The 57671-nt window shown below is 45.2% G+C and carries 38 protein-coding genes (2 of these 38 only partly in view); 37 read left to right on the top strand and 1 reads right to left on the bottom strand.

The features are described from left to right. Positions 1–316, bottom strand: partial view of a response regulator transcription factor gene (locus tag HRU80_07800; protein QOJ28789.1) — the 5' portion only. 446 nt of this gene lie to the left of the window's left edge; only the first 316 of its 762 coding nucleotides appear in the window; it begins with the start codon at positions 314–316; the stop codon falls past the left edge of the window. 206 nt (positions 317–522) lie between these two features. Here HRU80_07800 and HRU80_07805 point away from each other — a divergent pair, with 206 nt between their 5' ends. The 37 genes from HRU80_07805 to HRU80_07985 all read left to right on the top strand — a co-directional run. After that, positions 523–1638 (top strand): SpoIIE family protein phosphatase, encoded by a 1116-nt coding sequence (locus HRU80_07805; protein ID QOJ28790.1) that lies wholly within the window; start codon positions 523–525, stop codon positions 1636–1638. Between the two features lie 11 nt (positions 1639–1649). Next, positions 1650–3062, top strand: coding sequence for a glycosyltransferase (locus HRU80_07810; GenBank protein ID QOJ28791.1), 1413 nt, complete (start codon positions 1650–1652; stop codon positions 3060–3062). Between the two features lie 140 nt (positions 3063–3202). Beyond that, positions 3203–3541 carry an STAS domain-containing protein gene (locus tag HRU80_07815; protein ID QOJ28792.1) on the top strand — a complete coding sequence of 113 codons (339 nt, stop codon included), beginning with the start codon at positions 3203–3205 and terminating at the stop codon, positions 3539–3541. 31 nt (positions 3542–3572) lie between these two features. Then, a complete protein-coding gene (locus tag HRU80_07820; GenBank protein QOJ28793.1) occupies positions 3573–5369 on the top strand; it encodes a sugar transferase in 1797 nt (598 codons plus the stop codon). A 2-nt stretch (positions 5370–5371) separates the two neighbouring features. Continuing rightward, positions 5372–6040 carry a TolC family protein gene (locus HRU80_07825; protein QOJ28794.1) on the top strand — a complete coding sequence of 223 codons (669 nt, stop codon included), beginning with the start codon at positions 5372–5374 and terminating at the stop codon, positions 6038–6040. Next, complete coding sequence (locus HRU80_07830; GenBank protein QOJ28795.1) at positions 6040–8325, top strand: hypothetical protein; 2286 nt, start codon at positions 6040–6042, stop codon at positions 8323–8325. Before HRU80_07825 ends, HRU80_07830 begins: the two co-directional genes overlap by 1 nt. Positions 8326–8327: 2 nt before the next feature. Beyond that, positions 8328–9530 carry a glycosyltransferase gene (locus HRU80_07835; protein ID QOJ28796.1) on the top strand — a complete coding sequence of 401 codons (1203 nt, stop codon included), beginning with the start codon at positions 8328–8330 and terminating at the stop codon, positions 9528–9530. Then, a complete protein-coding gene (locus HRU80_07840; protein QOJ28797.1) occupies positions 9527–10648 on the top strand; it encodes a glycosyltransferase family 4 protein in 1122 nt (373 codons plus the stop codon). The genes HRU80_07835 and HRU80_07840 overlap by 4 nt, the downstream gene beginning before the upstream one ends. Further along, complete coding sequence (locus HRU80_07845; GenBank protein QOJ28798.1) at positions 10648–11991, top strand: flippase; 1344 nt, start codon at positions 10648–10650, stop codon at positions 11989–11991. The genes HRU80_07840 and HRU80_07845 overlap by 1 nt, the downstream gene beginning before the upstream one ends. 119 nt (positions 11992–12110) lie before the next feature. Next, entirely contained in the window at positions 12111–13307 is a 1197-nt protein-coding gene (locus HRU80_07850; GenBank protein QOJ28799.1) for a glycosyltransferase, read from the top strand. Positions 13308–13348: 41 nt separating this feature from the next. Beyond that, on the top strand, positions 13349–13921 hold the full coding sequence (locus HRU80_07855; GenBank protein ID QOJ30489.1) for an acyltransferase: 573 nt from the start codon (positions 13349–13351) through the stop codon (positions 13919–13921). A gap of 115 nt (positions 13922–14036) precedes the next feature. Beyond that, positions 14037–14990 carry a glycosyltransferase family 2 protein gene (locus HRU80_07860; protein QOJ28800.1) on the top strand — a complete coding sequence of 318 codons (954 nt, stop codon included), beginning with the start codon at positions 14037–14039 and terminating at the stop codon, positions 14988–14990. Then, the gene (locus HRU80_07865) at positions 14987–16492 is read left to right on the top strand and encodes an O-antigen ligase family protein (GenBank protein ID QOJ28801.1); all 1506 of its coding nucleotides are present in this window, start codon (positions 14987–14989) and stop codon (positions 16490–16492) included. The genes HRU80_07860 and HRU80_07865 overlap by 4 nt, the downstream gene beginning before the upstream one ends. Beyond that, positions 16485–17327: a glycosyltransferase family 2 protein gene (locus tag HRU80_07870; protein ID QOJ28802.1), complete on the top strand. Its 843-nt coding sequence runs from the start codon at positions 16485–16487 to the stop codon at positions 17325–17327. Before HRU80_07865 ends, HRU80_07870 begins: the two co-directional genes overlap by 8 nt. Before the next feature lie 40 nt (positions 17328–17367). Continuing rightward, entirely contained in the window at positions 17368–17715 is a 348-nt protein-coding gene (locus HRU80_07875) for a hypothetical protein (GenBank protein QOJ28803.1), read from the top strand. An 11-nt stretch (positions 17716–17726) separates the two neighbouring features. Beyond that, the gene (locus HRU80_07880) at positions 17727–18143 is read left to right on the top strand and encodes a heme-binding protein (GenBank protein ID QOJ28804.1); all 417 of its coding nucleotides are present in this window, start codon (positions 17727–17729) and stop codon (positions 18141–18143) included. Between the two features lie 6 nt (positions 18144–18149). Beyond that, positions 18150–21041, top strand: coding sequence for a PAS domain-containing protein (locus HRU80_07885; protein QOJ28805.1), 2892 nt, complete (start codon positions 18150–18152; stop codon positions 21039–21041). Positions 21042–21046: 5 nt separating this feature from the next. Next, a complete protein-coding gene (locus HRU80_07890) occupies positions 21047–21478 on the top strand; it encodes a response regulator (protein QOJ28806.1) in 432 nt (143 codons plus the stop codon). Between the two features lie 20 nt (positions 21479–21498). Then, positions 21499–22587 (top strand): hybrid sensor histidine kinase/response regulator, encoded by a 1089-nt coding sequence (locus HRU80_07895; protein ID QOJ28807.1) that lies wholly within the window; start codon positions 21499–21501, stop codon positions 22585–22587. 16 nt (positions 22588–22603) lie between these two features. Beyond that, positions 22604–24628 (top strand): LruC domain-containing protein, encoded by a 2025-nt coding sequence (locus HRU80_07900; protein QOJ28808.1) that lies wholly within the window; start codon positions 22604–22606, stop codon positions 24626–24628. A 607-nt stretch (positions 24629–25235) separates the two neighbouring features. Continuing rightward, positions 25236–26510 carry a pectate lyase gene (locus tag HRU80_07905; GenBank protein ID QOJ28809.1) on the top strand — a complete coding sequence of 425 codons (1275 nt, stop codon included), beginning with the start codon at positions 25236–25238 and terminating at the stop codon, positions 26508–26510. 3 nt (positions 26511–26513) lie between these two features. Next, a complete protein-coding gene (locus tag HRU80_07910) occupies positions 26514–28010 on the top strand; it encodes a right-handed parallel beta-helix repeat-containing protein (protein ID QOJ28810.1) in 1497 nt (498 codons plus the stop codon). Positions 28011–28023: 13 nt separating this feature from the next. Next, positions 28024–29427, top strand: a complete 1404-nt coding sequence (locus HRU80_07915; protein QOJ28811.1) for a glycoside hydrolase family 28 protein — start codon at positions 28024–28026, stop codon at positions 29425–29427. 66 nt (positions 29428–29493) lie between these two features. Next, the gene (locus tag HRU80_07920) at positions 29494–32850 is read left to right on the top strand and encodes a TonB-dependent receptor (protein QOJ28812.1); all 3357 of its coding nucleotides are present in this window, start codon (positions 29494–29496) and stop codon (positions 32848–32850) included. Further along, a complete protein-coding gene (locus tag HRU80_07925) occupies positions 32850–35075 on the top strand; it encodes a hypothetical protein (protein ID QOJ28813.1) in 2226 nt (741 codons plus the stop codon). The genes HRU80_07920 and HRU80_07925 overlap by 1 nt, the downstream gene beginning before the upstream one ends. A 14-nt stretch (positions 35076–35089) precedes the next feature. Then, positions 35090–36097 carry a PorV/PorQ family protein gene (locus HRU80_07930; GenBank protein ID QOJ28814.1) on the top strand — a complete coding sequence of 336 codons (1008 nt, stop codon included), beginning with the start codon at positions 35090–35092 and terminating at the stop codon, positions 36095–36097. 49 nt (positions 36098–36146) lie between these two features. After that, positions 36147–39578 (top strand): T9SS type A sorting domain-containing protein, encoded by a 3432-nt coding sequence (locus HRU80_07935; GenBank protein ID QOJ28815.1) that lies wholly within the window; start codon positions 36147–36149, stop codon positions 39576–39578. Between the two features lie 46 nt (positions 39579–39624). Then, positions 39625–43476 (top strand): T9SS type A sorting domain-containing protein, encoded by a 3852-nt coding sequence (locus tag HRU80_07940; protein ID QOJ28816.1) that lies wholly within the window; start codon positions 39625–39627, stop codon positions 43474–43476. Between the two features lie 18 nt (positions 43477–43494). Then, positions 43495–45924, top strand: a complete 2430-nt coding sequence (locus HRU80_07945; GenBank protein QOJ28817.1) for a T9SS type A sorting domain-containing protein — start codon at positions 43495–43497, stop codon at positions 45922–45924. A gap of 16 nt (positions 45925–45940) precedes the next feature. Continuing rightward, positions 45941–48052: a T9SS type A sorting domain-containing protein gene (locus HRU80_07950; protein ID QOJ28818.1), complete on the top strand. Its 2112-nt coding sequence runs from the start codon at positions 45941–45943 to the stop codon at positions 48050–48052. Between the two features lie 82 nt (positions 48053–48134). Continuing rightward, positions 48135–51884, top strand: coding sequence for a carbohydrate-binding protein (locus HRU80_07955; protein ID QOJ28819.1), 3750 nt, complete (start codon positions 48135–48137; stop codon positions 51882–51884). 116 nt (positions 51885–52000) lie between these two features. Continuing rightward, positions 52001–53128, top strand: a complete 1128-nt coding sequence (locus HRU80_07960; GenBank protein ID QOJ28820.1) for a glycoside hydrolase family 88 protein — start codon at positions 52001–52003, stop codon at positions 53126–53128. Positions 53129–53168: 40 nt separating this feature from the next. Next, the gene (locus HRU80_07965) at positions 53169–54197 is read left to right on the top strand and encodes a LacI family DNA-binding transcriptional regulator (protein ID QOJ28821.1); all 1029 of its coding nucleotides are present in this window, start codon (positions 53169–53171) and stop codon (positions 54195–54197) included. Positions 54198–54250: 53 nt separating this feature from the next. Then, positions 54251–55240 (top strand): TRAP transporter substrate-binding protein, encoded by a 990-nt coding sequence (locus HRU80_07970; protein ID QOJ28822.1) that lies wholly within the window; start codon positions 54251–54253, stop codon positions 55238–55240. Next, positions 55237–55737, top strand: coding sequence for a TRAP transporter small permease (locus HRU80_07975; protein QOJ28823.1), 501 nt, complete (start codon positions 55237–55239; stop codon positions 55735–55737). The genes HRU80_07970 and HRU80_07975 overlap by 4 nt, the downstream gene beginning before the upstream one ends. Further along, positions 55737–57035, top strand: coding sequence for a TRAP transporter large permease (locus tag HRU80_07980; GenBank protein ID QOJ28824.1), 1299 nt, complete (start codon positions 55737–55739; stop codon positions 57033–57035). The genes HRU80_07975 and HRU80_07980 overlap by 1 nt, the downstream gene beginning before the upstream one ends. Positions 57036–57122: 87 nt before the next feature. After that, positions 57123–57671: the 5' portion of a rhamnogalacturonan acetylesterase gene (locus HRU80_07985; GenBank protein ID QOJ30490.1), read on the top strand. 117 nt of this gene lie beyond the right edge of the window; 549 of the gene's 666 nt are visible here — the first part of the coding sequence; its start codon is at positions 57123–57125; its stop codon lies off the right edge, out of view.

The following is a 57671-nucleotide window of genomic DNA, read 5'->3' on the forward strand; positions in this document are numbered from 1 at the left end:
TAACCGGCTTCATCAGGTAGTCATCGGCGCCAAGTTCCATTCCCTTCCTGATATTTTCCCGCTCATGCATAGAAGTAAGAAAGATGAATGGAATAGTGGCTGTTGTATCCTCCTTCCCCAGTTCCTTTTTTAACTGATAGCCGTCAAGTTTAGGCATCATAACATCACAGATGATAAGGTCGGGGAGGACTCTTTTTGCCAGAGCAAGTCCCTCTGCTCCGTCGGGAGCGGTAATTACAGCGTATTGTTCAAGTTCCAGGAAAGTCCGGAGCATATCACGGATAACGCGCTCGTCTTCAATTACAAGAATAGTCAAGCTATAAATCCTGATTTAGTTTGTGAAAAATACCTAAAAGCGGGGACTTCAGGAAGAGAACCTTTTCGTAATATGGCAGGAAAAGTTTGTTTTCCGAAGTTCCCGTCCGGTTAAAAAAAAGTACCGCTTATCGTTACCGGGTTTACCAGGCATTGGGTATGCGGTATCATTGCAGCAGTAAATTTTATCATTAAATAATCAGAGCTATGAAAGCATTTCTCGTGGATGATGACACCCGGCTGCTGCAGATGCTGCAGATGCAGCTTGAACTGCACGGGTTTCAATGTAAAACCACTTCAGATTCCGTAACGGCTGCCCGGACAGCAGAATCATTTAATCCCGACATTATCATATCCGATCTGCAGATGCCGGAAGTTGACGGCTTTTTATTCAGGAAGCAGGTTATGGATAATCCGCGGCTGCGGGAGATACCCTTTATCTTTCTCACTTCAAATGACGAGGAGGAGAACCTGCTTGAGGGCTATAATCTGGAAATAAACGATTATATCCAGAAGACAACCAGTCCGCGTTTGCTGATTAAAAAAATTGAGACCGTACTTCAGAACCGGACACTTTTAAAGCAATCGGCAAAACAGGAACTTAAAAAAGCCGCTTCACTGGTTTCACATCAGCCTGAGGAACAGCAGCAGATCGCTGATAATTTTACCGTAAGCATCATATGCAGACCATTTGCAGACACACCCGGGGGCGATTTCGTGGAAAAGATAGACCTTATCTCCGGGCAGACACTCTATATCATTGCTGATGTTATGGGTAAGGAATGGGAGGCGTGGTTTCACTCATTTCCGTTTAAGAGCCACATCAAAGCAGCAGTTTCAGAACAGCAGCAGAAGGGGGGAGCGTTTGATGCCGCTGCGGTGCTTGATTCTCTTAACAGAATAATTACCAGTGACGGGCTGCTTGCCAATTATTCGATAGCAATTACGCTGCTTGTGGTTGATCTGCATCAGTCTTCTGTGCAGATAGCAGGAGCCGGAAGTCTTCCGCTGTTCTGGATCAGACAGAATGGTATGGTTGAGGAAGTTGATCCCATCGAAGCAGCCCCGGGTTTCAGCCGTAAGACTGTATATACTTCCCGGGTTGTCTTTCCTGAGAAGGGGGAACGGCTGCTTGCCTTTACGGACGGTATCATCGAGTCGGCAGGGAATAACAGCCTTAATCTTTACCAGGAACTAAAGAATCTGCTTGCGGAGCATCCCGGTTATGAAAGTCTTGAGTGGCTTGAGAAGGAAATTAAAAGCCAGGCTGGATTTGAAGCTAGTGATGATGTCACCCTCCTTGAAATAAGAAGAAATTATTAAACGGTATTTCTATGTTGTATGAAATTATTTTCTGGTCAGTCTTTTTTGTAATTGTATATACCTATGCGGGTTATGCACTTGCCGCGGTGATTATTGCAAAGATTCCCCTCTTCAGAAAAAGCTTTTTCCTTCCCCGGAACAGGAGAGAATCAGTTGTCTCACAAGAGAATCCATACGAACCAAAGGTAACACTTATTATTTCCGCGTTTGCTGAGAGCAGAGAAATTATCAGGGAGAAAATCAGAAATACTTTTGCGCTGAATTATCCTAAGGAAAAACTCGAAATCTACTTTGCGATTGCGCTTGATAAGCGGGGTGATACCGATGAAACGCTTGATGAGTATTTCCGTTATTTTATGGAAAGCGGAGTCTCCACCGGGCTGAAAAGCAAGACCGAAGAACTGCTGAGCAGGTTCACAATTCTTGATGCAGAGGGCAAACCGGATATTGAAGCCCTCAACAGAATTATAGCATTGCTCGAATCGGTTGAGGCAGATACTACTCAGATTGATCTCGATTATAAAAAGCAGCTTGAGGATATGGCAGCCGGGAGAGATTTACGCTGGTTTGTCACCAAAGATGTTGAGCGGAAAGGGAAGATTTCTCAGGTGAACCGCACCGTTAAAAAAGCCTCAGGAGAGATTCTTGTCTTTTCTGATGCAAACTCAATGTTCAACAGCGATTCGATTAAAAATCTGGTCAGACATTTTGCTGATTCACAGGTGGGGTGTGTTGCCGGCGAAAAGAGGATCAGGAAAAATGAGAATTCATCCAGCGGTGAGGGGGAGGGCTTTTACTGGAAATATGAATCATTCCTGAAAAAAATTGACTCACAGATTTACAGCACTATGGGTGCTGCGGGAGAGATTTACGCAGTCAGGCGAAATCTGATGGAACGCGGGGTTCCTGAGAATGCCATAATCGAAGATTTTGTCCTCTCCATGAAACTGGTTGAGGATGGTTACCGCATTGTTTATGAACCGGAAGCATACGCTGAAGAAGATCCGACGGTCACAATAACGGATGAATACAAAAGAAGAGCGAGAATTTCGGCAGGAGGTTTTCAGTCTATCGTTTTGCTCAGAAAACTGCTTAACCTGTTCAGTTACCGGATGGCTTCTTTTCAGTACATCAGCCACCGGGTGCTTCGCTGGGCCGTGGTTCCCTTTCTGCTGCCGGTTATCTTCATTTTGAACCTCTTTCTGCTTGACAATCCGGTTTATCTGGTGCTGATGGTCTTACAAGTAATTTTCTATCTGCTCGGTGCCGGGGGGTATGTGCTTGAGAAACGGCACAAAAAAATCAGGATATTCAACATAGTCTACATGTTTCTCATGATGAACTTTTCCGCATACGCAGGTCTGAAAAGATTTCTAAGCGGTAAACAGTCAACGCTCTGGGAGAAGGCAGCAAGGGTTTCCTGAAGCGGCATTGGGCTATCATGCAGCGGGTTACAGATGTCTGACCGTTCAGGAGAAATAATGTACCGATTGTCGGCTATTGCCTGTTAACGCTCTCCCTGACCACTAAGTTTGATACATAAATTAAAAATAAAAGGAAAAAAATGAATCTCGAAATCAAAACTGAAAAAAACATCACTGTTATCGCTCTCGGAAGTGAAAGGGCGACCATCACTGATGCACCAAAATTCAAAGCTGCTCTTGTTGAACTGATTGATAAGCAGGGAGTCAATAAAATTGTTGTTGAACTCAAAGGGGTGGAATTCATTGACAGTACCTTTCTCAGTTCACTGGTAACAGGGCTGAAACTGGTGTCTGAGAAGAAAGGGGATCTTAAAGTATCTCACCTGGAACCGCCGGTGCGCGTCATGTTTGAACTCACCCGTTTATATAAGGTGATTGAAGTATTCGGCAATACCGCTGAAGCAGTAGATAGTTTCTAAGCAAAGAAAGCAGAGCAGTTCCATGAAAGCGATGATATTATCAGCAGGAGTCGGCAGCAGGCTGTATCCTCTTACCGATAAACTTCCCAAACCGATGCTTCCGCTGGCAAATAAACCGGCACTTGAATATCTGGTTGACCTTTGCGCAAACAACGGTATTAAGGATATCAGGATGAATCTCCACTATCTTCCCGAAGCAATTGATACTTACTTTCATGACGGAAAGAAGTGGGGGGTAAATATATCCTATTCGCTTGAAAAAAAGCTGCTTGGTACAGCAGGCGCAGTTAAGAGATCTGAACGGTTTCTTGATGATACATTTGTGGTTCTCAGCGGAGACGGTTTTACCAATATGAACCTTGCTGAGATGCTGAACTTTCATAAGTCATCAGGCGCAAAGGTAACCATTGCGGTAAAAAAAGTGGATGATCCCTCGAAATTTGGTGTAGTAGTTACGGAACATGACGGAAAGATACTTGCATTCCAGGAAAAACCCAAAAAGGAAGAGGCAAAATCCGATACCGTGAATCTGGGAATATATATCATTGAGCCGGAAATCCTGTCGCTTATTGAGAAGAATGTGCCGTATGATTTTGGTTATCAGCTTTTCCCTAAAATTCTTGAAATGAAAATTCCGTTTTATGCTTATCAGACAGAAGCATACTGGACGGATATCGGCGATATTCAGGAGTACCGGAATCTTAATCTTGATCTGGTTTCAAACAGAATATCAGGAAGCGAAATAACTTCAGGTGCTGAGAGAAATTTAGTACTCGGAGAAGGAACAAGAATCGGCTCAAATCTGGCGAAAAAAATCAGCGGACCGGCTATTATCGGAAAAAATTGCAAAATTGATGAGGATGTAACCATTACCGGCCCTGTGGTTATTGGTGATAATGTAATAATCGAATCAGGCAGCGTTATTTCTGAAAGTGTCATACTTTCTAATACTCACATTGGCAGAAATGTAAACCTTGACAAAAGTGTTACGAGCGAAAATTATACGATGAATATTCCTCACAATTTTGGTATGGTGGTTGATGATGAGAAAGTTCTGAAGCAGACAGAAACAGAAACAGCAGGTGAACGTTTCTCAAGAATACTGATTAATCTTTTTGACAGATCCGTGGCTTTGGCTGCACTCACAGCACTTACGCCCCTGTTCCTGATTGTCGCTCTTTTGATAAAACTTGATTCCAGGGGACCGGTTTTTTACCGTTCAAAGCGTGTAGTATCGCCACAGATGAAAAGAACCGGCAGGAACTGGTATTTCTTCAGAGGAGAAAAAGCCCTCGGTTATACCGTTTTCCGCACTATGTATACTGACGCTGATAAAAGAATCGGTAATCTGAAGAATAAGTATGAAAACGGACCATTTATAAAAATTGAAGATGACCCCCGCGTAACAAGAGTAGGAAAATTCCTCAGAAAAACCTCGATTGACGAGCTGCCGTTGTTTATCAACGTACTGAAAGGAGACATGAGTCTGGTTGGTATTTGGGCGCTTCCGGTTTATGAAGCTGAATCACTGCTGAACAACGGTCTCAAAATATTTGCCGGTGAAGAGGAACTTGATTTCTCTGAACTAGCTCAGGTGCGCTTTAGCGGAAGAGCCGGACTTGCCGGTTACTGGCAGTCACGCGGCAGATCACAGCTTACTTCAGAAGAACGTGCACTCCATGACAGCTATCAGGCGGCACAATACCTGTACGGAAAAAAATATAAAAAATCACTCGGAAAGTATTCACAGCATACTACCATTGGCGGTTATTTTACCCTGATTAAAGAAACTTTTCTGTCAGTGGTTAAACGGACAGGTGCTATCTGATCATGATACAGGTGCTGGTGCTCTTTATGTTTTTTCTTCCGGGTTTTATTGATGCGCAGCAGGTATTTGATAAATACCGTGATAATGAAACGGTTCTGATCGCTAAACTGGTGGAAGCCGCGCAGAGGAATAATCCCCAGATTTCTGTATATGCAAACAGAATTGAACTCGCCCGCGAAAACAATACGCAGGCGAAATGGAGCTGGTTTAATAACGTTAATCTTTCATATCAGTATGTCCCCAATTATGGCGGTGCTGAGCAGTCATCCGGACTGCCAAAATTCGGACTCGGGCTCTCGGTGAATCTTGGAAATATACTTTCAACCCCGAGCCGGATTACCCAGACGGAAAGTGAAATCGCCATTGCAGAAGCAGACTATAAAACCAATCAGCAGTATCTGAAAGCAGAAACTATCAGGAGGTATGCCAACTTTAAAAGAGCAACTGAACTGCTCAAAACCCGCGATCAGGCAGTGAACGATTCAGAATCTACCATGCTTCTGGTAAAGCATCGCTTTGAGCAGGGGGAAGCCACTCTGGAGGATTATAACCGGGCGCTGAGAGCATATACCGATAACAAAGAACGGAAGATCGAAAGCATGGGGGATATTCTCGCCCATAAATACAGTCTTGAAGAAATTATTGGAATATCCCTTGAGGAACTGGAATAATGGATCTGATTCGTTTCATTAAAGTCCTGCTTAAACGGAAAAAACTGCTGGTGATCATACCCCTTATCGGAATGGCAGCAGCATTTCTCCTTACCATGAAAGGCGCGGAGGTATATAAATCAGAAACAATGCTTTCCGCAGGTATTATTGATGACACAAGAATCTCACTTGAAGAAAATGTGGTTGAAAAAACCTCATCGTTTGTGACAGCTACCAAGTTCAGCAATCTGATACAGATGATTAAATCGAAATCAGTAATAGATCTGGTTTCCTATCAGTTGTTGTTGCACGATCTTACAGCGGATCAGCCCTTCAGAAAGTTCAGCAAAGAATCCGCATTTCTATTAAAAAGCGGTACTGATGAAATGATTCAGGTTCTTGAAGAAAGAAAAATTTCGTTTCAGCCAGGTCCCTTTACCGAAGAAACAGATAGAAATATCCGCCGGCTCATTGCCGCTCAGAAATACAGCTTTGAAGAAATCAGCAAAAAACTGAAAGTTGAGCGGGTTGGGGAGAGTGACTTTATTAAAATGACCTTTGAGTCGGAGAATCCATATTTATCAGCGTTTATTCTTAACACGCTGACTCAGACTTTTATGGGGTATTACAAGACCATAATGGGGGAAAAGACAACCGAATCAGTGGATTTTTTCTCGAAACTGGCAGAGGAGAAAAAACGGGAACTGAATGAACTGGTGCAGAGGCTCAAAGAGTTTAAAATGGATAATAAGATTGTGAATCTGTATGAGCAGACAAAGTCCATTGTGAACCAGATCAGCTCACTTGAAATTATACGTGAAAATGAAGTCAAGAAGATACCATCTCTCACCAAAGCCCTTAATGACATTAATAAAAAATTCACGCCGGAAGAACGGAAATATATTGAAGCGGAGTATTCCAGGAATTCACGCATTATAAGTGAAATTAAGGAAAAGATTAACAGTCTAAGCGCACGCGTGATTGAGAGCGGATATACAGATAAAGCAGCACAGGATTCGGTTGCACAGCTAAGAAGCCGTCTTGCCTCACTGGTAACCACCATGTCAGACAATCTGGTGCTGAATCCAAATGCAAGTATGCAGAATCTGGTTGAAAGAAAACTTGAGTACGAAATTGAGCTTGCCATTGCTAACGAAAATGTAAAGTCAAATGACCGCGAATTAGGACGTTTACAGACCATTGTTCAGTCATTTGCCCCTTCTGAAGCGACCATTTCCGGGATTGAACGGGAAATAAGCGTTGCTGCAGAATCGTATCTTGTTATCCTGAATAAGCTGAACGTTGCCAAATTTGCCGTGCAGGATATGGGAAAAAGTATTCAGCAGACAGAAATTGCACTTCCCGCGGAAAAACCGGAGCCAAATAAAAAGCTGCTGCTGATTATTCTGATGGGTGTTATCAGTTTTGTCCTTACGGTTGTCGCGATTTTTGTTCTTGAGTATATAGACCTTACCATTCAGTCACCGGGCAGGTTTGTGAGGTTCTCCGGACTCACAACTATCGGAGATATAAATCAGCTTTACACCAAAACGGTGAACATCAAGGAGATTTTTAACGGTGCATCATCTGACCCCAGTCTGATCTATTTCAAAAATGCACTGAAGAATCTCAGATACAATGTTTCCAATCTCCTTTCACAAGGGAAAATCTTTCTGGTAACAGGAACATCACAAAAAACCGGTAAGTCATTCATAGTTTCCGTACTTGCGTATGCAATCAGTTTAACCGGTAAGAAAGTTCTTATCATAGATGCTAACTTCCGGAACAATAGTCTGAGTATGCAGTTTAGCTCTGAAAACGGTGCTGAAGAACTGATGTCAGGACGGGGGGATCTATTTGCAAGAATTAAACAGAGCAGTGTTGCAGGAGTGGAGAGCATTGGTACAGATATTCGAAATCAGTCTCCGGGAGAACTTATTGATGAGGAAGGATTCAGAAAAAATCTTCAGGAATTATCCTCTCAGTATGATGTAATTCTGATTGAAGCACCTTCAATGAACTCAGATACTGATGCTAAGGAATTATTCAGTTTTGCAGACCATATACTGATGGTATTTTCAGCCAGGGGAATACTTGAACCGGCTGACAAACGCAGCATTGATTTTGTGAAGAAGTCTGGCAAATCCTTTTCGGCAATACTGAACAGAATTGAATATGAAAACCTGGAAGAGCTGCAGGGTGAAATGGCAAAACAGCGCTCAGCGTTCCGTTCATATATCAAGAAACTGATTAAGAGAAACCTTGAAGGGAAAAAAGATAAAGCCAGCGAAATGAGGATGGGCTGAAAATGGAATTCATAATGGATATTTTTACCTTTCTGCTTTTTGCGCTGCTGATTTTTCCGCTTATGACGGTGCTGATGCATCTCCTGCTGAAAAAACGCGGAAAAAAGGAGTATCATTCTGCTGATGGCAATCATGACTTTGCCGTTATTGTAACTGCATATAAAAATTTCAGTGTTACACTGGCATCAATAGAGTCATTAATTAGGCAGAATTATCCTTCAGAGAAGTATTTTGTTTATGTGGTTGCTGACGGGTGTGAGGATATTACTGAGGTTTCATCAGACCGTGTGGCTGTGCTTAAACCTGAAGAGCAGTTAAACTCAAAAGTACGTTCCATGCTTTTTGCAATTGACCGCTTTAAGAGAAAGCATGATTACATAATAGTAATAGATGCAGATAATGTCGCGGCCCCGGATTACCTTGAACAGATGAACCGGTTTACCCGACAGGGATATACTGCTGTGCAGGGCAAAAGAACCCACAAGAATCTTGATACTGCTTATGCCGGACTTGATGCTGCAGGTGAAATCTATTATAACTATACCCAGCGGACGGTTCCGTATCAGCTTGGTTCTTCAGCAGCAATTTCCGGATCAGCAATGGCAATTAAAGCCTCAGTGTATGAGAACCTCCTGCGTGAAATAAGCAGCCAGAGCGGTGTGATACTTGCAGAGGACAAAATGCTGCAGAACTACCTTGCAAAGGAAGATTTTGTTACCGCTTTTGCGGAAAATGCCCTGGTTTTTGATGAAAAGATTTCGAAAGGGGTACAGACACAGAGGCAGCGGACACGATGGTTAAAATCCTATTTTGATAATCTGAAAACAGCCTTCGGAATTGCAGTGCTCGGCCTGAAAAAAAGAAGTTTTAATCAGGTGTTTTTCGGTATAATGACAGCCTATCCTCCGATTATCATAATGATTCTTTTCTCCGCAGTTATAGTTTTATTAAATCTTCTCTTTGCTCCGGGTGGAATATTACTTATCGCTGCCGGCTGGATATTGTTTGTTTTTTGCTTTCTGTTTGTTCTTCTGATTAATCATGCCCGTAAAGAAATATGGAAATCACTTTTTTCAATTCCTCTCTTTGCTTTCCGGCAGGTAATGGCTCTGCTCAATCTGAAAAAATCTAAAACTGATTTTCTTGCAACGGAGCATACGAAAAACAGGTCTGTTGATGATATACTGAAAGAGATGAAACGATGAAACCACTGAGAGTACTCCACACCATCAGACAGGGATCCGTCGGAGGCGGAGAGACTTATCTCTATAATCTGGTAAAAAGTCTTGATCGCAGCCGTTTTGAACCGGTTGTGCTGAGTTTTACCGAAGGGGAGATGGTTGACCGACTGAGGTCACAGGGGATTACAACCCACGTGATTTATACAGAAAAGCCCTTCGCTGTTCATCTCTATACCAAGGTAAAAAAGCTTATCATTGATGAAAAGATTGACTTTGTGCATATTCATGGTACCCGTGCAGCAACCAATACACTGATCCCGGCCCGAATGGCGGGAGTACCTGCAATATATACCGTACACGGATGGTCGTTCCATACTGGCAATAATAAGCTGGTGACCTGGTCGAGGATTCTTTCGGAAAAGTTTATTACACGGTTTGCTGATCAGACTGTCTGCGGTTCGGAAGCTGACCTTACAGAGGGGAGAAAACATTGTCCGGCGGGCAGATATAATCTGATACACAACAGTATTGACTCCAACAGCTTTAATCCGGAAGTGGTGACCTCTTCATTCAGGGAAGAGAACGGATACTCATCAGGAGATTTTATCGTGTCATTTATAGCACGCATGACGTTTCAGAAAGATCCGCAGACCTTTATCAGGGCTATACCGCTTGTGCTGAAATCAGTTCCGGATGCAAAATTCCTCATGGTGGGTGATGGTGAATTAAAAGAAGAGGCCATGGCGCTTGCAGTGGAACTGAAAATTGAGCAGAATATCAGATTCCTTCCTTTTTCAAAAAATGTGAAGGAAGTCCTTAAAGCAGTTGATGTGTTTGTTCTTCCCTCATTGTGGGAAGTAATACCTCTTGCGTTACTGGAAGCAATGGCGATGAAAAAACTCTGCATCGGAACTGATATACCCGGCACAACCGAAGCATTAAAGGACGGCGTGAACGGATTTTTATTTAAGACGGGCAATGAAAAAGAGCTTGCTGAAAAAATGCTGGCGGCCTATGCAGTAAGGGACAGCAGAGAACTGCTTACTTCATCGGCACGAAAAACAGTTACAGAACATTTTGATCTGAAGCAGCTTGTGAGAAAAAATCAGGCGCTTTACGCAAAACTTCTCTCGCAGGCATAATGGCCGATAAAAATTACTGGCTGCGTTCAGGCACTTATACTCTCCTGCAGCGTCTGTTTACTGTTCTCTTCGGTTTTGGCTCCTTTGCTATACTGGTGAGGTATCTGAGCAAAGATGACTTTGGAATCTATGCTCTTTTTATATCAGTATCCTCGCTGATAGAAGTAGCACGTATCGGGCTGATACAGAATGCACTCATTAAATTCCTTTCCTCGGCAAAAGATGAGGACTATAAGGAAATCATCAGTTCCTCTTTCTTTCTGAATATACTGGTTACGGTCATTCTTGTCGCGGTTCTTGTAATCGCGGCTCCCTTTCTGGGAACACTCTGGAATTCTGAAAAAATTGTTCCGCTTTTCTATCTCTACACCATCACAACTGTCATACTTATTTTCTTCCATCAGTTTAACTACCTGCAGCAGGCGAATCTTGACTTCCGCGGATTTTTCTTCAGCAACTTTGCGCGCCACGGTTCATTTTTTCTGATGGTGATTGCTGAGGTATATTTTATAAAACCTGATGCCGATCTTAACCGTCTGGTTATCTATCTGAGTGTGGGGGCGGTACTGGGAACGCTGACCTCCTTCGGTTTTGGAAAAAAATATCTCCGCATGGCCGGATATATAAGCCGTGAATGGGTAAAAAGACTTTTCCAGTATGGCAAATATGTTTTTGGCACTAATATTAGCACCATGCTTTTTACGAGCATTGATCAGTTTATGCTTGGTACCATGCTTCCGACTTCTTCAGTGGCGGTATTTAATACAGCAAACCGGGTTAATAATCTTATTGATGTACCGGTTTCATCTGTGGCGGCAATAGTTTTTCCGCAGAGCGCAAAACGCGCATCGGAAGAGGGACATGATACCGCGGCCCGGCTTTATGAAAAATCGGTTGGTGTTCTGGTTGCCATTCTGCTGCCGGCTCTTTTCTTTATGTTCCTCCTCGCTGACTGGGTGATTATTATCATCGCCGGGAGTGCTTATCTGGAATCTGCTCCGATCTTGCGGGTAATCCTTATTACGGCATTTTTTCAGCCGTTTGTCAGGCAGTTCGGCACCATTATGGATTCCGTGGGCAGGCCAAAGACGAATTTTTATCTTATTATGATTATTTCCCTGCTTAATGTTGCGTCGAACTATATTTTCATAAAAGCATTCGGCACCATCGGGGCAGCTCTGGGGACACTGGTTACTATGGCTCTTTTTACCGTAATCGCACAGATTTTACTTAAGAAGTATCTGCAGGTACGGCTTATTTCGGTATTTGCCCAAATCCCTGAAACCTACATGGAGGTCTTTCGCATCGGGGCTCAGGCCATGGCGAAAATAAAAAAACGCTGACCCTGAGCCCGGAATTTCCGGGTTACCTTTCATCCGGAAATTTGATCCGTTTGTCGGGACTTCGGGGGAGACGGGAGGCCCGAAAGGTAAATTTTGTGCATAAAATTAGAAATTTAAGCATGAAAAACAGAGATATCATTATTGTCGGTTTGCAGGATTGGGATACACCGATCGGCAGCAATTGTAAAAATATTGCGCTGGAATTCGCCCGGGACAATCGTGTGCTCTATGTCAATTACCCACTTGATATGATCACTTTTCTCAGGGAAAAAAGCAATCCGAACATCAGGAAAAGAATAGATGCTATCACTTCCCGTAAAGCGCAAATCAGGGAAGTGCAGAAAAATCTCTGGAGTTTTTATCCCGCCAATCTTATCAGTTCCATAAACTGGATTGCATCCCCCTCTCTTTTTAACTACCTGAATAAACGAAATAACAGATCCTTTGCAAAGGAAATAAAAAGAGCGGCAAAGATGCTTGGCTTTTCCAATTACATTCTTTTTAATGATAATGATATCTTCCGCAGTTTTTATCTGAAGGAAGAGCTTCAGCCGGATATGTCGGTTTATTATATACGCGATTATCTTCTTTCCGTTCCCTACTGGCAGAAACATGGCGCCCGCCTTGAGCCGGAACTGATTCAGAAATCGGATGTGGTTGTTACCAATTCCGTATATCTGAGAAATTATGCTGCCCGATACAACAGCAATTCCCACTATGTAGGTCAGGGATGTGAAACCGATCTTTTTGATCCGGAAAAACAGTATCCGGTGCCTGAAGAACTGAAGTCAGTTAGAAAACCTGTCGTGGGTTATATTGGCATGCTTGCCTCGCTGCGTCTGGATATACAGCTTCTGATCTCGCTCGCCGAGAAGATGCCGGATATATCATTTGTGTTTGTCGGGCCGGAGGACAATGATTTTGCTTCAAGCCGCCTGCACAACATCAGCAATGTGCACTTCCTTGGCTCAAGGGAAGTAAGCCGTCTGCCGGAATATGTTGCCCATTTTGATGTTTGCATCAATCCGCAGATTGTAAATGATGTAACGATAGGAAATTATCCCCGCAAGGTTGATGAATATCTGGCAATGGGAAAGCCGGTTGTTGCAACAAGAACCGAAGCAATGGAAGTCTTTAATGACCATACATATCTTGCTCTGGGAGCAGATGATTATGCTGAAAAAATCACCCGTGCACTGCAGGAAAACTCAGAAGCACTGAAGAAACAGCGCAGCCAGTTTACCAGAGAGCACACCTGGGAAAACAGCGTTGCGGCTATATATAATGCAATGAACATCAAAGGCGGCAGGCAGTGAGCACAATTGCCGGAAAGATCAAAGAAAACAAGTTTCTGAAAATGCTTGTGCTGAGGATGCTTATGCCCCGCAATCAGGCGCGTCCGCGCCTGTGGGTGAGCTGGCTGGTTAATCCTTTTTTTCATAAAAAGGGAAGCCGGTCGCTGATCAGAAGAAATACTAGAATGGATGTAATGCCCTTTAAGAAGTTTATTCTGGGGAGTGATTCAACCATTGAAGATTTTTCCACTGTGAATAACGGCGTTGGAGATGTTATCATAGGTGACCGCACTCGCATAGGTCTTGGTAACGTGATTATCGGGCCTGTGGTTATCGGAAATGACGTGATGTTCGCGCAAAATATTGTGCTCTCCGGATTAAATCACGGATATGAGGATATATCACTTTCGCCGAGTGTTCAGCCGGTTTCAACGGCTCAGATTACCGTTGAAGATGAGGTGTGGATCGGCGCCAATGCCGTTATTACAGCAGGAGTTACCATAGGCAAACATTCGGTTATCGCCGCAGGCAGTGTTGTTACAAAAGATATACCCCCTTATTCAGTGGCAGCGGGAACCCCGGCAAGAGTTATTAAAAAGTACAACGCAGACACAAAACAATGGGAGAAGCAGTGAACCAGGAAACAGGACTCACAAAAAAAGAACAGCTGATACTCACCGTGGCAAGAGTATTTGTCGCGCTGACACTATTTGCCATTATCCTTAAGATTTTATTCATATAAGAGAACAGATGAAAGATATCTCCGTAATAATTGTAAACTGGAATACCAAAACCCTGCTCAGGAACTGCCTGAACTCAGTAATTGAACAGACACAAAAACACAGCTATGAAATCTGGGTGGTGGATAATAACTCTCCGGATAAATCAGCGGATATGGTCAGGGATGAGTTTCCTCAGGTTAAACTGATTGCCAATGATACCAACAACGGGTTCGCAAAAGCCAACAATCAGGCACTTAAACTTTCGGAAGCGCGGTATCATCTGCTTCTGAACCCAGATACTATCGTCATTGAAAATGCGATTGACAAGATGGTTGACTATATGGATCAGTCAAAGACTCATGTTCTGACCAGTAAATTGCTGAATGATGACCGTACGCTGCAAAAATCGGTAAGCAGTTTCTTCTCCCTCTCAGGGTCATTTCTTGAAAACAGATTTTTTTCTGAAATCCTGAAGAATTTTAACAGCAAAGGTCAAAACCTGATGAGTTACTGGGATCATAATTCGATCAGAGAAATTGACTGGGCGCACGGCGCAGTACTGATGATGAGTGATGAAGCATTCCGCAAAGTTGGGCTGCTTGATGAGAGATTTTATATCTATGCAGAGGAGATGGATTATTATATGCGCTTCAGGAAAGCCGGTTATAAAGCGATCTATCACCCTGAAATACAGATTATCCATTATGGCAAATCATCCTCCCGCCAGAGAAGGGGAGAGATGTTCATCATGAATTATAAGAGTTTTTACCTGTTTCTTAAAAAGCACTACGATTCTTATGTGTATCCTGTTTACCGTACCAGAACGGTAATCTATATACATTTCTGGCTTCTGAAGTACGGTGCTGAATATCTCTTCCGCAAAATAACCGGAGGAAATTATGAAGAAGCTCAGGTTCAGCTTAAAGTGTACAGCCAGTTACTGCACTGGCATTTTTCCGGAGAGAGCCGCATCTCGTTATGAACGAGTTTCTGATCAAATCAGGAATTGCAAAGGGTGAGGGCAACTGGTACAGCCGGCTGACCTCATCTCTTTATGAACGGATTGTATGGCAAAAACTTAATAATCCCCTCGGTTATATTGCTCTAGCGCTTCCTTCACTGTTGATTGCTTATATTGTATCAAAGATGGGGTTTGCTATTGGGGTGGTGATTCTTGCCCTGATCATCGGCCTGCCTCTGACTTTCGCGGCGATGTTTTATCTGAAGTTTGGCATTTCGCTCATCATCGTTTTATCATTTTTTCTTCTCGGAGTAAAACGGTTTGTCGGTGATGTGCAGCTTGGCCTGCTGATGGATTTTCTGATCGCGGTCATGATTTTTGGACTGATCGTCCGGCAGGTACAGGAGCGGGACTGGAGTTTTGCAAACAACCCGATCAGTAAGATTATACTGGTCTGGGTGATCTATAATCTGCTGCAGGGGGGTAATCCTTCAGCTGAGTCATTTCTGGCATGGGTTTATACGGTCAGGAGTTTTGCCGGCATTATGGCAATGTATTTCCTCCTGGTATATGCGATCCGCAGTGAAAAGGATATATACTTCCTGATAAAAGTATGGATTGGTCTGACGCTGCTTGGTACTATATGGGGCTATGTGCAGGAACATATCGGTTTCCTCCCTTTTGAGATGGCCTGGATTATGGCAACGCCGGAACGATACGCGCTCCTTTTTCAGGCCGGAACGTTCCGCAAATTTTCCTTTTTCTCTGATCCGCTGGTTTATGGCATATTACTGGCTTTCACATCACTCCTTTGTTTTGTGCTTGCCACCGGACCGTTTTCAAAACCAAAGAAAATCTTTCTGCTTGCAGCGGGAATGTTTATGATGGTTGGCATGCTTTACTCCGGAACCAGAGCAGCATTCATTCTCCCTGTTGCCGGTTTACTGTTTTACGGTATATTAACACTGAAAAAGCAGGTAATTATTGCGATGTTTTTTGCTGCACTCGTTCTTGGTGTTGTTGCTAATGTTCCCAGCAGCAATCCGAATATCGTCCGTCTTCAGAGCGCGTTCAACCCGACGGAGGATGCCTCCTATAAAGTACGGATGAGAAATCAGGCGTTCATACGGCCTTTTATTTATACCCATCCTCTCGGAGGCGGGCTGGGGAGTGTCGGAGAATGGGGAAAGAAATTTTCCCCCTGGTCACCTCTTGCGAATTTTCCACCTGACAGCGGATTTGTCCGAATTGCTGTTGAAGGCGGATGGTTAGGTCTTTTAATATATTCTGCTCTTCTTTATACCGTCTTTCATGTCGGTATCAAAAATTATCTCCTCCTGAAAAATCCGAAACTGAAAGTTGTTTCTCTTGGAATGCTCCTGGTGCTTTTTTCACTCACCCTTGCAAACTATCCTCAGGAAGCAATCGGTCAGTATCCCATCAGTCTACTCTTCTTTGTGGCAATAGCCATTCTGAATCTTTCCGTGAAATTCGATAGAAAACCGGAGCTTCTGCATGCCTGATTTTACCGTTCCGGGATGGGTAAAAAATGCACTGTTCAGCTATGATAGTCTGGAACAAATTGACCCCCGTATCATAAGTGAAATAAAAGAGAATTTGGCTGCGCGGACTTCCGGCTTGCCTGAGGTGTCAGTTGTGATACCGGCGTGGAATGAGGAAAAACTCCTTGCCCGGACATTATATCTCCTGAGTAAACAGAAGACCCGGTACACTTTTGAGTTATTGGTGGTGAATAATAACTCGTCGGATAAAACCGCTGAGCTTGCCGGTTTATGCGGTGCAAGAGTGGTAACAGAATTGCAGCAGGGAATCAGTTACGCGCGGCAATGCGGACTGATGCATGCCGGAGGGAAATATATACTGAATGCTGACGCAGATACTCTCTATCCGGAAGAGTGGATTGAATATCTGGTAAACGGCCTTAATCGGAAGGGGGTTTCCTGTGTGCAGTCTCTTTACTCCCTTATCCCCGCAGAAGGAAACAGCAGAATTGCTCTGGCTTTCTATGAAATGCTTTCGGGCATTCTCTTCAGACTAAGGAGGAGGCGCAGAGGATATCTCAATGTGATGGGGTTTAATTTTGGCTTCAGAAAAGAAGACGGTCTTGCTGCCGGCGGTTTTAACACAACCCGCAAACTATGGTCAGACGGATGGATGGCTATGCAGCTTTTGGAAAAAGGAAGGATTGAAGTTGTTACATCGCGGAAAGCAAGAGTATGGACAAGTTCAAGGCGATTGCTCGCTGATGGTTCAATGGGAAAGGCCTTTATGAGGAGAATGAAAAAAGAAACTGTGCGCCTGAAGGAATATATCTTTCCAGTGCCTGTAAAAAAATGATAGTGAAAGAATTATGCAATAAGAAATATCGGCTTCTGAATTGCAGAAAGAAACGAAACTGAAACAGCAGGATAAGAAGACTAAAGAGATCGAAGATTTTATCTTCTTTCTTGAAGAAAACAAGTTTGATTCAGGAAATGTCAGAAATTTTATGAAACGCTTCCGTCTTGCCCGGCTGCTCAGAATGATAACCGGATTGCTTTTGATTACAGCAGGTATACTTGTAATTGTTCTGCCAATGCCAGGGAGTGTGGAAATTGCAACACTGTTTTATTTCACCCCTGAAGACGGAATTGCTGTTTCGGATATAATAGCCCTGGGTGTAATGCTGCTGGGAATCATTCTGGTGGTAAAAGATAATATCTATTACGGATCTATAATTAAATAAAGGAACACGCTATGAACACATTTACCAAAACATCGGTTACGATTGCCGCTGCAAAAGTGATGATTGCAGCAGCGGAAACCAGAGCAAAAGAACTGGGGATAAAAATATCAACCTGCATTGTTGATGAGAGCGGTGTGATGAAAGCTTTCAGCAGTATGGACGGAGCACCGCTGATAAGCATTAAAGCTTCGCATAAAAAAGCACTGACCGCAGTGGGTTTCGGGCTTGCTAGCGGTGACGGCTGGTTTGGTTTTATTAAGGATGACCCCATTCTCAGAGAAGGCGCTCATAATTTTGATGACTTTATTCTGGTCGGCGGAGGTAAACCAGTGATGATTAATAATATTCTGACGGGAGCTATAGGTATCAGCGGCGGACATTATAAACAGGATGAAGACTGCGCTGATGCAGCTCTGAAGGCACTCTGATTGAATATGAAGTCATTTACCTCTCTTCACCTGATAAAAGAACTTAGTGCTTTTACATCTGCGATGAGCCGTGTTACAACCCTTGAAGAACTGGCGTTTCTTAACAAAGAAATAGTGAGCAGCCTCTTTACATTTGATTATGCAGGATTATATTTATTTGATAAGGATGAAGCACGGCTCAGACTGGTTATGTCTCTGGGTTTTACTGAAGAAGAAGAGAGAATGGCCGAAGCCACTGCCATGGAACGGCATCCCGGCCGGGTTTTCAGGGAAAAACGTGAATATACATTTTCCTATCCTGATTCTCGTACGGATGATCAAAATGGGGATATACCAAGGATTAAAAAAATCAGGTCCCGTATATATTTCCCGGTGATGAATCATACTGAATGTGTCGGAGCATTCGGAATATCAAGCAGCAATAAGGATAATTTTTCTGAAGAGGAAATTGAACTGTTAAGGTTCATCACCGGACTTACGGGTGTTGTGTATGCAAATCTTCATCACAGGAAGGTGCGGCAGCTGATAATGGAGGATTTACGGCTAAAGGAACAGGCCATTGAATCCGCGCAAAATGGCGTGATAATAACCAATCCTCAGCTCCCGGACAATCCGATGATTTATGCGAATAAAGCTTTCTATCTGATGACCGGATACACAAAAGAGGATGTAATAGGAAAGAACTGCAGGTTTTTACAGGGGGAGGACAAAGATCAGCACGGCCTCTCTGTACTTCGCAGCGCGATACGTGAGAAAAAGGGGTGTGTAGTGGAATTAAAAAACTTCAGGAAGGATGGAACTCCATTCTGGAACGAACTGCGAATCAATCCATTATTTGATGATAACGGTGCAATAACGAACTTTATTGGAGTTCAGACAGATATTACCAAGAGAGTGCTTGCAGAGAAAGAACTGAAAGAATACAGCACACGCATTGCCAGTTTATTAGGCAATATACCTTCGGGAATTCTGGTTGAAGATGAACACGGAAAAATTGTCCTTGCCAATGATTCATTCTGCCAGATATTTGGCCTGAGTTTTACCCCGGCAGAACTTGTAGGAATGGAGTGCACTGAAGCTTTTTCCCAAGCCGGACGTATATTCCGGGATCCGGATGAGGTTGCCATGGGAATTCAGAGAACGCTCGCCGAAAGAAAGCTCAAAAAAGGGGAACTAATTACCTTTGATGACGGAAGATATTTTGAACGTGTTTACGTGCCGATTATGATTGAAGGCGATTACAGAGGACACCTCTGGCTTTACGATGATATTACAGAGCGGAAACGGTACGAAGATATGCTGATGCAGGCGAAGGAACACTCCCAGTCCATTGTGGCCGCATTGCCGGAGCTCTTGTTTGTGGTGAGCAGAAAAGGGTTTATTGAAGATTATAAAGATGCAGAAAACGAACTGCTTATCAAACCCCGTGATTTTCTCTATAAACATTACAGTGAGAGTCCTTCCCCGGAACTTGCTGGTGTGATTGAAAACACCATCGAAGAAATCCGCAGAAGCGGCGGACCAGCAGAAATCGAGTTTTCCATGCTTGTGAATGGAGAGACCCGTTACTTTTCAGGCAAAGGACGTCCTTTCGCCCAGGAGGGATATATCATCATTCTGAGAAATATCACTTCACAAAAGAATATTGAACGGGAAATTCTGGCTCATAACCGGTTCCAGTCCATACTGATGCGGATATCTTCCGAATATATCAATATTCCACTGACTGAAGTTGACGCCAAAATAAACGAATCGCTTGAGCGTATCGGCAGGTTTACCGGAGCAGACCGCAGCTATATATTTACGTATGACTTTGAATCACGTACAACCAGCAATACCTACGAATGGTGTGAAACCGGTATTGTTCCCCAGATTGAAAATCTGCAAAACCTTCCGATGGAGCTGTTTCCTGAATGGATAGCGGCACATACAAAGGGGGAACCGATGATTATCAGCAATGTGCATTTGCTGGATGAGAGCACCCGTCTGAAAGAAATTCTTGGAAGCCAGGGTATTCAATCCCTTATAGCGATACCAATGACAGCTGAAGGAAAGCCGATAGGATTTGTCGGGTTTGACTGGGTGAAGCACCTGCATGAAATTACCGAACTGGAAGGAAAACTGCTGGCGGTATTCGCGCAGCTTCTGGTAAATATTAGTCTGCGAAGGGAGGCAGAATTGCTTCTGAAGATAGAGAAAGAGAACGCGCAGGCATCAAATAAAGCCCTTTCTGAATTTGCATATATAGCGTCCCATGACCTGAGAGAACCGCTGCGGAAAGTATCTGCATTCGGGAGTCTTTTAAACAAATCACTAGCAGGCAGGCTGGATGAGGATGAAAAGGAAAATCTTGATTACATGATCGAGGGAGCAAAGAGGATGCAGCAGATGGTAGATGACCTCCTGCAGTACTCTCGTCTGACAGCGAAAGCCAAATCATCCGAACTTATAAACCTTGATGAGCTGCTGCTCGAAATTATCCATTTTGATCTGGCACAGATAATTGAGGATACTTACGCAGTAATCAGTCTGGAAAATACCATGGGATTTTTGCGCGGCGAAAAAACGCAGCTTAAGCAGCTCTTTCAGAATCTGATTGGCAACGGAATAAAATACCGCAGAAAAGATGTACCCCCGGTTGTAACTATCCGCTCAAAAAGGGATGGGGGATATCTGACCGTAGAGATTGAAGACAACGGTATTGGAATAGATGCAAAATATAAAAACCAGATTTTTGAAATGTTTAAGCGTCTTCATTCCAAAGAGAAATATGAAGGAAGCGGCATCGGGCTGGCGATCTGCAAAAAGATTGTAGAAAATTACCGCGGAGAAATTGAGGTGGAATCTGAACCAGAAAAGGGCTCCGTTTTTTCCATAAAGATTCCGGTAAAGGAGTGAGGCAAATGAATAAAGAAATCTATCAAGTGCTTGCCGCTGAAGATGATATGAGCGAACAAAAGCTGCTTAAAATGACAGCTAAACAGTCCGGTTATCCTGTCTCATTTACCTTTCTTAATGACGGTGAAGAGGCACTGACGTATTTCGGTACGATTGCAAAAAACGCAGCATCAGCTGATCTGCCGGATCTGATAATTCTTGATCTGAATCTGCCAAAAGCCAACGGCATTGAGGTTTTGCAATCACTTAAATCATATCCGAGGCTGAAATCTATACCGGTTATCATACTGACAACATCGAATAACAGCAGTGATCTGAAGGCGGCTTACGAAGAGGGTGCAGCCGGATATATAAGAAAACCGGCAGTATTTGAAGATTACGCAAAAACCATGCAGCGGGTATTTGACTACTGGTTTGGCACCTGCCTGCTGCTTTGAATCCTCTGACAAGAAACAATATGAAAAAACAAACAATACTACTTTGTGATGACGATCCGGTTGACAGGAAACTATTCAAAAAATACTTGGGCACAGTACGTCCGTCAGACTATCTGGTGCTGGAAGCAGAGAATTCTTCTGAGCTTAACAATTTTCTCGCAGATAAAAATGTGGAAGCAGATATCATTTTCCTTGACTATTACCTCGGTGCTGAAAATGGAGTTGATATACTAAGAGAACTGAGAAAAGCGAATAGTGCTCCGGTAATAATGCTCACCGGACGGGGAGATCAGGAGATAGCTGTAGAATGCATGAAAGAAGGGGCAATGGACTATATACCCAAAGAAACCCTTCACGAAACTGATCTGCGGAAACTTATCCGTCAGGCAGAGGAAAAGTGGGAGCTTGAACGTGAGCGAGATCAGCTTCTTGGCATAGCAGCGCATGAACTGCGTAATCCTCTCGCGGTGATTCTGGGATACACGGAGATTCTGCAGACTTATGATGAACTGCCGGCTGAAAAGAAAAGTGAAATTCTGAATGTTATTTATGAGCGGTCGCATCATCTGCTGAACATTATTAATGAACTGCTCACCGTGACACGTGTGGATAAGGGTATTATCAATCTTAAGAAAAAACAGGTAAATCTGCATGAGCTGCTTGTGAAAAAAGTAGCTGATTATCAGCTTCAGGCAGCTAAAAAGAGTATTACGATACTCTATAATGGTGAGACTGAAAATGCTGAAGCGGTTATAGACCGGGACCGCATTGAAGAAGTAGTTGCAAATCTGCTTGACAACGCAATAAAATATTCACCCCGAGACAGGAAGGTACACGTCTCATTGGGCAGAACCGGAACGGCTATCACAATCACCATCCGCGATGAGGGACAGGGAATAAAAGAGGAAGAATTAAAATTTCTTTTTAAGCTGTTCTCAAGCAAGAAAATCAGCACGCTGCCGACCGGTGAAGAAGCCAGCACAGGTCTTGGACTCGCGATCTCGAAAAAAGTAATAGATGCTCACGGCGGTGAAATAGCAGTCGAAAGCAGAGTAGGTCAAGGAACATCCTTTACGGTAATCCTTCCCCTTACTAACAGAAATTTATAAAATGAATCAGGAATACATGAAAAAAATAATCTATAGCATACTCGTCTTGTTGTCCTCGTATCTTATGCAGGGGTGCAAGGAAGAGTCTCTGACTCAGCCCGATCCGGCGGTAAAGACCATGGATCAGCTTACCATTAATCCGCTTTTTAATTTCAGCATGATACGGGATATATCAGTCACGGTAAAAGTGCAGACACCAGGCGGTGAGCCAATGGCTGGCGTGCCGGTCAAAATATATACCCGTTCTCAGTCAGACGGAGGGAAATATCTATTGACTGCGGCATCTGATATCAACGGCATGATTGGCACAACCGTTACGGTGCCGGCATATACAGACAGTCTCTGGCTGGTGACGGATTATATTGGTCTTCCCTCAGAATTGGCAATTCCGGTTTCCGGAACGTTGCTTGATTTTACGTATAACCGGGAAGCGAATCTTCTCAGACCTCTGCGACTGACGCACTCCCCAGGTAATCAGTATCAGACACAGTATAAAACCCTTGGAACATGGAACAGTTCAGGTGTGCCGGGTTATCTTCTCACACCGCGTGATGTGATTTCAACAGCATTGCTTAACAACATTAATACATCTCTGCCGGAGAGAGGCGCTCTGCCTGTTCATCATCCGCAGTATCTTGTTGGTGTTGAAACCAATGTAATTTTACAGGATACCTGTGAAGTATATGTTACCTTTGTGCATGAAGGAGCGGGATACCGGAACGTACTGGGTTTTTATACCTTTGATAAAAACAATCCGCCTGCTACAATCGCGGATATAGAAGCAAGCATGACGATTATTTTTCCGAATGCCTCGTATTCCGGAAGCGGCGGCGGGCTTTATAGCGGGGACAAGGTTAAAATCGGAAATTTTGGACGAAATACTTCCATCGGCTGGTTTATCTTGTCGGACGGATTTAAGGGAGCAAACAGCATCACCAACGGAAACTGGAGATTTTTCTCTCATCCGAATCTGAATCCGGAAACAAACCCCGATCTCAGACAGCATAATGTACTTCTGAAAGATGAAGCAAGCAACCGGCTGATTGTCGGGTTTGAAGATATCATACGTAATCCGGGCAGCGGCGGTGATAACGATTTTAATGATCTGCTTTTTTATGTATCAGCAAATCCCTTCACGGCGATAGTAATTAATAATGTTGCGCCGCTTGACAGTGCTGCTGATGCTGATAAAGACGGTATTACGGATATATTTGATGAATACAAAAACGACCCTTTAAGGGCATTTAATAATTATTCCCCCGCCAAGAATACGTTTGGAACGCTTGCTTTTGAAGATCTCTGGCCGGCGAAAGGGGATTATGACTTTAATGATCTGGTGGTTGATTACAACTTTAATCAGGTGACCAATGCACAAAACAAAGTGGTGGAGATTTTTGCTGACCTGAAGATCAAGGCGATAGGCGGAAGTTTTGTTAATGCATTTGGTTTTCAGCTTCCGGTGGCGGCGACTGCTGTTTCATCAGTGACGGGGTCACAGCTTACTGAGGGGTATATATCACTTCTGGCAAACGGAACCGAGGCAGGTAATAACAAAGCGACCATTATTGCGTTTGATAATCCTTATAAAGTTCTTAATGCCGGAGGTGTAACCGTAAACACTATAGCAGGACTGACCTATTACGAACCAAAGACAGTCAGCATGAAAATAAGTTTTGTCTCGCCTGTGGTGAAGGCTGAACTCGGTTCAGCACCATTCAACCCATTTATTATTGTTAATAAAGAACGGGGCAAGGAAGTACATTTACCGGGATATGAACCGACAGCTCTTGCTGATCCCTCCTACTTCGGAAGGGAAGATGACCGAACCAATCTTTCTCTCGGCAGATATTATAAGTCAGGGAAAAACCTTCCCTGGGCGGTTAATTTCCCGGAATCATTTGATTATCCGCTGGAAAAAACAGACCTGACTCGGGCGTATAATTATTTTGGCGCCTGGGCTGAGAGTAATGCAGCGGTTTATAAAGACTGGTATCAGAACAAAGCCGGATACCGGAGCATTTTTAATATATATTCCAGATAATACTGTCAGCTGGCAGGAATGATTAAGCGGGGAGCTGCATTGGCGGCTCCCCGTTTTTTTTGCCGCCTGGTGGTCAGAATGAAATGCCTCATCTTGCTGATTCTGAGTGAAATCGTTGCGGGGTTTTTGCAGAGAGCTTCTCAGACGGACCTTTACGGTACTGAACAGGGAATTGCTTTCCTGAAGGGTGAGGTCTTCCTGAATTTAAATTTCATACCCCGGCGCCTTGTTGAGGAGAGCAGAGTAGTTTAAGGTAGAAAAGCCTCAAAATGAGCGAAAAATGGAGTTTTTGGAAATTTTACTAAGGTCCGGATTCAAGTTTAAGAATAAAAGTGGGCAAAAAAATCTTGCCTTTGAGAACCGATTTTAGTTGACAGAATTAGAAAAGTTCACTAAGTTTGAAGAGTTACTTAAACGTTTAAGTAAACGATTCAGTTAATTCTTCTTGTGACTGACCGGGCGAAGCTGTTTAAAGCCCGGAGTGCTTTGTTCTTCCCGAATTTCTCCTCCTCTTTTCTCAACTTTTCCTTATATACTAATCATTATTTCTGTGTTCAAAACTGCCTGCCCTGAATTTTTCATCCTTGTTTTCCTCCTGTCTGCGGGTATGATCTCCGCTCAAGTGCCTGCTTTTCCCGGAGCTGAGGGATACGGCAGATATACAACCGGCGGCAGAGGAGGTGTTGTGGTTGAGGTTACGAATCTTAATGACAGCGGTCCTGGTTCTTTCAGGGCTGCTCTCAGGATGAAGGTGCCTCGTACTGTGATATTCAAAGTGTCGGGAACCATTGTGCTTCATTCTGAACTTCAGGTTGACTATGGCAATCTCACCATCGCGGGGCAGACAGCACCCGGTGAAGGTATTTGTATATCCGGCAACCGCACCACTTTGAATGCTGACAATATTATTATCCGTTTTATGCGTTTCAGACAGGGGGATGAAACCGGGGTGCCGGAAGACGCAATAACTGCCATGAATTGTAAGAATGTAATTATTGATCACTGTTCCATGAGCTGGGGTATTGATGAAGTGGGATCATTTTATGATAATGAAAACTTTACACTGCAATGGAGTATTATTGCGGAAGCGCTCAATAATTCAATCCATCCGAAAGGAGAACACGGATACGGCGGTATCTGGGGAGGCGTTAATGCAACATTTCATCACAACCTGCTCGCCCATAACGCAAGCCGTAATCCCCGCTTTAATGGTGCACGTACCGGTACCGAAAAATCTGATGAACTGGTTGACTACCGTAATAACGTCATTTATAACTGGGGACATAACAGCGCTTACGGCGGTGAAGGCGGACGCTACAACATGGTGAATAATTATTATAAACCGGGTCCGGCTTCAAAAAAGGAGGACAGAATAGTTGAACCTTCAAACAATGAGGGAAGATGGTATATATACGGAAACTTTGTTGAAGGGTCGCCTGCAATCAGTGCCGATAACTGGAGCGGAGGAGTTCAGGGCAGGTACGCAGATGATGAAGAAATCCGTTCTGCAGTACCTTTCGGAAGTGAAGCGATAGTCACAGACACTCCTGGTGAAGCTTTCAGAAAAGTACTGCGTTTTGCGGGTGCTCTGCTTCCCGCTAGGGATGAAGCTGATGCAAGAATTCTGGCTGAGGTACGGGATGGTAACGTGAGTGTGAGGGACGGAATTATCAATTCGCAGACAGAAGTAGGCGGATTTCCGGTACTCTCATCTGAAACTGCCCCTGCAGATTCCGATAAGGATGGTATCCCGGATGACTGGGAAAAAAAGAACAGACTGAATCCTTCAGATAAGAATGACGGCGCTCAATTGCATGAAAGCGGATATACCTGGCTGGAAATCTATCTGAATGAACTCGCGAAAGATATTTACAAGGAATAGAATTTGATCAAAACAAACGTAACGGTACTTGTTGCCATTTTTTTTCTAATGGTAAGCATCCCCGGCAGGGCACAGCTTTATGTTGCTGTTGACGGTAATGATACCAATCCCGGCACAATTGAGCTCCCACTGAGGACTATCACCCGGGCCATTCAGCTTGCGGCAGCCGATACAACTATATATATACGCGGCGGCGTTCATGAGTATTCTACCACCATCCGCCTGAATAAAACCGGCGCTCCGGGAAAACCTATTAAGATATTTGCCTATCCCGGTGAAAAACCTGTTATTGATTTTTCATCACAACCAACAGCAACCACCTCACGGGGATTTCAGATTTCCCATAATTACTGGCATGTGAAGGGGCTGGAGATCAGGGAAGCAGGGGATAACGGCATTTATATAAGCGGATGGTACAACGTAGTTGAAAACTGCCGGATTTACCGGTGCGAGGATACCGGCCTGCAGATAAGCGGGGGGGCAAGCCACAATAAAATTATCAATGTTGATTCTTACGAAAATGTTGATATCGCCACAGCGGCTGAAAACGCTGACGGATTTGCCGCAAAACTCTCCATCGGGCCCGGGAATGAGTTCCACGGCTGCCGTGCTTGGCTGAATGCCGATGACGGATGGGATCTCTATGAGGGGCAGAATCAGGTTATCATCGATAACTGCTGGGCTTTCAGAAACGGAATAAATATCTGGGGAATTCCCGGATATCAGGGAGACGGAAACGGATTTAAGCTCGGAGGTAATTATATACAGGGTCCGCATGTGGTGACACGCTCAGTTGCCTTTGACAATAAATCCAAAGGATTTGACCAGAACAATAATACCGCCGGAGTAACGCTCTATAACAACACGGCATTCAGAAACGGTGCAAGAAATTTTTCTTTTCCGGCGAATCCGGCCTCCGGACAGCACATTCTGAAGAATAATATTGCTTATACCGGTTCAAATATCCTATCCTCAACAACGCTGCTTGAAGCGAACAGCTGGCAGGGCTTTACCGTCCGCGATACCGATTTTGTAAGTCTGGATACCAGCTTTGTTCTTTCACCGCGCGGTTCAGACAGTTCCCTACCGTATATAGAGCTTTTCCGGCTCAGGGAAACCAGCCCCCTTGTTGATGCGGGAGTAAATGTCGGTATGGCGTTTAACGGTACGGCGCCTGATCTCGGAGCATTTGAAACTGGTCCGCTCCTTAACACGGAAGAAGAGATTTTTATGCCGGGAGAATTTACTTTGTATCAGAATTATCCGAATCCGTTTAATCCTTCAACCCGAATACGGTTCAGCAACGGTTCAGCGGGTGACTACCGGCTTGAGATATTTGATCTTGCGGGAAGCCGGATTGCTGAACTTGCAAACGGCAGATTTGAAGCGGGCACACATGAAGTGATATATACCGCTGCCGGGCTCTCAAGCGGGATCTATTACGCGCGCCTGAGCGGATCGGGCAGCAGCAGATTTATCAAACTACTCCTCCTGAAGTAACTAAGGAATTCGCATGAAGAAATACTCTTTCCTTCCCACGATTGCATTACTCATTGCCGCGGCATTTGTTTCCTGCACCGCTGCAACCCTTCAGCCGGATGAGTGGGCTAAAGTTGATGAGATTAAGAAGAATATCATTCCGCCCGTTTTCCCTGAAAAAGATTTCCCGGTTACGGATTTTGGCGCATCGGGTGACGGTAAAACTGACTGCACTGAAGCATTCGCAAAAGCAATAACCGCCTGCTCAGACGCCGGCGGAGGAAGAGTTGTCGTTCCTGCCGGTATATATCTGACCGGAGCCATCCACCTGAAGAGTAATGTCAATCTGCATGTGCAGAAAGGGGCGGTTATACAATTCTCAACGGATCCGCAAAAGTATCTTCCTCTGGTATTCACCCGCTGGGAGGGAGTTGAGTGCATGAACTATTCCCCGCTTATCTATGCGTATGAGCAGGAAAATATTGCAATTACCGGAGAAGGGCTGCTTGACGGGCAGGGTGCCAATGAAAACTGGTGGAGCTGGAAAGGCAATAAAGTTGACGGCTGGAAAGAAGGAATGCCGCGCCAGAAAGAGGGGAGAGATAAATTATTTTCCATGGCTGAAAACAATATCCCTCCTGAAGAAAGAATCATGGGTGAGGGATATTATCTCCGTCCGAGTTTTGTTCAGCCGTATAAATGTAAAAACATTCTTATAGAAGGCGTTACCTTTAAGAACTCACCAATGTGGTTCCTGAATCCGGTTCTGAGCAGCAATATCACCATTCGCGGGCTCCGGATTGAAGGACTCGGACCGAACAACGACGGATGTAATCCTGAATCCTCCAAAGATGTGCTGATTCAGAACTGTTATTTTGATACAGGAGATGACTGCATTGCAATAAAATCCGGCCGCAATAATGACGGAAGAAGAGTTAATGTGCCGAGTGAAAACATCATTATTGAGGGATGTGAAATGAAAGAGGGACATGGGGGTGTGGTAATTGGCAGTGAAATATCCGGAGGTGTAAGAAATGTGTTCGCGCAAAACTGCCTTATGGACAGCCCCAATCTTGAACGCGCTCTCCGAATAAAAACAAATTCAGTGCGGGGCGGCGTGATTGAAAATATCTATATGCGCAATGTGCAGGTGGGGCAGGTCAGTGACGCGGTCATACTGGTTGACTTTCAGTATGAGGAGGGGGATGCGGGAAATTTTACCCCGACCGTCAGGAATATCTTTGTAAAGAATCTTTCCAGTGAAAAAAGTAAATATGCACTCAGGATGCGGGGATATGAACGTGCTCCGATTACCGGACTTGTGCTGGAAAACTGTGTCTTTGAAAATGCAGAAAAGAAAAACATTATCGAGTTTGTGCAAAATCCCGTTTTCCGCAGGGTTGTGGTTAACGGTGAACTGATGCCGGAAACAAAATAAAAATTTTTTATGAAGCCAACTGACGACCGTAACACAACATCCTTACTCAATGTAAAGGAGAGGTATATGAACACTCTGCCCTATGTTCGTTTCTCACGGATTCTTTTTTTCTTGCTGATGATGCTTTCAGTTACCTCGTTGGCACAGACCAGAAGCAAGATTCAGGGGACAGTTAAGGATGCACAGACGGGTGAGCCGGTTTTCGGAGCGAATGTTATCCTGCTTGATACATATCTGGGAGCTGCAACGGATATTAACGGAAGGTACTTCATTATTAATGTACCTGTTGGTACCTATACGGTTCAGGTCTCAAGTATAGGATATACAAAAAGGGCAGTGGCTAATGTGGTGGTATCGGCAGATAAAGTGAGCACTGTTGATTTTGAAATCTCCTCAGCAGTTCTGCAGAGTGAAGAAGTTGTTGTCACAGCCAAGAAAAACACCCTGAACACTGAAGTTGCAAATACAATAACGGTAATAACGGCAGATCAGCTTGAAAATACAACCGCTATGCGTGAAGTTTCATCATTTCTGGAAAAACAGCCCGGAGTATCGGTAGAGAATGGTTTTCTTCAAATCAGAGGCGGCTCGGCTGATCAGACCGGTACCTTTGTAAACGGCATGGCATATAACAATGCAGCTACCGGGAATGCAGAAACATCAGTTCCTCTCAGTTCCATAGAACAGGTATCATTGCTTTCCGGCGGTTTTAATGCGGAGTATGGCAATTTCAGGTCAGGTCTTATAAATATTACAACGAAATCAGGTTCACGTTCAAAATATCAGGGGACTATCTCGGTCTCACAAAACATTCCGAGGGTTAAGAGATTTGGACCGCTGATGAAGGATCCGCTGAGCCCCGCCCTGCGTCCTTATCTTGACGCAGGGGCCGGATTTTACGGGACAGACCGCGCCTGGAAGGAAAATGACCCTTATATATATCAGCAGCATGACCGGTTTGACGGCTGGATTAATGCAGCCAATGTATTCAATCAGACCAATCCGGCACGCAGGGCTTCGGCAATGGATTATTACTATCTGGCATCATGGATGCACATGGCTCTTCCTGATTATGAAGGCCTTAAACGCCTGCCGGACAGTGTGAAAACCGCAATCGGGTTTTATGAATTGACCGACAAACAAAAACAATTATTCCAGGAGCATGCCTGGGATGAAGAGGGAACCGATTATAACATAGACTTCGGATTTGGCGGACCATTTCCTTTTGCAAGCAGTATGCTTGGTGATCTGACGTTCTATATATCACATAATACTAAAGAGACCGCATACCTGATTCCGACGAGCAGAAAAAGCCAGCAGTCACATGTAACTCTTCTTTCGATGAAATCCAATCCAGACCCTTCATTTACGGTAACAATCAACGGACTGTGGAAACGGCAGAGGGGTGTCAGTCCCATTAAGCCTGCCTTCGGTGATTTCCCCGATGCAACAAGGGAAGGGGGTTTTATGACGGAGGATAACCTGCGGTATTTCTCAAGACTTTCGAATCTGGATGGAGGTGTTAATTACTGGTACACGCCGCCGATGTTTCCTATGCTTGACCAGACAACCATCATGGGCGGATTCGCGCTGAATCATGTAATAAACCCCCGGACATTTTGGGAATTAGGTGCAAGTTATCTTTCCATAAAAGACCATTCACCAACGGGTGATAACCGCAGTCCTCAGGTGTTAACAGCGTTTGGGCCCTTCCCCGTAACTGAAATGCCTTATGGAAAACTGCAGTTCGCGCCTAATAACCGGATAATCTATATATCAGGAGCAGATACCATCAATTATCTGTATCCGAATTATGACGCACTCCCCGGAGTGAGCAGAAGATTCCGTGGTAAAGAAGGAGATCTTTATACCAACGTGCACACTCAGCAGCAGAGGGTGAAGTTTGACATGGTGACGCAGATTGGTGATCATAATTATGTGAAGGGGGGAGTAGAGTACAACCGGTTTGATATTGATCATAAACTCTGGATGAAGTGGAACCGCACAGGTCCCTATAACACCTATGAATTTAATTACCGCAGGATACCAAGCCAGACTGGTATATATTTGCAGGATCAGATTACCTATGAGGGGGTAATCGCAAATGTGGGACTCAGAGCAGACTATTTTTATGGGGGAGGAGGCAAATGGCCGTCAGGTGATCCGTTTGCGTTTGCATTTACTTCCGCGTTTGGCGGTGCACCGCGGGATCCGGGTGCGGCAACGGATTCCTTTTATGCTGCTCTTGCCTCAGGGCGTTCACTCATCTGGGAAAAGTGGGAAGAATATGACCGTCAGAACCCGGGATTTTTACAGCCGGTGAAGAATCATCTTGCACTCAGCCCGCGTCTTGGACTTTCATTTCCCGTGACTGAGAACGCAAAGTTTTATTTTAACTATGGTCATTTCAGATCAAATCCTCCGTATTACTCAATGTTCCTGATCCGTTACCGGTATGACAAAAACGGTATGTATGATATGTCCAATCCGAATCTGGAACCACCAAAAACTGTTTCGTATGAACTTGGAACTACATACAGTTTTCTGAATAGTTATCTGCTAAATCTATCCGGTTATTATAAGGATATAACAGGGCAGAACGGAGATGTGAATTACCGGAATAACACGGGCAGTATTGATTACGATTTCTGGGAAAATAACAATTATCAGGATATTCAGGGTGTTGAGGTAAACATCACAAAAAGCGATAACAGCTGGATCACCGGATGGGTCAATTTCAATTATATGCTAAAGAAATCCGGATATACCGGTCGTCAGCTCATTTCCGATGTGACGCTGAATGATGATCAGGCTGGGCTGTATGCAGGAAATGAAAGCCGTTTCCTGCCTCAGCCCCAGTTTAACGCAAATCTCACTTTTAATCTGCCGGATAATATATATGAAAGCAATCCCGTGCTTAACTATCTTCTTTCACGATGGAGCACAACATTCTTCTTTGAATGGAAGACCGGAGACTATTTCACCTGGAATCCGTTAAACAAGCAGCATCTGAACAGCAATATGCAGTGGCCCGATTATATGATGCTGAATATGAAACTGAGCAAAAGTTTACGGGTTAGCGGCATTGCGGTTTCTTTATACGTTGATGTGAGCAATCTGCTGAATAATAAAGTTAGTCTGCTCAGCCGCGGATATGCATTCCGCAGAAACAATGTTGATGCGGGTAACTTTACGGAGTGGGCGGACACAAAGAACTATCTTGCCTCACTGCGGCTTCCTGAATATGCATCGGCTGAGTTTGATAATCTGCGTGCGCAGAATCCCGGATATTATATCGCGGGGGAAGACAAGGTCGGGGATCTCCGCTCAGAAGCAAAACCTTACATCAATGATCCTGATTACAGTTACTTTATCTATGGCCGTCCGCGGGATATCTGGTTTGGCATGAAGGTGGATTTCTGATGAAAAGGAACAATGAAATTACCGGAAAGACTACAAGAAACAGGACTGCAATGATTTTGACAGAATGTATACGCAAAGTGCAAGTGCTGGTACTTATCGTTTTTTTATTTTCTGCACCGCTGTTATACTCACAGACCCCCGAACTTGCAACTGCACTGATTAAAACCGGACGGCTCTGGGGCGGTATGGTTGCCAACGGTGATCAGGGGACATTTGACTTCAGGGCAGGCTTTTTCCCGAACGACTTTGATATACTGCAATACCGCGGACAGCAGTCGGATAACTATTTCGGAGGAGGATTCAGACTGGCGGCCACTAACTGGCGGGCTCCTGATGACTCACTCTATCCGGCGGCAATATTCGGTCCGAAAAATGATTTTTATCCTGCCGGAAAGGTTACCGTTCCCATTACAAGTTATATACGCTATAAATATCCGGAGCAGACTATAAATGGAAATCCGGTCACCATTCCGATGTTCACCAACTATGATCCTTCTCAGTTTACTACCGGTACTTTTGATCAGATTGTATCGGCGTCAAACAAGAATGTTCTCGGTGTTGAAGTAAAACGAACTGTAAGGGCCTGGAGCCAGACCTATAACGACAATTATGTTATTGTTGAAGTTGAACTCACGAATACCGGAGTTGACTTGCCCGGAGGCGGAGTGCGGCTTGATACCCTTCATAATTTTTACTTTGGGATGTCGCAGGGAATGGCAAACAACTACTATTCATACGGAAGCAATCCTTCTCCCCCGGTGAGTGAACGGCCGAATTACCAGTATGTATGGCAGAATTATTACGGTGCAAGGCCGGGAGATTCACTCCGGGTATTTTATTTTTATAACGCAGATGATCCGGCAACACCCGGAGACAATATGGGAGCGCCTGCATTAAGCCAGAAAGGCAGGCTGCTGAATACAAATTATTCGTTTTATACCATACTGCATGCCTCAGCAGTTCCGTATACAAACATCAGTTCTGATTCTGATGATCCTCTTCAGCCGAGAATAACGTATATAGGAACTGAAACAAGAATCCCCAGCCCCGGCAGTGGAGAAGATCCATACGGAAGTAAAAACTACTGGGCAATGCGCGGAGGGTATTCGGATAAATACCCAAGACCCGGCACGCATCCCGGTACGCATCACGGCATAATGAATGACGAACAGGGAAGCCCCGATTTTTCAGCGTTTCCTGCCGGAACGGTTCAGGCAGTTAACTCAAAGAATTTCAGCAGTTTTGGCCCGTATACACTCGCGCCGGGAGAAAAACTCCGCTTTGTATATGCAGTCGGCATAGCCGGCATTGGCGCGCAGGCAGCAAAAGAGATCGGAGAGAAATGGTTGGCCGGAACTCTTACCAACCCGCCCAATATGCCGGACGCGAATACCGGATGGCTTCCCTCAAACTTTGCATTTCCTTCAGATGCAACGGAAATGGATAAGATGAAAGCCCGGTGGATCAGCATGGGGCGCGACTCTGTGATGCTGAGTGCATGGAGAGCAAAATGGAATTTCATGAATAACTATCAGATCCCACAGGCGCCTCCGCCTCCGTCACACTTCAGCGTTACCGGATATGGTGATGGTGTTGAGCTTCGCTGGCGGAATGCAGAAGGTGAGGCAAGAGGGGATTTCGCGGGTTATCTGATTATGCGCCGCGTGTCAAACACTGATACCATCTTTTATCAGGAGATATACAACTCAGACGCGTCGGATAAGGCATCTGAGCATATTTACAAAGACCAGCAGGTAGTGCCGGGCGCTCAGTATTACTATTATATACAGACAAAGGCACTCATCGCCGCGAATGACCCCCTGGCTGATCCGACCACCCGCGGTAAAATGATGTACAGCGGAAGATCGTATATTCCAAATGTATCCTTTATCAATCCCCCCCGCTTTTCAACCGATGATATGAGCCGGATCCGCATTGTGCCGAATCCCTACAATATTAATGACCCCCTGCTGAAAGTGTATGGCTACACGGATCAGCGCGGCATCAACTTTTTTAACCTGCCGCAGAAGGTTACTATAAAAATCTATACGGAGAACGGCGATCTGGTGCAAACCATCAATCATGACAGCCCGGAACGCGCGGGATCTCTTACCTGGGATATGATTACCGCATCGCAGCAGGTAATCAGCAGCGGTGTATATATAGCGGTGTTTCAGCGGCCGGACGGTGCCACTGCCTATCATAAATTTGTGGTGGTAAGGTAAGAAAGGAGACGATTATGAAAAAATCTGCAGTACTGCTTTTATTCTTACTGATTCTCTCACCCGCTGAGGAGGTTAACAGCCAGGTTGCTCTGAACAAGGTGGCACAGAGTACCATGAATTTTCTTCTGGTCAGCACCTCCCCTCGTGCAGCAGCCCTGGGCGATGCGTATACATCGCATGTAAACGGTGTTGACGGCATGTGGTATAATCCGGCAGGGCTCGCCGGCATGACCACTGAGTTCGGTGCGTCGGTTCATTATACCGGATGGATAGCTGATATCAACTATCTGAGCGGCGGCGCGGCATGGAATCTGGGCAATTATGGTGTTCTGGGCGTTAATCTCCTGACGGTTGATTACGGCACGATAATCGGAACCAGTCTGCTTACTGCTGCTGAAAGTAATCTGTATCCCCTTGGATATAAAGACAACGGAAATCTGAGCAATATCGGGGCCTATGCAATCGGAATATCATATGCTAAGGAGATATCAAAGGAATTCTCTGCCGGCGGTACGGTTAAATACGCAGGGCAGTCTCTTGGTTCAAGTCTGGTTGAGGCGGGGATGAAAGATAACGATGCAGCAAAACTGGTTTTTGATCTGGGTGTGCGCTATAAGACTTCCTTTAAGGGATTCTCTTTTGGCATGTCAATCAGAAACTTTGCATCAAATATCAAGCGGGAGGAGATAGACGAACAGCTTCCGTTGATATTTGCCCTTGGAGGATCAATCAATTTAATGGAATTTATCGATGAGAAGAGCAGTGATCTGCTTTTTCTTACAACGGACTTTCTTCACCAGAACAATTATTCTGAGAGAGTGAACGCCGGAGTTGAGTATCTGTTTAAGGAGATGTTTGCACTCAGGGCAGGATATCAGTCAAACCGTGATCTGGCCTCATGGTCAGGCGGAGCGGGTTTCAGATACCAACTGTATGACTACGATGTAGAAGTGGATTATTCTTACAGCCGTTTTGAAGTATTCAACAGCGTAAACCGTCTTTCACTGGCTTTTTATTTTTAATGAAATCTGATCCGATACAGAGCATAAGCTCAGGAGAAGCGAGGCAATAATGAAATTACGGTTATTAACAGCAGCGTTAGTATTCCTGGGTGCAGGTCAGACCGCTGCGCAAAGTGCATCAGTTGTATATCCGCTTACAAGCACTTCGGGCGGAGTACCGGTAATAACCGGTGCTGTTACCGCCCGGAATGAAAGTTTTTCCGGATTGGTTATTAATAATTATACCGGTCCTAACTCCAGCCAGAGAGTGACTACCACCAACGGAAGCTGGCCGGGCGAAACCGGGCAGGTCAGTGAGAGATATATACAGTTTGCCGTCAGTCCCGCTGCCGGACAGAATTTCACCGTTACAGGCATTTCAATGAAGATCGGCGCCGCAGGCGGCGGAAATATGCGGGCCAATATCAGAATAGCATCCGATTCAACTTTTGACTCTTCAACACTGCTGAACGCATCACCTTTAGTGCTTCCGAGCGGTTCCTTTATTTCCCCTGCCCCGGACTATTCAGTTCAGCAGACCATCTATGATGGAGAAACGCTCTATCTGAGAATATACCCCTGGTACACTTCGGCCTCCACCGGGAAATATGTGTGTCCGCAGGATGTAACTGTGCAGGGAACCACGGCAGGCGCGTCGGTTATTCAGGTGACACCGGCTTCACTGCCGCTGTTCGGCGCGGTAGTTGCCGGCACGAATTCAGCATCAGCGGTATATACGGTATCCGGAAGCGCGCTCACCGGTGATGTCAGCGTGACTGCTCCGGTACATTTTCAGGTCAGCAGTGATAACCTGAATTTCGCTGAAAGTCTCATCCTGCAGCAGAGCGGCGGTGTGCTCAGCGGAACTCCGGTTTATGCAAGATTTTCTCCGGCATCTGCAGCCGGGACAGTCAGCGGATTTATAACTCATTCAAGCTCAAATGCCGGAACTAAAACTGTTCAGGCCGGCGGTATTGCCATTGCGCAGGAACCAACCGTGCAGTCTGCCATTACTTTTGGTGAGGTAATGGGCAACTCAATCGTTGTAAATTTTTCTGGCGGAAACGGTGCAAAGCGGGTTATTGCGGTAAGAAAAGATTCGGCTGTGTCTTGGGTTCCCGCAGACGGAACCATTATCACCGGTGTTAGCAGCAATTATCTTAGCGCGGAAGATAAAGGCAACGGCAATAAGGTTATTTATAACGGACCGGGCGGGCAGGTTACCGTAACGGGACTTTCAAGCAATGTGCTTTATCACTTTGCATTGTTTGAGTATAATGAAGGAACCGGAAATTCCGCTAATTACCTCATTGCAGCGCAGAGCACAGGATCGCAGACAACGCTCGCGGTGCCGACTATCACGCTTAACCCTGCTGATCTTGCGTTTGGAAATGTAGGTGTTGGTATATATTCACCGGAAAAGAGCTATACGGTATCAGCCGCAACGCTTTCACCATCCTCAGGGGTGATAACAATGAACGCTCCGGCCGGGTATCAGATATCCCTGGCTTCCGGCAGCGGGTTTTCCTCATCAGTAAATCTTCCTTACAGCGACGGCTCCCTGGCGGTAACAACGGTATATGTCAGGTTCATGGCTTCTGCTCTTGTATCTTATGCGGGAGAAATCACCCACACCGGGGGATCGGCTCCGGCACAGTCAGTCACAGTTTCCGGTGCGGGTATGATACCGAACGCACAGCAGGCTGCCGATATTATTGTTTCTGAGGACGGTACGGGTAATTTCACAACCATACAGGAAGCGATTAACTCAAGACCTGCCAACAACAGCGTCATGAAAGTTATCCTTGTTAAAAAAGGAACTTATAACGAAAAAATTTATATATCCAACAGCAATATCACTCTGGTTGGGGAAGACCGTTATGAAAGCAGGATTATCTATGCTGAACTCCGCTCCCTCTGGCACACCACCAGCGGGGGAAGCGACTGGGGTGCAGCCACGGTGAATATTAATAATGGCGTAACCAATCTCACGCTTGCCAATCTGACCATATATAATAACTACGGTTCGTTATACGGAAGCACTGACCATCAGTTTGCCATCCGGGGCGCCTCTGCTGACAGAATAAGCATTATTAACTGCGATATTAAAGCTGACGGGGGTGATACACATTCATTATGGAATGCTGCCACCGGGAAATCTTATCACTATAACTGTTACTTTGAGGGATATGTGGATTTTGTCTGCCCCCGGGGATGGTCATATATAAGCGACAGCCGTTTTTATCAGCGCAGTGCATCCGCCAGCGCGAGCATCTGGCATGACGGCAGTTCAAGCCAGAATGCAAAGTTTGTGATCCGGAATTCCCGGTTTGAGGGGGTTCCCAATTTTGCTCTTGGCCGTCATCATCAGGAGGCACAGTTCTTCCTGCTTGATAACTCATTCTCTTCCGCGATGAAGAATCAGCCGATTTTCTTCGCTGCGTCCAATCCGCCTATAACCCTGCAGTGGGGGCAGCGATACTATTATTTTAATAACCACCGCGATTCGGGAGATTACCCATGGCATAGCGATAATCTTGACTCTGCAGCTGGTTCGCCTCTCCCCGAACAGATAACAGCTGAGTGGACTTTTTCCACCGCGCCGGCGGTATGGAATCCGGAAGCAAATTTTCCGCGGGTACTGCCCAATGCTGAATTCCCCAAGCCGGAAAGAAGAAAAACCGGAGTGATGAGGAATAATCTGCAGCTCAGTTTTGTGCCGGGCAGAAGAGCGGCCTCACATCACATCTATTTCGGAACAGTTAATCCGCCGCCATATATTACCACCGTTACAGGAAACAGTTTTGTGCCTCCCGGCGTGGAAGATACCACAATCTACTACTGGAGAGCGGATGCAGTCAGCCAGTTTGATACGGTACGCGGAGAAGTATGGTCTTTCAGAACTGGTATTGACAGCACTATTCCTGTTGAACTTACATCATTCACTGCATCTGTTTCCGGGAAAAAAGTGAATCTGGAATGGATAACGGCTACCGAAACAAATAACCGTGGTTTTTACATTGAACGAAAAACAGAAAATAGCGGGTGGGAGAAAATAGGATACGTCCCTGGTAAGGGGACAGTAACTTACCGCTCTGTTTATACATGGACAGATGATGCTTCTTCTGCCGGTGCACAAATTCTTTGGTACCGCCTGAGGCAGATTGATTTCGACGGAACTTCGGTGTACCTGAAGGAAGTAAAAGCCGATATCGGTAAACCTGGTTCTTATCAGCTTCATCAGAATTTCCCTAATCCGTTTAATCCTGCAACAAAAATAAAGTTTGAGATCCCTGAGAGCGGGAATACCGAAAGAAAAGTGTCACTTAAAATATATGATTCGCTTGGCAGGGAAGTAAAAACGCTCTTTGACGAAGAAAAAGGGGCGGGATATTATGAAATTGATTTTGCGGATGGAGCGCTGCTTGCAAGCGGTATCTATTTTTATCAGCTCCGTTCCGATGAATTTGTCCAGACCCGTAAAATGACTCTCATACGGTAATTTTTCAGATATATAACTCATAACAAACAATAAGTAAGGAGTTCCCATGAAACGACTTCTACAACTCAGCACCCTTCTGCTGATGATTACAGCGCTGAGCTTTAACGCACAGGCGCAGTATATGCAGATAGATTTCACGCAGGCACTGACTGCGGGAAATGAGGGGGGCGGAACAATTATCAGTAATGCCGGCGTAACGGTTGATACCAATTACGTCAGCAGCACACTTCCGGTTCCGCAGAAGTTTACATTTTTATCCACCAATAATATTGCCGCGAATATCTCCATCACCGGTGACGGTGTTATGCGGATGAAACGCGTTGGCAGCGGAACGATCTATGTGGTTAAAAATGATAATTTTAGCGGACCGCCTTCTGCGGTGATGGTCAGTTTTGACTTCAATGCAGATACGACCAGCGGAACATCAAACACGGCTATTCAGGTTATGATTGGCCAGAACTTTACCAATTCGAATGTTGAACCTGCTCTTGCTGATAAATATGCCCGGTTTTACATCGGTCCGAAAAGCCCGACCGGCACACCCGGTGCGTGGGCGGTTTCGGCAACCGGTACTTCATCTACCTCATCATTTAACTCAACGCAGAAAATCACCTGGATATTAAACAGAGGTACGGAGAGTAAGATCTATACTGCTCCCGGCGGCAGCACTGATACGGTTGCAAGCAATAAGTATGATTTATTTGTCGGCAATGTTCGGGAACTTAATGATGTGGATGCCACCACAGCAGCCGCTGTAATGGAAGATTTTGAAATCAGAATCGGCGGCGGCAGCGGAACTTATTCAATTGATAACCTGCTGATTCAGGATATACCAGCCTCAGGTACGGCTCCAACGGTTACAACAGGTTCCATAACTGATGTTACAGCAACATCGGCCGGCGGCGGCGGAACAGTTACTGATTCAGGCAGCGCATCAGTTACCGCGCGCGGTGTGGTCTGGAGTACAAACCAGAATCCGACTACTGCTGATAACAAGACTGAAGACGGTACAGGAACGGGCTCATTCACGAGCACATTAACCGGTCTGACAGCTTCCACAATGTATTATGTGAGAGCATACGCTACTAATTCTGCCGGTACAGCATATGGCAATGAGGTGTCGTTTACGACCTCTGCTGCTGCTCCGGTAATCACACTCGCAAGTACTGATCCTGCCGTCCCCGCTGGTTCGATAAATATCAGTTCTGAGAGAAACATGATATACCGTTTTACACTTGCAGTGACAACAGCAAATGCACAGCTCACTTCAGTAACATTTAACACAACAGGAACGTTTGCGGGAGGTGACTGGTCAGCCTTTTCTCTGTTCTACAATACAACGGATGACTTTGCAACCGCATCGCAGTTAGGGACATCCATTGTTCCTACCGTACGGAGCTGGAGTTTCTCAAATCTTACACTGACAATTACTGCGGGAGCAACAGGATATTTCTGGATTACGGTAAATGTTCCGGCAAATGCTGTTTCAGGAAATACAATCGGAGTTGCTGCAATCACCGGTTCAAATCTTACATTTGCGTCGGGTACCGCAACGGGTACAGCTTTCGCTGGCGGCCTGCAGACAATTATTGGCGGATCTCTGCCGGGTGATTTTTTCAGAAGCGTTACGTCAGGTACATGGAATAATGCTGCAACATGGGAATCTTCATCTGACGGCAATTCCTGGATAGCTGCAACCCGTTCACCTGACTCAGCAAGCGCTGGTATATATGTCCGTCCCGGTCACAGCATTAACGTTGTATCAAGTGTGATCGTTGATCAGCTGCTGATTGACACCACCGCTGTAGTAGTTGTAGAGGGTTCACCGGTTGTTCTTACCATAGCTAACGGACCAACCACCCCGGATGCAGAAGTTCGCGGTACTCTCAAAGTAACCGGCACAGCAATAGCATCCCCCGGACCATTCTCTGTTTCTCTTTCAACTGATGCAGTGCTTGCTTTTGCCTCAACGGGTGTGTATGAACATAATCAAAATGCCGGCTCCATTCCTGTATCTGTCTGGAATAATGGCTCAACGCTGAAACTGACGGGTATTACTGCGAATTCACCGTCAAACGGCAATCAGAATTTTTATAATATTATCTGGGATTGTCCTGCGCAGACAGGCAACCTGAATCTTGGATGGAACGGAAATACCATCGGTGGTGATATAACGGTTGTGAATACCAATACAGGCCGCTGGCAGTTTTGTGCTCCGACCACAAACACTTCCGCTACAGTGACCATCATGGGCGATGTATATCTTCTTGCCGGAAATCTGACCACCAACGGTACAGGAAACGGCGGTACGACAATCATTATTGACCATTACGGTGATATCATTGTTACCGGCGGAAACCTTTCTATTGCACGCGGATCGCAGGGGGGCACCGGAACTTCTGACTGGATACTGCACAATGGAAATTTTACTATGTCCAACGCTGCCACACAGAACTCCAATGCACTGGGTGCGCGCTTCAGATTCAGCGGAACTAACCCCCAGTATCTGACACTTTCTAATATCACCTTTACCGGAGGAATGCCGGTTATTGTTGATTCAGGCGCAACTCTGCATCTTGGCAATTCTGTAATCGGAAGCAGCGGACTTTTTACCGTTAATGCAACAGCAGCACTGGGATCCAGCATGGCGCTTGGTATTGATGAAAATCTTCTGACCACAGGAACCAAGACACTCAGTACTGAAGCTACCTATATATATAACGGCACAGCCGGTCAGATTACCGGATTGCTGCTCCCCGCCACGGTAAAAAATCTTGTTCTCGATAACGGAGCAGGGGTATCACTCAGCGCTGATGTTGCGGTTACCGACACTCTGAAAATTATGAGCGGATTTTTGAATCTGAACGGCAAGAATGTTCAGTTCGGAACAACAGGTGCACTCCATGAAGCAGCGGGAACAACGGTAAAAGGTCTCGAAGGAGGACTCTTCGCGAGCAGAGATCTTAATGCACCGTCAGCCCTAAACGCAGCCGGACTTGGCGCGGTTGTTACCTCCGCAGCAAATCCCGGGGTTACACAGTTTGAGCGTTATCAGGCCCCAAAAACAGGTAATAATAACAGCAGTGTATTTCGCTCATACCGGATTGCTCCGTCAAATAATACCGGATTAAATGCCACACTCCGTTTTTATTATGATCAGTCTGAGCTAACCGGACTTACCGAACGAAATCTGATTGTTTTCAGATCTGAAACAGGACTAGCGAATTCATGGATACCTGTTGGCGGAACAGTTGATACGAATAATAATTATGTTGAAGTAAGCGGGGTAAACACATTTGCGTATTTTACTCTTGCTGATTCAGCCCTGCCAATACCGGTGGAACTGACTTCATTTGCAGTATCGGTAAGCAACAACCGTGCATCACTCCGCTGGTCAACCGCTTCAGAAACCAATAACAAAGGATTCGAAGTTGAACGTCTTGCCTCAAAGCTGAACAGTTCATGGGAAAAAATCGGATTTGTTCCAGGATCAGGCAACAGTGCGGTGGTAAAGAACTATTCATTCTCAGACAACACCCGCCTCTCGGGTAAATATACCTATCGCCTGAAGCAGATTGATTTTGACGGAACATTCTCCTACGGTCCTTCAGCAGAGGCGGATTTTGGCGTTCCGGCAGTTTACGGACTCAGCCAGAACTATCCTAATCCGTTTAATCCGTCAACTACCGTTGAATTCCAATTACCAGAGGTTTCAAAAGTAACCATTACGCTGTATGATATACTTGGAAATGAAGTAATGATTCTCCTTAATGAAACCAAAGAAGCAGGTTTCCATTCGGTTAACGTTAATCTGCATAATATGAGCAACGGTGTATATTACTATAAAATGAGCGCCGGATCGTTCTCGCAGGTTAAGAAAATGATTCTTATTAAATAATTACAAAGGAAAATAGTTATGAAACAGATCATCTATTTTCTCGTAGTCATTCTCAGCAGTACAGCACCCCTCGGGGTGCTGTACGCTCAGTCTGCGGGAGATTACCGCTCAGCCCTGACCGGGCAGTGGGGAAGCGCCGCTACATGGGAAATATATAATGGAACAGCGTGGGTTCCTGCCGCCGCGGCACCTGCCGGTTCTGAAAACATTACCGTGAAAGACACGGTATCTACCGGAGTCGCTGCAATTCTGATTTCAGGATATACAAAAGTGGAGGGAAACGGAGTAATTACTGTTGGTGATTCAGGCTCGGTGACATTTACACCTTCAGCCACCTATGAACATGCAAGAAATGCTGGTACACTTCCTATGTCAACCTGGCAGACCGGTTCTCTGGCAAAGTTCACAGGTATTACCGGTACTGCGCCGGGTAACAGAATTCAGAGTTTCTCGAGAATTATCTGGGATAATCCCGGACAGACCGCAAATCTGAATATGGGCTGGAATAACGTGACTATCACGGGTGATATTATCATCAACAACACCGGAACAGGCAGATGGTATTTCGCGGGCCCGACAACCGGATCAACGGCTGAGTTTACAATAAACGGTGATATATATCATAACGGCGGCAATTTCGCGACACACGGAACAGGAAACGGCAACACAACTATTATTGTCCATCATTTTGGCAACATCACGGCTATTGCCGGAAATTTCTCTATTACAAGAGGCTCACAGGCAGGTACCGGTACAACGACATGGTATCTGCATGGTGATTTAACATTAACGAATGTAGAAACACAGAACTCAAATCCTGCAGGAGCAAAGTTCGTTATTGCTGGTGAAGAGTTCCAGAATATTTCTCTGACAAATGTAACGTTTGGCGGCGGCGGTCTTCCTATAACGGTTGACAGTGCCGGCGTTGCAAATCTTGGCTCTTCACTGATCGCAGGAAATGGTGCGTTTACTGTCGGTGATTTCGGAGGTGTGATTACCAGTCATCCTGACGGATTTAACGGTAATCTTACCACACTTGGTGCCATTAATTTCAGCCCGCGCGGTTATTACGGTTTTATGGGAACGGTTCCTCAGGTGACGGGTTCACTGATGCAGGATACGGTTGGAGGTATATATATTGAGAATACTTCCGGAGTTACTCTGAGCGGAAATGTACTTGTAGAGGAGTGGGTAACTATCAGTAAAGGGAGTATCATTCCCGGCGCGAATCAGCTTACTTATGGCAATAATGTCCGGTTATCCTATGAAGGAGATACTCCGGTTACTACTTCGGATGTGGAATTCCCTTCTACCGGAGGTCCGAGACATCTGCGCGTCATTAATGAGGCGGGTGTTACCCTGCATGCTGACCGAACCATTAACGGTGAGGTGACTATTGAAAAGGGTAATCTTCTTCTGAACGGAAAAACCCTGACTCTTGGTCCCGATGCTGAGCTTGAAGAATTTGGCAACGCGGTAGTTAGCGGCAGTTCCGGAAAAATAGTTACCATTAGAACTTTGAATGCACCCTCAGGCAGTAATCCGGGCGGTCTTGGAGCAATTATTACTTCTTCAGCAAATCTTGGTTCAACTCTTATTGAGCGTTATCACGATGCAAGAACAGGCAATAACCATCAGGGCATTAAGCGTGTATACCGGATAGTTCCGGTGAATAACACAGGCCTTAATGCTGTACTGCGATTTTCCTATGCCGATGCGGAACTTAACGCAATTCCGGAGAGTAATCTGGTATTATTCAGTTCAGAAGACGGACAGACCGGATGGCAGCTGGCAAGCGGAATCCGGGATACTCAGTATAATTATTATGAAGTCACCGGAATTAATAGTTTTTCCTGGCATACGCTTGGTGATATCTTTAATCAGATTCCGGTAGAACTCACTTCATTCACCGCGGCAAATCAGAATGGCAAAACCATGCTCAGATGGGTTACTGCCTCGGAAACCGGCAATAAAGGGTGGGATATTGAAGTGTATACCGGTTCATGGAATACCATAGGATTTGTAGCCGGAGCAGGATATACCGCTGAGCAGCGCTTTTATGAGTTTACGGATGAAACTATCCGCACGGGATTAGTGAAATACCGTCTGCGTCAGATTGACTATGATGGCTCATTTAACTACAGCAGTGAGGTTGTTTTGGAAGCCGGACTTCCATCCGTTTTCTCGCTTGAACAGAATTATCCGAACCCCTTCAATCCGTCAACTACTATCCGTTTTTCCCTACCAGCAGGATTGGAAAAAACTCCCGTAACTCTGAAGATTTATGATGTTACCGGAAAGTTCATATCGGAAATATATAACAGTGAGCTTGAAAGCGGATATCATCAGATTACCTTTGAGGCTGCTGGTCTAGCAAGCGGAATGTATATCTATCGCCTTACTGCCGGAGAAGTCATACTCACGAAATCAATGATGTTAATTAAATAGAAAAGAAAAGGAAACAATGAAAAGTATTATTTCAGCGGTATTGCTGTGTCTGTTTCTGGCAGTGCCGGCAGCAGCGCAGACTGTATTCAGCAATGGCACAGGCGGTGGTGAATGGAACAGCCCCGGCACATGGCTTGGCGGAGCAGTTCCGGGTGTCAATGCTGATGTAATAATTGCCGGCACCGATTCGGTTTTAACAACCACTACTGTTGTCTGTGCAAATCTGACAGTGCTTTCAGGCGGAAGGCTTGCAACAGGCATAGATTCAATCTCCTGTGCCGGGACGTTCATCCTTGAAGGAGGCGCAACGTTCTATAATTCGGCAACAAAAAGCACAGTGCCCGGAACAGTCAGAGAACTTGATCCTGCCAGCACTGTGGTTCACATCGGAAGCGGAACAGTAGGGGGACCAGGAAATCTTGAATTTGGTAATCTGGTTATTCAGCGTACCGAAGGATGCGTTCCTGGCGGTAACTTATTAATAAAGGGAAACCTTATTATAAATAATATTGCTGCCAACACGGTTTTCAGAGGTGTACGGCCGGTTACCGGAAGCCAGTATCACAGAGTAATGGGGGATCTGATAGTTTATCGGGGAACAATTTCCTGTATTGACGTTGGTGATAACACAATGATTGGTGAATGGACCATTGACGGTGATGTCCTCCTTGAATCAGCGGACGCACGATTCAGCGGTTTCTCCAGCGCGAACGCAGCAGGTCTGGCTGTATATAACATCGGCGGAAGCATCATCAATAACGGCGGAAGAATGCAGGCGGGAACCAGCAGCAGTGCCGGTCCCGGTATTACTATCATTAACCTGAAAAAGAATCTTCAGTTTAACTCCGGTACGTTTTCGACCAACAGTCTCGGCTCCTACTCACTTAATTTTACCGGTTCAGGGCTGCAGACGTTTTTTCTGCGCGGTGTTAATGTTAATCTGAATACAAATCTGCACGATACCATTTTTCCGGGGACAACCGTAGTAATGGATCTGGACACCAATAAATGGGGTTCAGCGACCGGCGGGGAGATGGTGGTGCTTGGCGGACTTCACATGAAAAGCGTTTCCCGTCTTACCGGCTCCGGAACCTTCACGCTTGCTGATAACGGTACTCTGAGTATCGGCAGTCCGGATGGCATTTATACTACCGAAATGCTCGGCAGCGTGCAGATGATCGGCGGCAGGAATTACAGTCCTGAAGCTATTTATATATACAGCGGTGAAATTTCACAGACCTGGGGCAATGCCTTCCCCTCATCGCTTAAATCGCTGATAATAAATAATCCGAACGGCATGACCCTCAGTAACGATCTGACCGTTTCCGGCTCCCTCCGCACGACTGGCGGAAGCCTTGATCTAGGAGGATATACTATCACACTTGGTCCGTCAGCATTCCTTACTGAATCACCGGGAAAAACGGTAAAAGGCAGCAATGGCAAGATCCTTACCACTGTTGTTCTGACCTCTCCTTCTTCACTAAATCCTGGCGGTCTTGGGCTATCAATTACTTCCGCGGCAGACCTTGGTTCAACTACGGTGACCCGTCTGCATGGACCGGCAACCGGAGGAGGTAACTCAGGAATAAGCCGGGGTTATAAGATCGAACCTTCCAATAACAGCGGACTGAATGCGACAATACGGTTCAGTTATGATGAAACAGAGCTGAATGGAATTCCGGAAGCTACTCTGACCCTGTTTAAGTCACCTGACGGAACAAATAACTCATGGGCAGGTATTGGCGGAGCTGTTAATACGACTGATAATTATGTGGAACTGAGCGGAATAAATGACTTTGCTTATCTGACTCTTGCAGGCACTGGTGCTCCGTTGCCTGTGGAGGAGGAAGTAAGTACAGTACCCTCTGTGTTTGAACTGATGCAGAATTATCCAAATCCGTTTAATCCTTCCACAAGAATCAGCTTTGCACTTCCAAAGTCATCCTTTGTGACTCTGAGTGTATATAATGTACTCGGCCAGAAAGTTGCAGATCTGCTAAGCGGCATGAAGGAGGCAGGATATCATAATGCTGATTTTAATGCTGAGGGACTCTCGGCAGGTGTTTATCTTTTCCGTCTGGAAGCAGGCGAATTTACTTCGACCAAAAAAATGACTCTCACTAAATAAGTACCTCGTTCTGCGGGGAGGCGGATATTCCGATTCCCCGTGGTAATACCTGCAGTAATATAAAAAAGAAGAAATAAGCGTGATGGTGACAGCAAAAAATCTGATGATTGGGGCTTTTCTGCTGATGCAGAGTATGCTCATGGGACAGAACATCCTTTCGGAGTATTTCGACTCGGGCAACAGCATACCAACCTCAAGCAGCAATGCACCTGCTGTACCGACGGACTATCAGACATCATCCGGAGTATGGACTCTGTTTAAGACATACGGTCACGGCACAACCAATTATTCCGCCCCGTATGCTCTCCGGCTGCTTAAAAACACTGCGCAGGCACCGGCCTATGCGTCAACTCCCGCACTAAGCTCGGCAGGAACCATATCATTTTATGCTTACGGAAGTTCAGCTAAGCCGCTTTATATATATAAGTCGGTTAACAACGGCACCGACTGGATATTTATTGATTCCGTTAGTACCGGCTCAGGTGTCTTTGCGTATTGTGCAGTGCAGGTGAATGACGGCACTCCGGGTATCAGACTCCGCATTGTTAACGGTACCGGCGCCGGCAATGACCTTAATCTCGATAACGTTGAAATAACCGGTTACTCTTCTTCGTCCACGATTACATTGTCTTCTGCTTCACTTCCTTCATTCGGAGCAATAGTTTCAGGAGGGCTTTCAGGTTCAGCATCATACACGGTTTCCGGTTATAATCTGACTTCCGATATAACCGTTTCAGCGCCCCAGGATTATCAGGTATCTCTTAATGATACGCTTTTCAGCGGTCAGGTAATACTTGCTCAGGATAGCGGAACGGTCCCGGTGACAACAATTTTTGCGCGCTATGCTCCCTCTTCAGCATCAGGTTCAAACAGCGGCAGTATTTCTCACAGCAGTTCTGGTGCAGCCACACAGCAGTCATACGTTACAGGAACGGCAATTGCTGCTGAACCTGCTTCGGCATCTGCAATCGGGTTTTTTGCGACTGCTGGAAATTCAACATATATACAGATCACCGGGGGAGACGGCATGAAACGGCTGGTTGTTGCCCGTAAATCCGCATCGGTTAACTGGACTCCCGCTGATGGAGTTATCTATACCGGGGAGTCTGCAGATTTTACATCCGCAGCTGATCTTGGCGGAGGAAACCGCCTGCTTCTTAATGGCAGCATGCGTGACACGGTTATCACAGGACTTGAAGGGGGAACAACATATCACTTCGCTGTTTTTGAATATATGGAGGGAACCAATAATTCGCAGAATTATCTGACTGCAGGAGCAGGAACAGGATCGGTAACAACCGATCCCACACCGCTTCTTTCAATTACTCCCGCTCAGTTGCAGTTTGGCAATGTAATGGTCGGAACACTCTCGCAGCCAAAAACAATCACCGTCTCCGGATCAACTCTTTCACCGTTGTCAGGAAATATCCTTGTTTCGGCTTCATCCGGATATACGGTTTCTCTGACCTCGGGGAGCGGTTACAGCAGTTCTTTGCAGATACCTTATAATAGCGGAGTATTTGCCGGAACAGTTGTATATGTCCGCTTCGAACCGCAGTCTGGCGGTGCCTTTGGCGGGTATGTTACTTTTTCAGGCGGCTCTGCACCGCAGGTTCAGACAGCAGTCACAGGAACGGGGATAACTCAGTCACAGGCAAACGTGTTTGAGGCAGAGGATGCAATTTTTGAAAGCGCATATATACGTCGCCAGTACAGCGGTTATAGCGGATGGGGATACGCAGATCTGGCAGATAGGACCGGAAGCTGGCTCGAGTTTCTGCTCAGAAAACCGAATGCAACATCTGAAACACTCACTATTCACTATGCCAACGGCGGAAGCACAAGAAGTTACAGTGTATCTCATAATGGCTCGGTGCTCGGCAGTATTTCCTTTCCTTCCACAGGCAGCTGGACATCATGGTCAACTGTGACCTATCAGATTTCTCTTGTGCAGGGGGTTAACAGAATTCGTTTTGCTTCCACCACAAATAATACCAACGCAAACATTGATAAACTTGAGTTAACCGGTGAAACAGCCATTCCTTTATATAGATTAACACTCCTGAAAAGCGGGGAGGGTACGGTATCTGCTGATCAGAGCGGCGAGCTGTTTGATAAAGGTACGGTGCTTACTCTGACTGCAACTCCTGCAGCGGGAAATTCTTTCTACCGCTGGAACGGAACTGAAGTCTATTATGGAAACCCTTTTCAGGTTACCATGAATGGGCATAAAACACAGATTGCACTGATGACAGATACAACCGGATTTGCTGCATTCCCGTATTATCCGGCACCGAAGGGATTTGCTGCTGTTCCCGGGTACGGTTATACAAACGGAACTACCGGCGGAGCAAGTGAGGAAAATCATGTCGTGTATGTATCAAATACATCCGATCTGCAGAATATCCTGCTGAGAAGACAGGATGCAAACGGAACCATGGGACTGCCTCCTTTGACGATATATCTTTCAGGAATACTCGCGCGGGATGCTGGAATAGGAGAAATGGTGGATGTAAAAGATTCTTATGATATCTCCATCATCGGGACGGGAAGAGATGCAACAATCACTGGATATGGACTGAATATTGTCCGAAGTAAAAATATCATCGTACGTAATATCAGATTCGCGAGCTGGGGTGATGATGGTATATCAGTTGACGGTGGAGATGATCCGGCAAAAGGAAATCATATCTGGATTGATCATTGTACCTTTACTTATACACCACCTCCGGGGTATCCGGCTGGCTCCTCACCTGACGGTTCGCTTGATATTACCCATGCGGCAGACTATGTGACGGTTTCTTATTGTCTGTTTGACTCAACTGATAAAAACAGTCTTGTAGGGCATTCTAATTCAAATGTTGTTGATACGGTTATGAAAATCACGTATCACCATAACTGGTTTAAGGGTTCAAACCAGCGTAATCCCCGTGTCCGCTTCGGAAAAGTTCATGTTCTGAATAACTATTATACCAATAATGGTATTTACGCGGTTTCATCAAACATGGAAGCCGATGTGCTGGTTGAGGGAAATTACTTTTATAATACTCCGATACCAACGGAAACCAGCCGTGACGGAGGACCTCCCGGTGATCTGGTTGAACGGTACAATATCTTTGAAAACTGCGGACCTGCCGGAACCAGAGGCACCGCGTTTGAAGCTTCAGCATATTATTCTTATACAATAGACCCTGCTGCAATCATACCAGAGAAAACCGCATGGCTTGCCGGAAGCGGAAAATATGATTTCAGCAATCCGGAACATATTGTACCCGCTGAACTTACCACATTTACCGCACGGGTCATCGGCGGCGAGGTTGAACTTGAATGGAAGACCGGCAGTGAAATGAATAACGCCGGCTGGTCTATTGAGCGCAGAAGTGTAAACGGCGCCTGGCAGACAGCCGGGTATGTTCAGGGGGCCGGAACATCCGCGGAGAGCAATATATACAGATTCAGAGATAGCAGACAACTTTCACCCGGTACATATTTTTACCGCCTTGCTCAGCATGATTTTGACGGAACCACAGTCCACAGTGGAGAGGTTTCCGTTGAACTAAACGGCTCGCTAAGTTTCCGGTTGCATGAAAACTATCCGAACCCGTTTAATCCAACAACGAAGATCCGGTTTGAACTTCCTCAGGCAGGTCTCACCGAAATGATCGTTTATGATATACTTGGCAATAAAGTCAGAGAGATATTTAAAGGCAACTTTGAGGCTGGATTACATGAGACGATCATAGATGCATCAGGTCTGAGCAGCGGATTGTATATTTACGTACTGCAGGCAGGTTCTCACCGTGCCTCAGGAAAAATGATTCTTCTTAAATGATAGAAAACAGTCGGTTCCGCAAAATGAAAATCATCAGATATCATGGTTTAATATTGCCTGCTGCAATAGTGCTCATTTGTTTTGGTCTAATTTCCTGTTCATCATCTCAGGTGAGTTTGACAAAACATCCTGCTGATTATTACACAAGGATTGCTGACAATTTTATAAGACTTTATCCGGATACTGCCGCATATCCTTCAGAGGCAAAAAGTTACCGGTGGAATTATGAACAGGGTTTGCTCTATAATGGGTTTATTAATATGACAGCGGTTACCGGTGATAAGTCATACGGCAATTATGTTAAGAAGAATATTGATTACTACATTCAGCCGGATGGTACTATTAAAACCTACCGGATGGATCAGTTTAATATAGATAATATAGGCCCCGGCAGAGCGCTTTTGCATCTATACAGCTTAACCGGTGATAAAAAATATCTGATGGCAGCTGATACGCTATACCGGCAGATGACGCTTCATCCGCGTAATCCACTGGGCGGGTTCTGGCACAAGAAGATCTATCCTGATCAGATGTGGCTGGACGGTTTGTATATGGCTCAGCCGTTCCTCGCTGAATATGCAAAAATGACCGGAAATCAGGCGATGTTTGACGATATTGCATTACAATTCAGACTGGTTCGTGATAATATGAGAGACTCTGTTTCAGGGCTCTATTATCATGGATGGGATCAGAGCCGCAAAGAAAAATGGGCTGATCCTGTAACAGGACTCTCACCGGAGTTCTGGGGAAGATCGCTCGGTTGGTTTATGATGGCTATGGTTGATGTTCTGGATACCTTCCCTGAGGAGCATCCAGGCAGGAAGATGATTCTTGCAATGTTTCAGGATTTAAGCGATGCTCTGCTTTTGGTAAGAGACCAGGAAAGCGGACTGTGGTATCAGATTGTGGATAAAGGAACAGAGCAGGGGAATTATCTTGAAACGTCCGCCTCTCTTATGTTTATCTATTCTATGGCAAAAGGGGCAAATATGGGTTATCTTGGGACTGATTTTTTAAGAATTGCACATGATTCCTTTTCATCCCTGATGAGTCAGTTTGTTATCCCGGATAGTTCCGGAAATCTGTTTCTGCAAAATGTCTGCTCCGTGGCCGGGCTTGGCGGAAAACCCTACCGGAATGGAAGCTATGCATATTATATCAGCGAACCAAAAAGGATAAATGATTTTAAGGGGTACGGTCCTCTGATTCTTGCCGCGGCGGAATTACTTCGCGGGAGCAGATAGCCGTTAAGACACGTTAATCAGGTTTATCATAAAAAACACCATGACAAGAAAAATACAGCCGGTTAAGCTTGAGGATATTGCAAAGCGCCTCGGTGTTTCTAAGGTCACTGTTTCCAAAGCACTGAGGAATCATCCCGATATCTCAGTTGAAATGAGAAGAAAGGTCAGGGAGCTTGCCGATCAGCTCGGATATATACCAAACTTTCTCGCGAAAAATCTGTCATCACGCAGATCGAATATTGTGGGACTCGTGGTGCCTAAAATTGCACACTTCTTTTTTGGCTCGATCATTGAGTCAATTTATAATGAGGCATTCAAGCAGAATTATGAAATTCTCCTGACCGTCTCCCGTGAAATGGCATCTCAGGAGAAAAAGCACATTCTATCCCTTCTTTCCATGAAAGTGGACGGATTAATCGTTTCGGTAACGCAGGAAACACAGGATGTAGAAATCTTTGAAATGGTTAAGCGCCTTAACGTCCCGCTGGTGTTTATTGACCGGGTTCCGAAACCTGACTGCGCTCCCAGTGTTACCGTGGATGATTATGGAGGAGCTTATACTGCCACAGAATATTATATAAAAAAGGGATATACCAAGATTGCGCATATAGGCGGTTACACCCATGTGAATATCGGAAAAAACCGAATGAACGGTTACCTTGCCGCAATGAATGATCATAAAATTCCGCTCAACAGCTCATGGATTATTGAAGGGGGGTTTTCTGAGGAGGATGGTTATGCCGGGTTCAAGTCCATTCTGGCAAAAGGTCAGCTGCCGCAGGCAGTGATTGCGGTTACCTATCCTGTGGCTCTTGGAATTTATCAGGCAGCCCAGGAAGCGGGGGTAACCATACCCGGGGATATTAAAGTTACCTGTTTTGGAAATCTCGAATACAAAAACAAAGTCCCTTCGGTATTTAATTTTGTTCATCAGCCCGCTAAAGAACTTGGCGAGGAGGCGTTAAGAATGATGCTCCGGCTTATTGAGAACCGGGAACAGAAAGTACCGAGTGTTGAACTTAAAACCGAACTTGTTATCACAAACGATAATGAAAAATCCGTAGCCTGAGCTTACTCAGCACACGGACATTTTTCTCCTTCATACATCTGAATTCCCGATTTATGAGAAAATCACCTTTCTTTGTAGTATTAATCCTCATTCCCCTTTTACTTCTGTACGGATGCAGCCGGCAGTCATCAGTAAGAAGCATAAAAATTGGCCACGGGCTTGATCAGACGCATCCGGTGCATAAGGCAATGGAATTTATGGCCGACCGTGTTCGTGAAAAATCAGGAGGTAAAATTGAACTGACCGTATATCCGAGCCAGCAGCTTGGCACCGAGCGGGAGTGTCTGGAACTCCTGCAGATCGGCAGTCTTGGTATGACAAAAGTTTCTTCTTCGGTGCTAGAGGGATTCAGTCCTGATTTCAAGGTGTTCTCGCTGCCATATATATTTGCGGATGATGACCACAAATTCCGCTTTTTTGAGAGTGAACTGGGCAAAAATCTTCTAAGAAGTACTGAAAAATACTGGCTGAGAGGATTATGCTATTATGATGCCGGCAGCAGAAGTTTTTATACAAAAGATAAACCTATCCTGTCCCCTGATGATTTGAAGTCACTGAAGATCCGGGTGCAGGAAAGCCCGACTTCAGTGAAAATGGTTAATGCTCTCGGAGGTTCTGCTACGCCAATCGCGTGGGGTGAATTATATACGGCTCTGCAGCAGGGGGTGGTTGACGGCGCTGAGAACAACCCGCCGAGTTTTTTTCTTTCCCGCCATTACGAAGTCTGTAAACATTACTCTCTTGATGAGCATACATCAGTACCTGACGTGCTGCTTATTAGCACAGTTATCTGGGATGATCTTACAGACCAGGAGAAGGAATGGATACAATCAGCCGCCGATGAATCGTATATCTATCAGAAAAAACTCTGGAAAGAGGCAACTGAGGAAGCACTGATGGAAGTGCAAAAGGCAGGCGTGAAGATATATTATCCCGATAAAACTCCCTTTAATGAAAAAACCAGGCCGCTGCTGGAAGAATACAGAAAAGAACCCGCGGTATATGAACTAATCAGACAAATTAAATCCCTTAAGCAGCCATGAGTACCATTAAACAATTTATAGACTCTGCCTTGAAATGGCTGGTTATAACCATTATGGCGGTAATAACCCTGAATGTGCTCTGGCAGGTATTCTCCCGTTTCATACTTGCATCGCCAAGTTCATATACGGAAGAACTTGCCCGTTATCTGCTAGTCTGGCTTGGAATTTTGGGTGCGAGTTACGTGGCTGGTCAAAAAATGCATCTTGCCATTGATCTCCTGTCGGTTAATCTGAATCATAAAGGTAAGGCACTTCTGGATATCATTATTCAGATATGCATTTTTACATTTTCGCTTTTTGTGATGGTAATCGGCGGTACACGCCTGGTGATGATAACTCTCACCCTCAATCAGATATCCGCGGCTCTGCAGGTTCCGCTCGGTTATGTTTATATAGTTCTTCCGGTCAGCGGGCTGATTATGATGTTCTACTCTGTTTATTTTATTGCTGACGAAATTGCACTTTTGAATAAACTGAATCAGGAGGAGATCCGCTGATGGAAGTTACTGAAATTCTCCTTCTGGTCATTTCATTCCTGGTTTTACTTTCTCTCGGAGTGCCCATTTCATTCAGTATTGGAATCTCCAGTCTGGTTACCATGCTTGTCACTATCAAACCGCTCCCTGCCCTTACGACGATTTCCCAGAGGATGGCGACCGGGCTGGATAGTTTTGCACTTCTTGCCATTCCGTTTTTCATTCTTGCCGGACAAATCATGAACAGCGGAGGTATTGCACGGCGGCTGATTGAATTTGCAAAAGTATTGGTCGGCAAATTACCCGGAGGTCTGGCATTCGTAAATATCATGGCTGCCATGCTCTTTGGAGCAATTTCCGGCTCTGCAGTCGCTGCCGCATCAGCTATAGGTGGTTTCATGACCCCGATTATGAAGAAGGAAGGTTATGATCCTGCATTCTCGGCAGCAGTAAACATTACCAGCGCAACAACGGGGATGATTATTCCCCCAAGCAATATATTGATCGTCTATTCACTCGCCAGCGGTGGTGTCTCAATAGCGGCTCTTTTTCTGGCTGGTTACCTGCCGGGCATTTTTCTTGGTCTCGGTCTAATGTTTGTTGCAGCCGTCATCGCTAAAAAACGGGGTTATAAAGTTGAGATGCAGATCACCCTCTCTGAGGGGATAAAGAAATTTCTTGATGCAATACCGAGTCTCCTTCTCATTATCATTGTGATTGGCGGAATTGTTGCGGGCTATTTTACCGCAACTGAAGCATCGGCAATCGCGGTTTTTTATGCATTAATACTTGCGGTTTTTGTATATAAGGAAGTTAAGTTCAGAGATTTACCGCAGATTCTGCTCTCAAGTGCTGTTACCACATCTGTAGTATTGCTCCTGATCGGTACTTCCATGGCAATGAGCTGGGTTATGGCTTATGAGAATATACCCCAGAGCGTGGCTGCCGGACTGATGGGTATATCTGATAATCCGGTGATTATTTTTCTGATCATCAATCTGATACTTCTTTTTGTAGGGACGTTCATGGATATGACCCCTGCTGTGCTGATTTTTACTCCGATTTTTCTTCCGGTCGCAATACAGCTTGGCTATGATCCGATCCATTTCGGAATTATTATTGTATTTAATCTGTGTATCGGCCTCTGCACGCCTCCGGTGGGAAGTGTGCTTTTTGTCGGCTGTTCCGTTGCAGGATTGCCTCTTACCAGGGTAATAAGGCCGATGATTCCGTTTTTTATAGCGATGATAATAGTTTTGATGCTGGTTACGTATATACCTGAGATCTCCCTTCTGATTCCTGAATACTTCGGTTATTAATATTTGTCCTTGTTGAAAAAGCTGTTCATCCTTTTGCTGGTATTTGCTGTCTTTCTGCAGGCACAGGAATCACCCGTGGTTATTTTTATGGCGGGGAATTCAACAATGGCAGACAAGCCTTTTAAGGACGGTAATCCTGAAAAGGGGTGGGGACAGATTCTTCCGCTCTATTTTACCAAAAATGTTATAATTGAAAATCACGCAAAGAACGGCAGAAGTACCAAGAGTTTTATTGATGAAGGGAGATGGGATTCACTGCTTAACCGAGTGAAGCCCGGTAATTATGTTATTATTGAATTTGGACACAATGATGCCAAACAGGATGATCCGAAGCGGTTCGCAGATGCAAGAACTACTTATCGTGAAAATCTCATGCGGTTTATACATGATGCCCGCAATAGACAGGGGATACCGGTTCTCGCGACCCCCATTGTTCGCAGACGATTTACCAGAGAGGGGGAGTTTTATGATGTGCATGGAGAATATCCTGTGGTTGTAAGGGAAATTGCTGCAGAGCTGCAGGTTCTGCTGATAGATCTTCACGCATCTTCTGAAGCACTCCTGAAGCAGTATGGGGCTGAGCGCTCAAAAATGCTTTTCCTTCATATTGAACCGGGGGAGTACCCCTCACTGCCG

The sequence above is a fragment of the Ignavibacteriales bacterium genome, assembly GCA_015709675.1.
In the GTDB taxonomy this organism is placed as follows: domain Bacteria; phylum Bacteroidota; class Ignavibacteria; order Ignavibacteriales; family Ignavibacteriaceae; genus H2-BAC3.

Bases quoted from the DNA above. Each gene is read 5' to 3' on its own strand.
- HRU80_07805 (QOJ28790.1), top strand. From the start codon at position 523: ATGAAAGCATTTCTCGTGGATGATGACACCCGGCTGCTGCAGATGCTG.
- HRU80_07810 (QOJ28791.1), top strand. From the start codon at position 1,650: ATGTTGTATGAAATTATTTTCTGGTCAGTCTTTTTTGTAATTGTATAT.
- HRU80_07815 (QOJ28792.1), top strand. From the start codon at position 3,203: ATGAATCTCGAAATCAAAACTGAAAAAAACATCACTGTTATCGCTCTC.
- HRU80_07820 (QOJ28793.1), top strand. From the start codon at position 3,573: ATGATATTATCAGCAGGAGTCGGCAGCAGGCTGTATCCTCTTACCGAT.
- HRU80_07825 (QOJ28794.1), top strand. From the start codon at position 5,372: ATGATACAGGTGCTGGTGCTCTTTATGTTTTTTCTTCCGGGTTTTATT.
- HRU80_07830 (QOJ28795.1), top strand. From the start codon at position 6,040: ATGGATCTGATTCGTTTCATTAAAGTCCTGCTTAAACGGAAAAAACTG.
- HRU80_07835 (QOJ28796.1), top strand. From the start codon at position 8,328: ATGGAATTCATAATGGATATTTTTACCTTTCTGCTTTTTGCGCTGCTG.
- HRU80_07840 (QOJ28797.1), top strand. From the start codon at position 9,527: ATGAAACCACTGAGAGTACTCCACACCATCAGACAGGGATCCGTCGGA.
- HRU80_07845 (QOJ28798.1), top strand. From the start codon at position 10,648: ATGGCCGATAAAAATTACTGGCTGCGTTCAGGCACTTATACTCTCCTG.
- HRU80_07850 (QOJ28799.1), top strand. From the start codon at position 12,111: ATGAAAAACAGAGATATCATTATTGTCGGTTTGCAGGATTGGGATACA.
- HRU80_07855 (QOJ30489.1), top strand. From the start codon at position 13,349: ATGCTTGTGCTGAGGATGCTTATGCCCCGCAATCAGGCGCGTCCGCGC.
- HRU80_07860 (QOJ28800.1), top strand. From the start codon at position 14,037: ATGAAAGATATCTCCGTAATAATTGTAAACTGGAATACCAAAACCCTG.
- HRU80_07865 (QOJ28801.1), top strand. From the start codon at position 14,987: ATGAACGAGTTTCTGATCAAATCAGGAATTGCAAAGGGTGAGGGCAAC.
- HRU80_07870 (QOJ28802.1), top strand. From the start codon at position 16,485: ATGCCTGATTTTACCGTTCCGGGATGGGTAAAAAATGCACTGTTCAGC.
- HRU80_07880 (QOJ28804.1), top strand. From the start codon at position 17,727: ATGAACACATTTACCAAAACATCGGTTACGATTGCCGCTGCAAAAGTG.
- HRU80_07885 (QOJ28805.1), top strand. From the start codon at position 18,150: ATGAAGTCATTTACCTCTCTTCACCTGATAAAAGAACTTAGTGCTTTT.
- HRU80_07890 (QOJ28806.1), top strand. From the start codon at position 21,047: ATGAATAAAGAAATCTATCAAGTGCTTGCCGCTGAAGATGATATGAGC.
- HRU80_07895 (QOJ28807.1), top strand. From the start codon at position 21,499: ATGAAAAAACAAACAATACTACTTTGTGATGACGATCCGGTTGACAGG.
- HRU80_07900 (QOJ28808.1), top strand. From the start codon at position 22,604: ATGAAAAAAATAATCTATAGCATACTCGTCTTGTTGTCCTCGTATCTT.
- HRU80_07905 (QOJ28809.1), top strand. From the start codon at position 25,236: ATGATCTCCGCTCAAGTGCCTGCTTTTCCCGGAGCTGAGGGATACGGC.
- HRU80_07915 (QOJ28811.1), top strand. From the start codon at position 28,024: ATGAAGAAATACTCTTTCCTTCCCACGATTGCATTACTCATTGCCGCG.
- HRU80_07920 (QOJ28812.1), top strand. From the start codon at position 29,494: ATGAACACTCTGCCCTATGTTCGTTTCTCACGGATTCTTTTTTTCTTG.
- HRU80_07925 (QOJ28813.1), top strand. From the start codon at position 32,850: ATGAAAAGGAACAATGAAATTACCGGAAAGACTACAAGAAACAGGACT.
- HRU80_07930 (QOJ28814.1), top strand. From the start codon at position 35,090: ATGAAAAAATCTGCAGTACTGCTTTTATTCTTACTGATTCTCTCACCC.
- HRU80_07935 (QOJ28815.1), top strand. From the start codon at position 36,147: ATGAAATTACGGTTATTAACAGCAGCGTTAGTATTCCTGGGTGCAGGT.
- HRU80_07940 (QOJ28816.1), top strand. From the start codon at position 39,625: ATGAAACGACTTCTACAACTCAGCACCCTTCTGCTGATGATTACAGCG.
- HRU80_07945 (QOJ28817.1), top strand. From the start codon at position 43,495: ATGAAACAGATCATCTATTTTCTCGTAGTCATTCTCAGCAGTACAGCA.
- HRU80_07950 (QOJ28818.1), top strand. From the start codon at position 45,941: ATGAAAAGTATTATTTCAGCGGTATTGCTGTGTCTGTTTCTGGCAGTG.
- HRU80_07955 (QOJ28819.1), top strand. From the start codon at position 48,135: ATGGTGACAGCAAAAAATCTGATGATTGGGGCTTTTCTGCTGATGCAG.
- HRU80_07965 (QOJ28821.1), top strand. From the start codon at position 53,169: ATGACAAGAAAAATACAGCCGGTTAAGCTTGAGGATATTGCAAAGCGC.
- HRU80_07970 (QOJ28822.1), top strand. From the start codon at position 54,251: ATGAGAAAATCACCTTTCTTTGTAGTATTAATCCTCATTCCCCTTTTA.
- HRU80_07975 (QOJ28823.1), top strand. From the start codon at position 55,237: ATGAGTACCATTAAACAATTTATAGACTCTGCCTTGAAATGGCTGGTT.
- HRU80_07980 (QOJ28824.1), top strand. From the start codon at position 55,737: ATGGAAGTTACTGAAATTCTCCTTCTGGTCATTTCATTCCTGGTTTTA.